Origin of the sequence: Streptomyces sp. NBC_00433 (assembly GCA_036015235.1) — a bacterium.
GTDB lineage: Bacteria > Actinomycetota > Actinomycetes > Streptomycetales > Streptomycetaceae > Actinacidiphila.
Window position 1 is genome coordinate 6,481,596 of sequence record CP107926.1, and the last position, 57,671, is coordinate 6,539,266.

Consider the following 57,671-nt stretch of genomic DNA (forward strand, 5'->3'; position numbering starts at 1 on the left):
CACCCCGATCAGCGCCGAGCGCTTCATCGAGACCTACCGCGACCTGCAGCCCTACGTCGGGATGGTCGACGCGGCCCAGCCGTACCGGATGTCGTTCTTCGAGGTGCTCACCGCGATGGCCTACGCCGCCTTCGCGGACGCGCCGGTCGACGTCGCCGTGGTCGAGGTCGGCATGGGCGGCAGCTGGGACGCGACCAACGTGGTCGACGGGCAGGTCGCCGTGGTCACCCCGATCGCACTGGACCACACCGACCGGCTGGGCTCCACACCCGGACAGATCGCGGTGGAGAAGGCCGGCATCGTCAAGAAGGACGCCACCGCCGTGCTGGGCAGGCAGCCCGCGGACGCCGCCCAGGTGCTGCTGAAGCGCGCCGTCGAGGTGGACGCCACGGTGGCCCGCGAGGGCATGGAATTCGGCGTCACCCGGCGCGAGGTCGCCATCGGCGGGCAACTGCTGACGCTGCGCGGCCTCGGCGGCGAGTACGACCAGGTCTTCCTGCCGCTGCACGGCGAGCACCAGGCGCAGAACGCCGCGGTCGCGCTGGCCGCCGTCGAGGCCTTCTTCGGCATCGGCCGGATGCACCAGCGCAGCCTGGACGTGGACACCGTGCGCACCGCCTTCGCCGCGGTCACCTCGCCCGGCCGGCTGGAGGTGGTCCGCCGCAGCCCCACCGTGGTGCTGGACGCGGCGCACAACCCGGCGGGCGCGCTGGCCACCGCGGCGGCGATCAGCGAGGTCTTCGACTTCACCCATCTGGTCGGTGTGGTCGGCCCGAGCGGGGACAAGGACGTACGCGGGCTGCTCGAAGCCTTCGAGCCGGTGCTCTCCGAAGTCGTGGTGACCCGCAACTCGACGCACCGCGCGATGGACGTGGACGAGCTGGCGGCACTGGCGGTCGAGGTCTTCGGCGAGGACCGGGTGCAGGTCGAGCCGCGGCTGGACGACGCACTGGAGGCGGCGATCACCCTGGCCGAGGACGAGGGCGCGTATTCGGGTGCCGGTGTGCTGGTCACCGGTTCCGTCATCACCGTGGGAGAGGCCCGGCTGCTGCTGGGCCGCAAGTAAGGGGCTGGGTCCATGCGGACGCTCTGTTCGAGCACGCTGATCGGCGAGTTCTTCGTCATCGGCTTCGCCGGGCTGGTCGCGATGAAGAATCCCGACCTGACGATGGGCACCGTGTGGACGGTGTCCGGGATCGCGATGGCGCTGTGCGTCCTGCTGTGCGGCTACCTGGGCAGGCCCGGGGCCCTCGCGGTCGGCTGGGCGCTGCAGGTCGGCCTGTTCGCGAGCGGCTTCGTGGTCGGTACGATGTTCTTCCTCGGGCTGGTCTTCGGCGGGCTGTGGTGGGCGGCGATCCACTACGGCCGCAAGGTCGACGAAGCCAAGGCGAGGAACGCGGCGCAAGCAGCCTGAGAGCCGCCTTGTAGGCTCGTCGCACCAGCGTTCCCCCTCTCCCCGTATGCAGCAGGAGCCGCACCGTGTCCCAGCGCACCCTCGTCCTTCTCAAGCCCGACGCCGTACGCCGTGGCCTGGTCGGTGAGATCCTCGGCCGCATCGAGCGCAAGGCGGGCTGGACGATCGGCGCGCTGGAACTGCGGACCCTGGGGCGCGGCATCCTCGAACAGCACTATGCCGAGCACGTCGGACGCCCGTTCTACGAGCCGCTGGTGGCCTTCATGGAGTCCGGCCCCTCGGTGGCGCTGGTGGTCGAGGGCGAGCGGGTCGTCGAGGGGCTGCGCGCCCTGGCCGGCCCGACCGACCCGATTGCAGCAGCGCCGGGGTCCATTCGGGGGGATTTCGGCACGATCGTCCGGGAGAACCTGGTGCACGCCTCGGACTCCGAGGAGTCCGCGGAACGCGAGATCAAGCTGTTCTTCCCCGGTCTGGCCTAACCCCTCGCCGGACTGGGATATGTCGCGGTCGATCGGGAACCAAACATCCCGACACGGCGTCACCATTACAGAGGTCTGCTGTGTGTTCTGATGACAATGACGTCGGAACCCCGACTCCGCGCCGCTCCGGTCGCGACTACGATGGAATCTCCGCTCAAGCTCGGGAAGGCCTGACGTATCCTCATGGCGAACAACATGTCGTTCATCGGCCGTGACATGGCTGTCGACCTCGGGACCGCCAACACGCTGGTGTACGTCAGGGGTCGCGGGATCGTTCTGAACGAGCCGTCCGTCGTGGCCGTGAACACCAACACCGGCGGCATCCTGGCGGTCGGCTCAGAGGCCAAGAAGATGATCGGCCGCACACCGGGCAATATCGTCGCGGTCCGGCCCCTCAAGGACGGCGTTATCGCCGACTTCGAGATCACCGAGCGCATGCTGCGGTATTTCATCCTCAAAGTGCACAGGCGCCGCTATCTCGCCCGCCCGCGGGTCGTCATCTGCGTGCCCTCCGGTATCACCGGGGTCGAGCGCCGAGCCGTGATCGACGCCGCGAACCAGGCCGGTGCGCGCACCGTGCACATCATCGAGGAGCCGATGGCGGCCGCGATCGGCGCCGGGCTCCCCGTGCACGAGGCCACCGGCAACATGGTGGTGGACATCGGCGGCGGCACCACCGAGGTCGCGGTCATCAGCCTCGGCGGCATCGTCACCGCCCAGTCCATCCGGGTGGCGGGCGACGAGCTGGACAACGCGATCATCCAGCACATCAAGAAGGAGTACAGCCTGCTGCTCGGCGAGCGCACCGCCGAGCAGATCAAGCTCACCGTCGGGTCCGCCTTCGCGACCAAGGACGACGAGGAGCACACCGAGATCCGCGGCCGCGACCTGGTCAGCGGCCTGCCCAAGACGGTCGTCATCTCGGCGGCCGAAGTGCGCAAGGCCATCGAGGAACCCGTCAACGCGATCGTCGACGCGGTCAAGACCACGCTGGACAAGTGCCCGCCCGAACTGTCGGGCGACATCATGGACCGCGGCATCGTCCTGGCCGGCGGCGGCGCTCTGCTCCGCGGCCTGGACGAGCGGCTGCGGCACGAGACGGGCATGCCCATCCACATCGCCGAGACCCCGCTGGACTGCGTGGCGCTCGGCGCGGGCAAGTGCGTCGAGGAGTTCGAGGCACTGCAGCGCGTGCTCGACGCCGCTCCCCGCAGATGACGCGCGGCCCGCAGACGGTCCCGGCGAGCTTTTCGGCGAGCCGGATCGTCCGCGTCATGCGAACCACAGCACAGTAGCTCCGACCGGCCGCGGCCCCACCGGCGGCGGGTCCGATGAGGAAGGCACGGACTGGCGCCCGTGAGGGACACAAAGGAGAGCCGGCTGCTGCTGGTGCTGCTGGTGGTGGTCGCGTTCGCGCTGATCACCATGGACATCAGGGGCGGTGAGAACTCACCGCTCGACCGGCCGCGGCAGGCCGCGCAATCCGTGTTCGGACCGGTCGAGAACGCCGTGTCCGGTGTCGTCGACCCGGTGGGCAACGCGGTGGACGCGGTGCGCGACTCGGACGGCCGCAGCAGCACCATCAGCAGGCTGGAACGCGAGAACACCGCGCTCAAACAGCAGCTCGGCAGCAAGGACATCACCCGCAACCGGGCACAGGAACTGGACAAGCTGCTCAAGACCGCCGGCGCGGGGCAGTACGCGATCAAGGGCGCGCAGGTCATCGCGATAGGAGCGGCCCAGGGCTTCTCCTGGACCGTCACCATCGACGCCGGCAGCCACGACGGCATCACCCGCGACATGACCGTCATAAACGGTGACGGACTGGTCGGCCGGGTCACCACCGTCGGCCCGTCGACGGCGACCGTGCTGCTGGCCAACGACCCGGACTTCACCGTCGGCACCCGGCTGGAGAATTCCATGGAGCTGGGCTTCGCCAGCGGCCAGGGCGACCGCCCGATGCGGGTCCAGCTGCTCAACGGCAAGGCCGCCGTGCACAAGGGCGACCGCCTGGTCACCTTCGGCTCCGAGGCCGGCAAGCCCTTCGTGCCCGGAGTGCCGGTCGGCAAGGTCACCGGCATCGACCCGTCCGGCGGCAACCTGACCAAGACCCTGCTGGTGCAGCCCTTCGTCGGCTTCACCCGGCTGGACATCGTCGGTGTCGTCGTGGTCGGCCCGCGCACCGACCCGCGGGACAGCGTGCTGCCCGCGAAGCCGACCCCGTCGCCGAAGCCCAAGCCCAAGGCGCCGGCCTCGCCGACCGCCCCGGCATCGCCCGGCAGCACCCCGACCGGCGGCTCGATGCCGCCGGCGACCACCACCGACACGCCCACCAGCGGGAGGGGCTGACCCCATGCGTCTGAACCGGATCCTGCTCCCCACCGTCCTGGTGGTCTTCGCCATGGTCGCCCAGGTCAGCGTGCTGGCCCGGCTCCACCTGCCGGGCGCGGTGCCCGACCTGCTGCTGCTGACCGTGCTCGGGCTGGCCATAAGCTACGGGCATGTCGCCGGCTGCCTGATCGGCTTCTTCGCCGGCCTGCTCGCCGACCTGGCGCCGCCCGCCGACCACGCGGTCGGCCGCTACGCCCTGGTGCTGTGCGTCATCGGCTACGTGGCGGGCCTGTTCAAGCCCGAGAGCGGCCGGCTCCGTACGGCCGCGGGCCCCATGCTGGTCGTCATCGGCGCCGCCATCGGCACCACCGTGCTCTACGCGGCCGTCGGCAGCCTGGTCGGCGACACCGCGGGCGCCCACGTGGGCCTGGCCAAACTGGTCTTCACCGCCACGATCTACGACCTGCTGCTCGCGCCCTTCGTGGTGCCGCTGGTGATGGCGATGGCCCGCCGCTTCGACCGCGACCCGATGTCCGAGGACGCCGCCGGCGGCTACGGCGGCAGCCGCGGCCGGATGAGGACCGGCATCGCCCCGCAGCGCGCCGGCCTGTTCGGCCGCGCCGGGAAGATGGTCAGGGTCAACTCGATGGCCAGGGGAGTCAGGCGATGATGAGCGGCAACATCCCGGAGACGGGCCGCACCACCCGGATCACCATCCGGCTGGTCATCCTGCAGATCCTGGTCGTGTCGCTGCTGCTGACCCTCGGCGGAAGGCTCTGGTTCCTGCAGATCCGCAACGGCCAGCAGTACGAGCAGAAGGCCGCGAACAACCACATCCAGCAGGTCGTCACCCCGGCCGTGCGCGGCTCGATACTGGACGACCGCGGGGTGCCGCTGGCCGACAACGAGACCAAGCTGGTCGTCTCGGCCAGCCGCACCGACCTGCTCAAGCAGGCCGACGACGGCACCGCCGTACTGACCAGGCTGGCCGGTGTGCTGGGCATGGAGCCCGAGGAGGTGTCCGACAAGGTCCGGCTGTGCGACGCCAAGACGCCCAAGCCGTGCTGGAACGGCTCGCCCTACCAGCCCATCCCGATCACCGACTCGGCCACCACCCAGCAGGCGCTGCAGATCATGGAGCGCCGCGAGGACTTCCCCGGCATCACCGCGGAGCCCACCGCCGTCCGCCGCTACGCCGCCCCCAACAAGGCGAACGCCGCCCAGGTGCTCGGCTACCTCGGCCCGGTCACCGACGACGAGGTCAGCGCCTCGGAGAAGACCAGCACCCCGCTGCTGCGCTCCGACCAGATCGGCCGCTCGGGCCTGGAGAGCGTCTACGACAAGCAGATGCGCGGCACCGCCGGCGTGACCCGCTACGAGGTCGACAACCTCGGCCGGGTCATCGGCAAGGCCGGCGACACCCCGGCCCAGCCCGGCAGCAACCTGGTGACCAGCATCGACTCCCGTGTCCAGGCGGTCACCGAGAAGGAACTCAACGACGCGATGGTGGCCGCGCGCAAGACGTTCGACACCGTCTCCCACGAGAACTACAAGGCGGACTCCGGCGCCGCCGTCGTGATGGACAACCGCACCGGTCAGATCATCGCCATGGCGAGCCTGCCCACCTACGACCCCAACCAATGGGTCGGCGGCATCTCGGAGAAGGCGTACAACGCGCTGATGGACAAGAAGTCCGACTTCCCGCTGCTGAACCGGGCGATCCAGGGCCAGTCCGCGCCGGGCTCCACCTTCAAGGTGGTGTCCACCAGTGCCGCCATCAACGCCGGCTACGCTCCCGACGGCAACTACCCCTGCACCTCGTCGATGACGATCGGCGGCACGACGTTCAAGAACTTCCAGAACGAGAACTTCGGCGACATCTCCCTCGGCCGCGCCCTGGAGGTCTCCTGCGACACCGTCTTCTACGGCATCGCCTACCAGGAGTGGCTGAAGGACGGCGGGCTCCACGCCAAGCATCCCAAGGACTGGTTCTTCAAGACCGCCCACCAGTTCGGCCTGGGCGCCAAGACCGGTGTGGACCTTCCCGGAGAGGCCCCTGGCCGCGTTCCGGACCGCAACTGGAAGCAGGACTACTACGACCAGATGAAGGGCTACTGGTGCCGTACGGCCGCGGCCCACAAGAATGACAAGCAGAAGAGCTTGGACGTGCGAGTCTCCATCGAGAACTGCCCCGACGGGTACCTCGTCCGTGCCGGTGACTCCGTCAACTACTCGATCGGCCAGGGCGACACCCTCGTCACCCCGGTGCAGATGGCCCGGGTCTACGCCGCGCTCGCCAACGGCGGCACCCTCTACCAGCCGAGCATCGGGAAGGCCGTGGTCAGCGCCGACGGCAAGACCGTCACGCCGATCAAGCCCAAGGTGTCGGGCAAGCTGCCCGACACCAAGGCGACCCTGAAGTACATCGACAAGGCGCTGGCCGGCGTGGTCACCGAGGGCACCGCCGACTGGAAGTTCGGCGGCTGGCCGCAGGACAAGATCCCGCTGCACGCCAAGACCGGTACCGCCGAGGTCGAGGGCAAGCAGACCACGTCCTGGTTCGACACGTACACCAGGGACTACACGATCGTCATGACGATCTCCCAGGGCGGCACCGGCTCCGGCGCCTCCGGCGAGGCCGTACGGCGGATCTACGAGGCGATGTACGGCATCACCAAGGACACCGCGACGATCGACCCGAAGAAGGGGATCATGCCGCGGCCGCTCACCACGCTGCCGAAGATCTCCGCCGACGGTGTCGCCACCGCCGCGTCCTACACCGTGCCGTCCGCCGACGACCTGTTCGTACCCGTCCCCGCCGGCCCGCACACCGCGGGCGGCGCCGCCCAGGCGGTCGCCGCGCTCGCGCCGGGCCGCCCGGAGAAGCTGCTGCTCGGCAGGCGGTACTGGTCATGAGCACCCACGGCTACACCAACGTCCGCCGCTTCACCCCGGAGAAGTCGACCCTCGGCAAGCTCCTCGCGCGCGACTCGATAGTGCGCCGGATGGACTGGCTGCTGCTCTTCGCCGCCCTGCTGCTGTGCGGCATCGGCACCCTGCTGGTCTACTCGGCGACCCGCAACCGCACCAGCCTCACGCACGGCGACCAGTACTACTTCCTGCTGCGGCACCTGATGAACGCCGGCATCGGGGCCGGGCTCGGCATCGGCGCGGTCGTCATAGGCCACCGCAGGATGCGGGACGTGGTGCCCTTCTACTACGCCCTGGCCATCCTCGGCATCCTCGCGGTGCTCAGCCCGCTCGGCTCCACCGTCAACGGCGCGCACTCCTGGATCATCATCGGCGGCGGCTTCTCGCTGCAGCCGTCGGAATTCGTCAAGGTCGCGATCATCCTCGGCATGGCGGTGGTGCTGTCGGCCCGGGTCGACGCGGGCGACCGCGAACACCCCGACCACCGCACCGTCCTGCAATCCCTGGGCCTGGCCGCGCTGCCCATAGCGATCATCATGCTGATGCCGGACCTCGGCTCGGTGATGGTGCTCGGCGCGATCGTCCTCGGCGTCCTGCTCGCCTCCGGCGCCTCCAACCGCTGGGTCTTCGGCCTGATCGCCTCCGGCATCGGCGGCGCCCTGCTGGTCTGGCAGCTCGGCATCCTCGACAAATACCAGATCGACCGCTTCGCGGCCTTCGCCAACCCCGCGCTCGACCCCTCTGGCGTCGGCTACAACACCAGCCAGGCGCGTATCGCCATCGGCTCGGGCGGCCTGCTCGGCAAGGGCCTCTTCCACGGCAGCCAGACCACCGGCCAGTTCGTCCCCGAGCAGCAGACGGACTTCGTCTTCTCCGTCGCGGGCGAGGAGTTGGGCTTCGTCGGCGCGGCCTTCATCATCCTGCTGATCGGCGTCATCCTCTGGCGCGGCTGCGCCATCGCCCGCGGCGCCACCGACCTCTACGGCACGATCGTGGCCGCCGGCATCGTGGCGTGGTTCGCCTTCCAGGCCTTCGAGAACATCGGCATGACGCTGGGCATCATGCCGGTCGCGGGTATTCCCCTGCCCTTTGTGTCCTACGGGGGGTCATCCATGTTCGCGAACTGCGTGGCCATAGGACTGTTGCAATCGGTGAAGATGCAACGCCCCATGTCGGCCTAGCGGTACACCGCAGGGGCGCGGCTTCCTCGCGCCCCTGCGAGGGCTCGGCCCGGCAGCGGCGAGGTACGGTCGCCATATGGCCAAGAAAGTGCGGGAGACCGAGCGGAAGTACGACGCCGACGACGGCGCCGGTACCGTACGGGCGGACTTCGCCGGGCTGGCCCCCGCGGAGAGAGCGCTGGACGCCGTCACGCTGGAGGCGGTGTACTACGACACCGCCGGCCTGGCGCTGGCCGCTCACAAGGTCACGCTCAGACGGCGCACCGGCGGCGACGACGCCGGGTGGCACCTGAAGCTGCCCGCCGCGCAGGCCGACACCCGCACCGAGGTGCAGGTCCCGCTGACCCCCGCCGCCGACGGCCCGCCGCGCGAGCTGCGCGAGGAGGTGGCCGCGCTGGTGAGGGGCAGGGAACTGCACCCGGTCGTGCGGCTCACGACGTCGCGGCGCCGGGTGCTGCTGCTGGAAGCGGACGGTGCCACGCTCGCCGAGGTCGCCTACGACCGGGTGGCGGCCGAGGTGCTGCCCGATGGCCCGCGCTCGCAGTGGTCCGAGGTCGAGGTGGAGCTGGGCACCGGCGACCCGGCGCTGCTCGACGCCGCCGAGGAGCGGCTCACCGCGGCCGGCCTGCACCGCTCGGCCTCGGCCTCGAAGCTGGCGCGGGCGCTCGGCGGGCTGCTGGTCGCCCCGCCGTCGCCGCCGCCCGCGGTGCCTGGCAGCGCTGGCCAGACCGCCGTCGGCTATCTGCACGCCCAGCTCGCCGCGATCCTGGCCCTCGACCCGGCCGTCCGCAGGGACGAGGAGGACGCCGTCCACCAGATGCGGGTCGCCACCCGCAGGGCCCGCAGCGCGCTGAAGAGCTTCCGCAAGGAGCTGGACCGGTCGGCCACCGACCCGCTGGGCGACGAGCTGAAATGGCTGGCCGCGGTCCTCGGCGCCGAGCGCGACCGGGAGGTGCTCGCCGAGCGGCTGGCGGCCCGGCTCGCCGAACTGGACGACGCCCTGGCCACCGACGCCGTGCGGGACCGGCTGCACGGGCTGGCGGCGGGCACGTCGACCGCCTCGCACACCGCCCTGCTCGACACCCTCGACGGCGCCCGCTACTTCGGCCTGCTCGACACCCTTGAAGCGCTGGTCGCCGCACCGCCCTACCGCCGCGGCGCCCGCAAGCCCGCAGACGAGGCCGCCGCCGCGACCGTGGGGCGGGACCTGGCACGGCTGCGGCGCGGCATCGAGGCGGCGCTCGCGCTGGAGCCCGGGGACGACAAGGACGTCGCACTGCACGAGGCGCGCAAGGCCGCCAAGCGCGCCCGCTATTCCGGCGAGGCGGTACACCCGGTGCTGGGGGCCGCCGCGAAGGCGCACACCGGCCGGATGAAGTCCTTGCAGCAGCTGCTCGGCGAGCACCAGGACAGCGTCCTGTGCCGGAGCGCGCTGGCCACCGCCGCGGCCGCGGCGCGGGCCGCGGGCGAGGACCCTGCGCCCTACGACGCGCTGCTGGACGCCGAGCGGGCGCGGGCCGCCGCCGTCGAGGCGGAGCTGCCCGGGGCGTGGGAGCGAGCGGACCAGGAGGTCTGAGCGTCCGGGTAGTCTTGAGGGTCATCCACCCCCGGGCCACCGGTCCGGGGCGCTCCCCGTCAGCTGATGAAAGTCGCCGAGATGCCTGTCGAGTCGGTCTTCCCGCGCTTGGAAGCACTTCTCCCGCACGTCCAGAAGCCGATCCAGTACGTGGGCGGGGAGCTGAACTCCACCGTCAAGGAATGGGACGCCACCGACGTGCGGTGGGCGCTGATGTACCCCGACGCCTACGAGGTCGGCCTGCCCAACCAGGGCGTCATGATCCTCTACGAGGTGCTCAACGAGCGCGAGGGCGTGCTCGCCGAGCGCACCTACAGCGTGTGGCCCGACCTGGAAGCGCTGATGCGCGAGCACGGTGTGCCCCAGTTCACGGTCGACGCGCACCGCCCGGTCCGCGCCTTCGACGTCTTCGGCCTCAGCTTCTCCACCGAGCTGGGCTACACGAACATGCTGGCCGCGCTCGACCTGGCCGGCATCCCGCTGCTCGCGGCCGACCGCACCCTGGACGACCCGATCGTGCTGGCCGGCGGCCACGCCGCCTTCAATCCCGAGCCGATCGCCGACTTCATCGACGCGGCCGTGATCGGCGACGGCGAGCAGGCCGTGCTGGAGATGACCGAGGTCATCCGCGCCTGGAAGGCCGAGGGGCGCCCCGGCGGCCGCGACGAGGTGCTGCTGCGGCTCGCGAAGACCGGCGGGGTGTACGTGCCGCGCTTCTACGACGTCGAATACCTCGCCGACGGCCGGATCGCCCGGGTCGTGCCCAACCGCAGCGGTGTGCCGTGGCGGGTGTCCAAGCACACCGTCATGGACCTCGACGAGTGGCCGTATCCCAAGCAGCCGCTGGTGCCGCTCGCGGAGACCGTGCACGAGCGGATGTCGGTGGAGATCTTCCGCGGCTGCACCCGTGGCTGCCGCTTCTGCCAGGCCGGCATGATCACCCGCCCGGTGCGGGAGCGGTCCATCACCGGCATCGGCGAGATGGTCGAGGCGGGCCTGAAGGCCACCGGCTTCGAGGAGGTCGGCCTGCTGTCGCTGTCGTCCGCCGACCACAGCGAGATCGCCGACGTGGCCAAGGGCCTCGCCGACCGCTACGAGGCCGACAAGATCGGCCTGTCGCTGCCGTCCACCCGGGTCGACGCCTTCAACATCGACCTGGCCAACGAGCTGACCCGCAACGGCCGCCGCTCGGGCCTGACCTTCGCCCCCGAGGGCGGCTCCGAGCGCATCCGCAAGGTCATCAACAAGATGGTCTCGGAAGAGGACCTGATCCGTACCGTCGCCACCGCCTACGGCAACGGCTGGCGGCAGGTGAAGCTCTACTTCATGTGCGGGCTGCCCACCGAGACCGACGAGGACGTCCTGCAGATCGCCGAGATGGCGAAGAAGGTCATCGCCAAGGGCCGCGAGGTCACCGGGCAGAACGACATCCGCTGCACCGTCTCCATCGGCGGTTTCGTCCCCAAGCCGCACACCCCCTTCCAGTGGGCGCCGCAGCTCGGCGTGGCGGAGACCGACGCGCGCCTGGAGAAGCTCCGCGACGCGATCCGCGGCGACCGCAAGTACGGCCGCAACATCGGCTTCCGCTACCACGACGGCAAGCCCGGCATCATCGAGGGCCTGCTCTCCCGCGGCGACCGCCGGGTCGGCTCCGTCATCCGCGCGGTCTACGAGGACGGCGGCCGCTTCGACGGCTGGCGCGAGCACTTCTCCTACGACCGCTGGCTGCGCGCCTGCGAGGCCGCACTGCCCGCCGAGGGCCTCGACCTCGCCTGGTACACGACCCGCGAGCGCACCGCCGAGGAGGTCCTCCCGTGGGACCACCTCGACTCGGGCCTGGACAAGGACTGGCTGTGGGAGGACTGGCAGGACGCCCTCGACGAGACCGAGGTCGACGACTGCCGCTGGACCCCCTGCTTCGACTGCGGTGTCTGCCCGCAGTTCGACACGTGGCCACAAGTGGGTCCGACCGGTAAGACGATGCTGCCCCTCACGGTCGTCAACGCTACGACCAGCGGAAACACCGAGCAGTAGTGAGAGATGTTGTGACGCAGATCACTGAGGCCCTTGAGGGTCTCGGTGAGGCTGAGGTGTCCGCCATCCTGTCGGACCTCGGTGCGTCCGGTGCCTACAAGCCCGGGGACCCGCAGCCTGCGGTGCCCCGGACGCCCCTTCCGGGTCCTCGGGACTGTCCACGCATTCGCAGCGAGATCGCCTGGGTCTGAGGAACGGTGGCTCTCTCGGGATAACTCACGGTGGGTAATCACTCTGGGCTATTAGCGTGATCCCGTTGCCGGGAGGCTACGGGTCATGCAGATGAAACAGGGCGATACAACCCGAGTCGGTGTGGGCGATCCGCTGCGGCTGCTCCCCTGGACGGGTGACGGCGGCAAGCCGTGCCTTCTGAGCTCGGACGGAGGTGACTCCTTCGTCTCCCGCATTGCGGAACGTGTGGAGTCCCGGCAGCTGTGACCGTCTCTCGCGTTCCGGTGAAGACAATCGCGAGGCCGACACCATGGCCGCCGCATCCGATGTGAGCACGCGCAGGCTGCACCAGGAGCCGGAAGCCGTCACCTGGGCACGTGAGAAGGCCGGTCTGACCAAGAGGGCGCTTGCCCGGCGCGTGGGCATTTCCGAGCAGCTCATGGGCGACATCGAGTCCGGCTGGCGCAGTGCGACGCCCGCCATCCTGATGAAGATCGCCAAGGTGGTCAATTGCCCGGTGCTCTTCCTGGAACGCAAACGGGCGACACGCTGAGCTGACCCCAGCACCCCGCCCGCGCGCCACCTCCCCCGGCGTCGCGGCGGGGCATTTCACGTCCTGATGCCGGTCGCGAGAGAGCCATAGGCCACGCGGGACTAACTGCGGCTGCTCCCGTCAATCAGCGCGAGATGGGCTTCTGCCGAGCGCGAAAAGCTGTCCAGAAGGGCTTTGCCCTTGGCGTCGGTGGCCAGCGACGGTTGTCCGACGGTGCCGTTCGTCGTGTAGCCGGCCATACCCACGGTGAGCAGGTGCCGCCGATCGGGCGCTACGTGGTCTGTCGTCTCCACTCCTTCGCCGACGAGGTGGGGCGCCCCATGGAGGAGGAGCGAGACCTCGAACTCTCCGCCGTGCATGTCCTCAGCGGTGCCGCTCTCCAACTCGGCGTCCCGGCGGGCCTGGGCGCGGTCCTCGTGGACGGGGAAGAGTGCGACGCGGGGACCGTTGACGTTGATCTCCTGGACGACGTTCGAGAGGACGTAATTTCCGCCGTGGCCGCTGACGATGAGCAGCCCGGGAGTGCCCGCCGCTTCGAGTGACCGCCAGATGTCGTTGACCATGGCGTACAGCGTGGCCGCGCTGATGCTCACCGTGCCGGCCAGGGTCGCGTGCTCGTGAGAACAGGAGATCGTGATCGGGGGGAGGAGGAAGAGGCCGTGATCGTCGGCGATACGCCGGGCGATGAGAGACGCGATGGCGGTGTCGGTGATCAGCGGAAGATGTTCGCCGTGTTGCTCGAAGCTTCCCACCGGAAGGACGGCAACGGCCTTCCCCCTTCGGTGCTCATCACCTGACGTGGCTTGCGTGATCAGATCGTCCATGATCTACAGCATCTCCCATGTCTGCCGCGAAGGTTAAGCCGTCAGGCGGTCACGAACGAGCGCGAACTGTTCAGTGAACGTCGCGACTGCGGTCATGTTCTGCCGGGGACCGACCAGAGCCGCGACGCTGTCCAGCTCGGTCAGCTTGCGGGCTGACCCGGTCTGGTTGACGGTGGCCAGCGCCTTGGCGGCCGTGTCCGCGGCCAGTTCGGGTTCGTTGCCCTTGGCGTACGCGCGGGCGAGCCGGGCGAGGTACACCCCGCGATCGTTGCGATAGACGCGGGGCAGCGTCGCCAACTCGGCCTCCAGCAGCCCCACCGCACGCAGCGGGTCACCGAGGTCGATCCAGCAGTTCGCCCGCTGGATCTCGATGTAGGTGGGCGTGCAGTAGGAGGTGTCCAGCTTCGAATCAGGCCGCGCTTCGGGGAGCGCAGACGCGAGTTCGCGTGCCTCGTCGAACTTCGCCAGGGCGGCCCTGGGGTTCTGCATGAGTGCGTTAACCCTGTGCCTCCTGCTGGGCGGCGAGTGCGGTGATCTGCGGGGTCAGGTCCGGGATGCGCTGCGCTGCCCGCGCCAGTGCCACAGCCTTCTGGGTGCCGACGAGGACACCGTCCGCGACGTGATCCACCGGTTCAACGAGATCGGCCTGGCCTGCCTGGACCCTCGGTGGGCGGGAGGCCGTCCCCGCCTGCTCAGTCCCGACGACGAGGACTTCGTCGTGGCGACGGCAGCTACCCGCCCGACCAAGCTCGGCCAGCCCTTCAGCCGCTGGTCCATCCGGAAACTCGCCGCCTACCTGCGGAAAGTGCACGGCCGTGTCATACGGATCGGCCGTGAGGCGTTACGGTGCCTGCTCGCCCGTCGCGGCATCACCTTTCAGCGCACCAAGACCTGGAAGGAGTCTCCAGACCCCGAGCGCGACACCAGGCTCGACCGCATCGAGCAGGTCCTGGAACGCGTCCCCGACCGCGTCTTCGCATTCGACGAGTTCGGACCACTGGGCATCCGCCCCACCGGCGGGTCCTGCTGGGCCGAGAATGGCCGACCCGAGCGACATCCCGCGACCTACCACCGCACTCAAGGGGTGCGCTACTTCCACGGCTGCTACTCCATCGGCGACGACACCCTGTGGGGCGTCAACCGGCACAAGAAGGGTGCGTCGAACACCTTGGCCGCGCTCAAGTCGATCCGCGCGGCCCGCCCAGACGGCGCCCCGATCTACGTCATCCTGGACAACCTCTCCGCCCACAAGGGCGACAAGATCCGCCGTTGGGCGAAGAAAAAGCGAGTCGAACTGTGCTTCACACCGACCTATGCGTCCTGGGCCAACCCGATCGAGGCCCACTTCGGGCCGCTGCGGCAATTCACCATCGCCAATTCCAACTACGGCAACCACACCGCCCAGACCCGGGCTCTGCATGCCTATCTACGCTGGCGCTGCAATAATGCGCGTCATCCCGATGTCCTCGCAGCTCAACGGCGCGAACGCGCCCGCGTCCGGAGCGAGAAGAGGATTGGGTCTGGTGCACGATCGGGTGACGTCTGAACTGGCTTGCCCTGTGGGGCGGGTGGGAAGGATGTCGCTGTGCCCAAGCCTTATCCGGAAGAGTTCCGTCAGGACGTCGTGCGGGTCGCGAGGAACCGCGGCCCGGGCGTGACGGTCGAGCAGGTGGCCGCCGACTTCGGCGTGCACGCGATGACGCTGTTCAAGTGGATGCGCCACGCGGACATCGACGAGGGGACAAAGCCCGGAACTACCCGCCAGGAGAGTGCGGAGCTGCGGGAAGCACGGCGGCGGATCAAGCTGCTGGAACAGGAGAACGAGGTCCTTCGCCGGGCCGCGGCCTATCTGTCGCAGGCGAACCTGCCGGGAAAAGGATCTACCCGCTCGTGAAAGAGCTGGCCGCAGGCGGTACTCCCGTCACGGTCGCGTGCCGGGTCCTGAAGCTCTCCCGCCAGCCCTACTACCGCTGGCTGGACAAGCCAGTGGCCGATGCCGCGCTCGAGGAGGCGTATCGAGCGAACGCGTTGTTCGACGCCCACCGGGAGGATCCGGAGTTCGGCTATCGCTTCCTTGCCGACGAGGCCCGCGCCGGGGGAGCCGGTATGGCGGACCGGACCGCGTGGCGGATCTGCCGGGACAACCGCTGGTGGAGCGTGTTCGGCAAGAAGCGCGGCAGCGTCAAGAAGGCCGGACCGCCGGTCCACGACGACCTCGTCCGCCGCGACTTCACCGCGAGTGCGCCGAATCGGCTGTGGCTCACCGACATCACCGAACACGCCACGGGGGAAGGAAAGCTGTATCTCTGCGCAGTCAAGGACGTCTTCAGCAAGAGGATCGTGGGCTACTCCATCGACTCGCGGATGAAGTCGCGCCTGGCCGTCGCAGCCCTGGCCAATGCCGTTGCCCGACGCGAGAGCGTTGCCGGGTGCGTTCTGCACAGCGATCGCGGATCGCAATTTCGCTCCCGGAAATTCGTCCGGGCGCTGGACCGCCACCAGATCGTCGGCTCGATAGGGAGGGTCGGGGCGGCAGGCGACAACGCGGCCATGGAGTCCTTCTTCAGCCTGCTGCAGAAGAACGTCCTCGACCGCCGGCAGTGGGCCACCCGCCAGGAACTGCGGATCGCCATCGTGACCTGGATCGAAAGGACCTACCACCGGCGCCGCAGGCAAGCCTCCCTCGGCCGGCTCACACCCGTCGAGTACGAGACCGTCATGACCACACCGGCCCTCCAGGCCGCGTGAACGAACCTGTCACCCAACCCTGCACCAGACCCATTCGTTGGGGAGGACGGCAGACGGCTTAAGGCACTTGGCGTCCCGAACTGCGATCAGTCCACTGGGGAAAATCCACCGTGCACGCGCAGCGGTAGGCCGGGAACAATCAACGTGGCTTCCACCTGGCGGAGAAGCCAGACCGGGACGCCCTCCTCGTACTCCTCCCACTGTGCCCACTGGCGGAACCAGACCCCGACATGCCACGTTCCCCTGGCCTCAGGCACCAGAAAGCAGGCATCACCCTCCACGGTGCTCGCCCACTGGACCACCCCACCGTCCGCGGGAAACACCGGGTGGGGGATCTTGTCCGGGACAAGCTCCTGGTAGAGCGGGGCCATGGCCTCAATTGTCCCGAACATGTCGAACCTTGCAGACAGCGGATGCAGCACGTTGAGGAAGGCGCCGACGACGCCCGGACCGTACCCTGCCACGAACTCCTTGTAGTCCATCGGCAGCGGCCCGGTTGCGGCTTCCAGTTCCTCCCAGGCATCCACTTTTGAGTAACCGCGAGGCACACCGAAGCAAGCTTCAAGATCGCCCACAGGCAACATAGCTGGTCCCTCCCCGTTCGTCCCCCACACGTCGGACGCTACAGCAGCCCCTCCCGCTGGCGGCTCTCGGAACTGGTGCTGTCGCGCCCAGCCGCGACAGTCCCAGGAAACGGATTGGCTCGCACCGGACGTGCCCACCACCCCGGTGAACCTATGCGGTCACAGCACTAGACGAATGAGTCCAAGGGATGGCCTGCGGACATAGGACGAGGGCGTCCAATGTCAGTGTGTGAAGACAGACCTGGACACCCTCGCAACGGCACTCTATGCCCGGATCGACGACGAGTTGAAGGCTTCGCCATGGTTGGCTCCGTACCGGCCCACCGTCGGGATCGCGCCCACGCTCAGTGACGCCGAACTGGTCACCCTCGCGGTTATGTCGGCGCTGCTCGGTTACACCTCCGAGCGGCGCTGGCTTCGCCGCGTCGGGCGGGACTTCGGCCACCTCTTTCCCTACGTGCCCCAGCAGTCCGGCTACAGCAAGCGGCTGCGCGCCGCGTCCTCGCTGCTCACCAGCATGATCCGGATCCTCGCTCCGGACACCTCGCTGTGGAGCGATGACGTGTGGCTGGTCGACTCCACCCCGGTCGGCTGCGGGTGCTCGCGGGAGACGGCCAAGCGCTCGGACCTGGCCGGCTGGGCCCAGTACGGCTACTGCGCGTCACACTCACGGTACTTCTGGGGACTGCGGCTGCACCTGGTGTGCACGCTTGGCGGGTTGCCGATCCTGTTCGCACTCACCGGCGCGAAGGCCGACGAGCGGGAGACTCTGCGCGACATGCTCGACACCGCGCCCGACGTCGAAGCCACCCACCCCGGCCAGACGATCATCGGGGACAAGAATTACTACGGTCGCGAGTTCGAGTGTGACGTTGCGGAGCGCCACCTCCAGTTGCTGCGACCGGCCCGCAAGGGGGAGGCCGAGCGGGCCGGGGCGCACCTGTTCAAGCCGCTGCGGCAGGTCATCGAGTCGATCAACCAGACCTTCAAGGGACAGCTCGACCTGGAACGACATGGCGGCAAGAGCCCAGCAGGGGTAGCGGCCCGGGTCTTGTGCCGGATCCTCGCGCTCACGGCAGCGATCTGGCACAACGACAAGACAGGGCAGCCGATCAAGCGGTCACTGACCGCCTACGATCACTGACCGCAACCCCACCCCTTGGACTCAATCATCTAGTTTGGAAGACGAGTGCGGTGCCCCCTGTGGTGACCTCGGAGGGCGCGGTACAGGGCCTACGGGGCGTCCGGCCCGCTGTTCCCCGTGGGACCCCGCTGCACACCCGTCAGACGGGCACGCAGCGGGCACGAAGCCGACTCGGATCACTCGACGCAGTGCGTTCTACAACGTCTCATCTCGGGCCAGGATCAAGCTGATTGATCCGTCTTCGAGGTTGATACCGCCCTCAAGGTGCTCGTGGTAGCCGTCCCGGAGATGAGGCTCTGCAAGGCCGTTGAGTCGCTCGGCAAGTTCCCGTAGTCCGGCGGCATTGGCGGCGATGGTGATCTCGGTGGCGGAGCCGTACACGGTGATCCGAGGTTCATCCATGGAGTCACGCTACAGCGAGGTGTCTAGCCTCTCGATGCGAACTACGGGCGTAACGATCGCTGAGGTCTGCTGAGGTGGTCAACGCGGTGGTAGCGGCCTTGGCGAGTCGCTACCGGTCGGCCCGGTTGCTGTACTTCGCTGCTGTACTACAACCGGTCACTGCCCGCTCTTCTCCTTCTCGGACTTGCGCCCCAGGTTGTAGGCGGCGCCGATCGCCGTTGCGGTGAGCAGGAAGCGGATGACTTTGTCACCTGTGGTGACTGCCATCAGGAACAGCGCCACGACGTAGGCGGCGTGCCAGCCACGCTCTGTCCGCCGCGCGGAAGACCTACGCACTCGACCCCCCGCTCCAGTTCGATCAAAGCTGTCCACCCGCTTTCGCTCGCCGCCCGTTGCACACCCTAGCCACCGACATCCCCTGCTCCTATCCCGTCTGCCGTCGGCCCGCACTCCTGTGGAGCGGGCGTGGTTCAGGGCGTCAAGGTGGAGCGCCCTGCCGGACGAACGACCTTGACGCCCTGGGCCGCGACTGCTCGGCTTGCCCGGGTCGATGGCAGGTGGGATGGGAGCACCCCCGCTCACCACGATGAACGTGCAGACGCCGGCGAGTTGGGGCCATCTCGGAGCCGGAGCGCCCCCGCCGGAGGCATCGTCTTGACCTCGGCTGTGCGGGATCACCTCATGCCGCAGGCCTCCCCCTCGTGGGCGCGCGCGGCGCGGGCCGGGCCGAGCGGGGCGGAGACAGGAGCGACGGCGCGGCCAAGCGCCGGACGCGCGCCCGGCGGAGCGGAGCGCAGCCGGGTGCCTTGAGGAAGTGGAGACAGGTTTCGACAGACCGCAGGGATCAAATCCGGACGGTGTGGAGTTTGGGCGTGCGGTCCGGCGCGATGCGGTAAGTGAGTTGGGCGCGGTCTGCGCTTGCGCGGAGGACTTCCAGGATGAGCGGGCGGTCCCTGGCGCCGTGGGTGACGCGGGTGGTTTCCAGGATTGGGGTGGCGTCCTGGAGTCGGAGTGCGGCGTGCTCGTCGGGGAGCGGCATCCGGGCGCGGACGGTCTCCGACCACCAGAGGGTGTGGCCAGCCTCGGCCAGCAGGGCGTATATGCAGGCGGGCTCGGTGTCCGGGCGGTCGGCAAGCTCGGTGCCCTCGGCGGTGGCGAACGGGATGAGGGTTCGGTGTAGGGCGCGTGTGGCCGTGGCGGCGTGGGTGAGCAGGCGGTCGACGCCGAACAGTGCTTCGTCTTCTCCGAGGCCCAGCAGGGGGCCGGTGGACGTGTTGGTGTGGGTGCGGTAGATGTGCGGCTCCTCGGCCTCCTCCCACTCGACGGCGCTCCCGGCGGTGAATTCTCCGCCGTCGTTGCTGCTGACCGATCGATCGATCGTCAGGACTGGGGACGTCGTTCCTCGGACGAAGCTGCCCTTGCCGTGGATGACCTCAAGGAGCCCTTCGGAGCGGAGGGCCGCGACGGCGTTCCGAACGGTGGGGCGGGAGACCTGGTATCGCGCGATGAGCTGGGCTTCGGAGGGGAGCGGGGCTCCGGGTGGGTACTCGCCGGACGCGATGGCGTCGCGGATGGCGGCGGCCACCTGGCGGTAGAGCGCTCCTGGGCGCTGGATCTCTGACATGCCGCTCCCCTTGTCCGCGTGGTGCGCTCAGTGTCGCTCACGTCACTCGTCAGCATAAGTGCTTGCGTTCGGCCGTCAAGCCTTGCATAGTCGTCACTCGTCAGTACGAGTGACGTCGGCCCAAACTTTGACGTCTGATGGCCTAGGAGGCCGAGCACGCATGCAGTCCATACCGGTGGACACGACTCGCTTGGGCGTACTGAGGTGCGCGGTTGAACCCGAGGCGAAGATCAGCAACTTCGACACGCAGGAGGTCAAGAAGGACAGGGACGGGAACACGATCTACACCGTGGGCGTGATGGTCCGGCAGGAAGGGCGTCGGGTCTCGGTGATCGAGATCTCGGTCACCGGGGAACCCAAGGGCATCACGGAGGGAACGGAGGTCCGGGTGACCGCTGGAGGCCTTCGCCTGGTCGATGGGCGACCGGCACGGCATCAGCTTCCGGGCCGCCGCCATCACCCCCGTACCGCCCACGCCGACGCCGGCCAAGTCCGGTGGTGGTGCCTGATGGGACAACCGATTCTCTTAGTCGCCGGCCTGGTTGCGCTGGCGTGGCTTCTGATCGCATCACGGCAACTGCGCGACCGGCGCCCGGAGTGGTTCTGGTACCTGACCGGCTTCGTCCCCGCGGCAACGCGGGTTATGACCACCTGGCGACGGGTGGCCCGGATCAACGACCTGGCCGTGTCCTACGGGCCGAACCAGCGCGCACTCGGCGGCCTGATCGTCAAGGGCACACCGATACGGCTGCGCTTCCCGCGGCTGACGAGCGTCCGGCCGCTGCCCAACGGCCTGGCCGTCCGGGTACGGCTCCTGCCGGGGCAAACCCCGGCCGCGTTCGTCGAGGCCGCGGACGCCATGGCGCACGCATGGCACATGTTCGCCGTGCGGGTCGCGTCACCTCGGCGCGGCGTCGTCTTGATCAGCGCGACAGCGAGCGATCCGCTGGAGAACCCGCGTCTACCCGGGGATGCGACCGGCGTCCCGCTCCTGTCGGCGGTCGTCGGGGCGCTGGAGACCGGCGGCGCCTGGGTGGTCGACTTCCGCCGCGAGCCTCACTGGCTCGTGGTTGGCGCGACGCGCTCGGGGAAGTCCACGCTCCTGGCCCGGCTGGTGATGCAGCTCGCTCCCCAACCGGTCGCACTGGTCGGCGTGGACTGCAAGGGCGGCATGGAACTGGGCCTCTTCCGCGGGCGGCTCTCGGCGCTGGCCACATCTCGCCCGGAAGCCGTGACCTTGTTCGGGGCGCTGGTCGTCGAGGTGCAGCGGCGCATGAAGGTCTGCCGCGCGGCCGGGGCCCGGTCCATCTGGGAACTGCGGGACGAAGAACGGCCGGTGGCGGTCGTCGTCCTGGTGGACGAGATGGCGGAGCTGTACCTCACCAACGGCTCGCGCGACGACCGTGCGGAGGCCGAACAGTGCTCCACCTACCTCCTCCGCCTGGCCCAACTCGGCGCCGCCCTGGGCGTCCACCTGGTCATCGCCGGTCAACGTGTCGGCGCCGACCTCGGCCCCGGCGTGACCGCGCTGCGCGCTCAGCTCGGCGGACGCATCTGCCACCGCGTCAACGACCCCGCCACCGCGGAGATGACCCTCGGCGACCTGCACAAGGACGCCGTTGCCGTTGCTCAGAGCATCCAGCCCGCTGAACAGGGCATGGCCGTCACCACCGCCGACGCGGCGGGCTGGGTACGGGCTCGCTCGTATCTCACCGTCCCTGCCGATGCCGCCCGGCTGGTCGACGCGTACGCCGACCGGACACCGCACCTGGCGTTCCTGGACGACGCGACGGGAGCCGGTGACCCCTCATGACGACATGGTCCATCCCGCTCGTGGCCGTCTTCGGCCTCGTGTCCGCCCTGCTCGTCCGTGGCCGCGACGTACGGATCTGGGAGGCCGTCGTCCTGGCCCTCTTCGGCTACTACCTCGCTGAGTCGCCCGTCAGCGGCGACGTCTCCGCGGGCGTCGAATGGCTGCTCCGCGGCTTCCTCCACACCTGATCGCAGAAGGACACGCATGCCCATGAGCCGCGTCCGCTGCCCGGCCTGCAAGGGCGAGGGAGCACGTACGACCTGGACAGGACGGCGCCGCCGCTGCCGCATCTGCCGCGGCGCCGGCTCCATCCGCTGACCAGCCCGCCGGACCACCCAACCGCAAGGAGTGATCGCCATGCAGGACCCCCACCCACCACCCAACCGAGCCGCCTCGGCGGCCCACCCCGGAAGGTCCCCACCACCATCACCGCTGAACACACCCCGGCTGCCAGGCGTGCCGTGCTTGCCCATGCGGCACGCCTGGGTCAGCTCAGCGAAACCGACCGCGACATCATCCGGCTCGCCAACCACCCCCAGTTCGACCGCTGGCTCCAGCAGATCACCGCAACAGGTGGCTGCGCCCACCCGATCCACCTCTCCGGCTCCACCACCACCCGCGACGCACTGACCGGAGAGGTCCTCCACCACTACGACACCAGCGGCGAACCCTACGAACGCCTCTCCGTCCGCTGCCGCAACCGCCGGGCCACCGTCTGCCTTCCTGCTCCCGACTCCACGCAGGCGACACCTACCACCTGGTGCGCGCCGGCCTCATGGGCGGCAAGAACATCCCGACCGGTGTCCGACAGCATCCCCGGCTGTTCGTCACCCTCACTGCCCCCGGTTTCGGCGCGGTCCATCGCGCCTCTGAAGACAAGCGTTGCCGCTCCCGCCGCGGGCACTGCGATCACGGTCGGCCTATCGGCTGCGGCTTGGTCCACGCCGATTCCGCATCAGTCGTCGGTCAGCCGCTCTGCCCTGACTGCTACGACTACACCGGGCATGTCTTATGGCACGCACATGCTGGCCGCCTCTGGAAGGCGTTCACTGACAACCTGTACCACCACCTCGCCGTGCGCGCCGCCCAGAGCCGCACTGCCCTGCGCCGATGCATCAGGATCTCCTACGCCAAAGTCGCCGAATACCAGCGTCGGGCGGCCGTTCATGTGCACGCGGTGATACGACTCGACGGAGCGAACGGGTTCGACGACCCTCCGCCTGCGTGGGCGGACGCCATTGTCCTGACCGACGTCGTACGTACGGCGGCTGCCGCTGTCCGACTGAGCGTGCCGTATCAACAGGCACTCGGCGAGTACGAACTGTGCTGGGGTACCCAACTCGACGCCCGACCTCTGTACTCCGATGGCGGCGCGGACGCACTGAACGACGATGCGGTGGCCGCCTACGTGGCGAAGTACGTCACCAAGGGCGCGGCCGAGGTCGGTGCCGGCCTCGACCACCCGGTGCAGTCAGCCGCGGAGATCGCGATGGCACAAGTCTCGCCACACGTCCGCTCCCTCATGGCCGCATGCTGGCGACTCGGCGGACTTCCTGCTCTGGAGTCCCTACGCCTACGCGCCTGGGCTCACTCCCTCGGCTACCGCGGCCATGTACTCACCAAGTCGCGTGTGTACTCCACGACGTACGCAGCCCTGCGCGATGCGCGGACGGAGCATCACAGCCGGCCCGACTGGGCTGACGCCCCCGACGCGGTAACCCTGTCGCGCTGGCGTTACGCCGGCTCCGGCCACACCGCCGGTGCTGCTCTCATCGCGGCAGGTATCGCTCGGAACCGCGAGACAGCCAAGGGCGAGATCACTTCCGGAACGGCTGATGGGTGACCGGGCGACTTCGGCCCGCAGGGGAGCGAGCAGGATCGAAAGTGAGATCGTGGTCGTTGACGACGATGGGACCGAGGAGCCGTTCGACCCTTCGTCGTGGTTCGGATCCGAACAGAAGTCGCCCTGCCGGTCAGCAAAGGCCAGTGCCCCTCGCGTGGCGGAGAGCTAGCCTCAGAACGCTGCTGCGAAGTCGTCCTCTTTGAGCACCAGGCGTTCCCGTACGTCCTTGGGAATCATCAGCTTCATGTGGACGTGCGGGGCGCGGACGCCCTTCACCTTGGTTCGCGTGACCCTGCATCGAATGCCGACCCGGAGAAGGTCCGCAGCCATGGCCTCCATGCCGCCCTCTTCCCAGCGCTGACGGAAGGTCCTGCCGTTGTGGACGGTGATCCAGCGGTCTTGTGTGGTGTCGGAGTCGATCGTCTCCAACTCGCCGATCAGCTTGTCCAAGGTCGCCTGGGCCTGCTCGCGCGTGAAGCGGGTCTTGGCATACCGGCCTCCCGGCTCCAGCTCCTTCATGTAGTAGCTGACAGCCTCCTCCAGGCGCTTCACCTCTCTACGGGCCTCCGCGCCTTGGGCGTACGCGCGCGTCTGTACGGGATCGTCGCCCAGAACGGACAGGACGTCTTGCACGAGCTGTCCGTACACCTCGTCAGGGTTCGGCGCTCCCATGCCGCCGCTGGGGCAGGCTCGGCACCGCAGGTACTTGTACTTCCCGAAGCTGTTCGTGGTGATCTGCACGGTCAGGTTCGTTCCGCAGTCGGCGCATAGGAGGACGCCGAGGAACTTCGTCGCCCCGCTCGGCTGACGAGTGGGCTGGTTCTTGCCGCGTCGGTCAAGTGCTGCCTGTAGGTCGTCGAACTCCTCCTGCGTGAAGATGGCGTCAGCTACCCGGATCGGTTTGCCGTCGGTGCCGAGGACCAGTCTCGACCGACGCGCGCCGCCGCCGTTCTTGTCCTCTTCGACGCGGTACCCCAGGAGGGCGGGGTTGCGCAGTCGGCGGAGCATTGTGCTGGTGGTCAGGGTGCCGTTGCCTCGCGTCGGGATGCCGGCGCGCGTCAGCACCTTGACCATGCGGGTGACGGAGACGCCCCTCATGGACGCACGTCGACACCAGTGCAGGACCCTGTACGCATCGGGATCGATGACGAGCTTCACTTTGCCGTTGTCGTCGTCCGTGGTCATGTAGCCATACGACGGCTTCCCCACCAGCCACTCGGACTGGGTCTTCGTGTAGTCCCAGAGGCTGGCGACGCGCGTGCTCGTGTTGGTGGCCTCGATCTCCGCGATGCCGCCGATGATCGTCACCATGATCTTTCCGGCCGTGGTGGTGAGATCGATGCTGTCGTTCTTGGAAACCAGATTCTTGCCGTACTTCAAGCACCAATCGATCATGGTGGAGAGGTCGGAGAGACGACGTACGAAGCGGTCGAGCTTCCAGAAGAGCAGAACGTCGAACTCAGGAACCCGGTTGTTGAGCCAGTCGCCGAGCTGCTTGCGCTTCCATGGGGGAACCTTCGTGGCCGACACGTTCAGGTCGCTGGCAACCCCGACAACACGGCACCCCATCTCCCGCGCCTTCACCCGCAGGTCGAGTTCCTGCCGAACGGGGGAGGTCGTGTCCTCGGTGAGTACGGACAGCCGAATGGACAGAAGCGCCCGCGGAGCGTCGTCCGGCAACCGGGTCTCGGCCCGCTTCAGCTCCTCAAGTAAGGCCAAGTCTGCGCCTGACCATTCGGTCTCTACGGCGTAGGTCTTCTGGTCCGCTGCGGTGCGAGTCCGCGATCGTTTTCCCATGCCAGAACGGTAGTGGCGGTTTTTGCCTTGTGTCTATCTGCCCGCAGCTCGACCTGGACATCCAGATCGGCCCGACGGGCAAGAAGCTGCTGCCGCTCACCGTTACCAATTCGGGTGGGAATCCCGGAGCCTGACGCGGGCTACTGGGCAGGACTATCTGCCCAGCCGCCCCGGCACCGCCGCGGGCGTCACCCTGGGCCCGGCCGTCAGCGTCGGCGGCCTGATCGCCCCGCTGCTCGGCCTGGTGGCCGACGCGCACGGGCCCCGCGGCGCCCTCGCGGTGCTCTGCGCCGTCCCGCCGGTCGCGCTGGGACTCGGCCTGCTGCTCCCCGAGCCGGGCGGACCGCGTGACGCCCCGCGAGCCGGGCGGACGCGGGTGACGCCCCGCCCCCGGGGGAGGCCGGGTCAGGACGAGGACGGCGGCTGAGCCATCGCGCGCATCAGGGTGCGCATCGTCGGCACGAGGTCCTTACGGAAGGCGGAGGTGTCCGCCACGCGCTGCCGCTCCGGCCCGCCGTCGGCGCCGGTGGGCGCCTGGCCGCGGGACTCGTCCCAGTCGTTGCTGCCGACCAGGGTCAGCGAGAAGACGGCGCCGCCGTGCCGTACGTACAGCGACTGCTGGAAGTCGCCGGCTATGAGATTCGCCTCGTCGCCGAGGCCCTCGGGGTGTGTGATCCGCTCCGGCGACTTCATGTACGACATGAGGAGGCCGGTCTCGGTGGAGGCCGCCGTGGTGGCGTCGGAACGGCTGAGGGCGTCGAACTCGTCCGCGGGGTCCTTCTTCTTGTGCAGCTCGACCGCGACGGCCATCGTGTACGTCTTCGACCAGCCGTCGGCGTCCTTCGCCGAGCCGATCAGGGTGCAGCTGACCCGGTCGAGCGCCGCGCTCCTGGTGACCTTCGGGGGGATCTGGCCGAAGGACACCGAGCCCAGGTCGTCGGCGAGCGGCTGCATGTGGAGGTTGGTGCACGGGGCGGCGTCGACACCGTAGCCGTGCAGGTCGGGCGCCGCTGTGTGCCCGTAGCCGGTGCCCTGCAGCACCGCCGCCCAGACCGCCGACGTCACGACGGCCGCGCCGAGCGCCCACGCCCACGGCCTGCCCGCGAACCGCCCCAGCGGCGGCGGCCGGTCGGTGTCGCTCACCAGGTCCACGGCCCCGGCCGATTCTCCTTCGCCCGCCATCTCCGGCTCGCTGATCATGCCGACCCCACTCCCGCTCACGGCTTCCCCGTCCCACCCTATGGTGACGCCCCGGGCAGGTCAGCGGCAGGTGGCCCTACGCGACGAAGGGGTCCGCGACCCCGGGCGCCCCGGCGAGCACCTGCTCGGCGGCCCGCAGGCCGTGCCAGGCCTCGGCTGCCCCGAACAGTCCGGAGAAGCGGATCACGGCCCGCACATCGTCCGGAGACGCGCCGATCGCCAGCGCCCGCGACACGTGGACGGCGAAAGCCCCGTCGAGCACACCGTGCAGCACATCCGCGGTCAGCGACCCGAAAACCCGCTCCCGCACGGTCAACCGCGTCGTCCCGGCGTAAAGATGGCGCTGCAGTTCGGCGTAGTCGCCCTGGAAGATGAGCAGTTCGCGCAGCGCGTCACCCGACACGCCGTGGGTGAGCCCCATCGTGCTGTGCGACTCGAACGGCATGCCCAGCGTCTGCCGGCAGATGTCGGCGACGACGCACAGCACGACCTTCTCGCGGTCGGTCAACTCCGGGAAGCGGTCCCACCCCTGGTGGTACGTCAGGGTGTCCACCGGCGCCTCGACGGGCATGTCCTGGCTGGAATCCACGGGTGCCTCCACGGTGTTGCCCTGACCGAACGGCCGTAGGGCTACAACTGTAGTCCTACGGTTTCTGCCCATACAATCGCCGCCATGGATGCGACCACTCCGCCCCGGAGCGGAGCCAGGTGCGGCAACAACCCGCGCGGCCAGGGCGAGAGGCTGCGGGCCGACATCATCACCACGGCGACCCGGATGCTGGACGGGCTCGCGGACGACCAGGCGCTGTCACTGCGGGCGGTGGCCCGCGAGGTCGGCATCGCCGCCACGTCCGTCTACCTGCACTTCGCCGACCGCGACGCGCTCGTCCTCGCCACGCTCGAACGCTTCGCCGCGGACATCACGCGGGCGATGGAAGCGGCGGACGCCTCCGCGGCCGACCCCGCGGAGGCGCTCCGCGCGAGGACGCTGCTGCTGGGTGCGTGGGCGCAGGAGCACGCCGGGCTCTACAAGGTGCTCTTCGAGAGCACGCTCAACCAGCGGGTCGAACTGCGCTTCAAGCAGGACTTCGTGGACACCTGCGCGGACGCGGTCCAGCAGTGCGTCGACGCCGGCCTCGTGCCGCGGTGCGACGCGAGGGCCATCGCCCTCGACCTCATGGCGGCGGTGCATGGCAGCGTGTCGCTGCGGATCAATCGCTGCGATGCGGTGTGGCCGCCTTTCCCGGAACAACTCGACCGGTTCCTCACCGGTCTCGTGGGCCTCCCCACCCCGACCTGACCTCGGGCACGCCACTCCCTGCGGGGTGCTGTCACGGACTCCACGGTGCCGCTGTGTGGGGGCTGGTCTCGCAGTTCCCCGAGCCCCTGGGTGGGTGCCTCGTTCTGTCGCGTTCACAGGTGCGGTCCGCTGTGGCTGGTCGCGCAGTTCCCCGCGCCCCTTTGGGTCCTGCATCCTCCTGCGCCAGGCGGTTGCCCCTGGCGGGGACTCTGCGCAGAGGGCACGCGTTTTTCAGGGGCGCGGGGAACTGCGCGACCAGCCCCCACGCGGCGGGGCTGCGGGTCGGAGGGAGGGGTGGCGCACCGTGCGCCCGGGGAGCCCGGGGGCGGGCCGGGCCTCGTACGGGCTTCGCGCCGCGAGGGCAATCGGCGGCGTAACCTTGGTCGGGACGACGTACACCCGATTCGCATGTAGGGACTGAACGACACTGGGCAAGCGACAGCCCGAAGGCCCGCCGCCCGCACCCACGGTGCAGCGCATCCGACTGCGTTACACCAAGCGCGGCCGCCTCCGGTTCACCAGCCACCGCGATTTCCAGCGCGCCTTCGAGCGGGCCCTGCGCCGCGCCGAGGTGCCGATGGCGTACTCGGCGGGTTTCACCCCGCACCCCAAGGTGTCGTATGCCAACGCCGCGCCCACGGGTGTGGGCAGCGAGGCGGAGTATCTGGAGATCGGCCTGGCGCAGTTCCGCGACCCGGAGCTGCTGCGGGCGCTGCTGGACGAGTCGCTGCCTGCCGGACTGGACGTCATCGAGGCGGTCGAGGCCCGCACGTCGGGCCTGGCGGAACGCCTCGAAGCGTCGGTGTGGCAGCTCAGGCTCGACGGGGTCGAGCCCGAGGACGCCCGGCGGGCGGTCGCGGCCTTCCTGGCCGCGGACGCCGTGGAAGTACAGCGCAGCACCAAGAACGGCATCCGCACCTTCGACTGCCGCGCCGCCGTCACGCGGTTCGAGGTCGTCGAGGGCGAGGAGAACCCGGAAGACACGACGTGCCAGGGTGCCGATAGGCCGCAGGACCAGGCCTGTGCGATACTGCGCCTGGTTGTGCGACACCTGACACCTGCCGTGCGACCCGACGACGTACTGTCCGGCCTCCATGCGACGGCCGACCTCGCGCCGCCGGTCCCCGCAGCGGTGACCAGGCTGGCGCAGGGGCCGCTCGACGAGGACACCGGGACGGTCACCGACCCGCTCGCGCTCGATCGCGACGCCGTGACGGTGCCCGCCGGTTCCGCGTAGCCACGTCGTCACGCGTCGCCGACGCACCAGGGAGCCACCCGGGTCCGGCGCCGCAGACCACATGAGACTTTCGTCGGCCCCCCAGAACGGGCGGCCGACGAGCGACACAGCAGCTCCCGTGCGGCGCCCGCGCCCCGGAGGGCGGCCCCCGCGATCCAAGCGGCCTGCCACCTCCGACCTGGACGCGGCGCCCGGGAGCATGACGGGAGCACTGCCCGAATGCCCGACCAGACCGATTCCCAGCCCACCGCAGGCGACACCCCCGCGGAAGCCGCGCCGGCCCGCCGCCGGCGTGCCGCCTCCCGCCCCGCCGGCCCTCCGGCCGGCGCGACCGCGGACGAGTCCGCCGCGGGCGCCGAGGCCGCCCCCGCCACGCGCCGTACGCGCAAGACCGCGGCCGCCGAGCCCGCCGCCACCGACTCCGGTGACGCCCCCGAGGCCGCCGCACCGCGCCGCCGCGCGACCCGCAAGACCGCCGCGAGCGCGGAGGAGCCCGCCGCCGAGGCCGCGACCTCCGAGGACGCCGCCCCGGCCCGACCGCGCCGCCGCGCGACCCGCAAGGCGACCGCCGCGGACGCGCCCGCCGCCGAGGCCCCCGCCGCCACAGAAGCCCCCGCCGAGGCCGCGGCGCCCGAGGAGGCCGCTGCGCCCGCCCGCCGTCGCGCCACCCGCAAGGCGACCGCCCCGGCAGGTTCCCCCGCTGTCACGGAGGAGCCCGCTGCCGAGGCCGAGGCGCCCGCCCGGCGCCGTGCCACCCGCAAGGCGACCGCGCCCGCCGCGGAGGAGCCGGCCGCCCAGGCCGCCGCACCCGCGAGCGAGGAGGCCGCCGTGGACGACGCCGCTCCGGCGCGTCCCCGCCACCGTGCCACCCGCAAGGCGACCGCACCGGCCGGTTCGCCCGCGGTGACCGAGGAGACCGTGGTCGAGTCCGCGGCGCCCGCCGCCGTGGAGCAGCCCGCCGAGGCCGCCGAGCCCGCCGTCTCCGACGCGGCCCCGACCCGTGCCCGCCGCCGTGCCACCCGCAAGGCGACGGCTCCGGCAGGTTCGCCCGCCGTCACGGAGGAGCCCGCCGCCGAAGCCGTGGCTCCGGCCGCTGCCGCCGAGCCCGCTGCCGCCGCCGAGGCCCCCGCACGTACCCCGCGTCGCGCCACCCGCAAGGCGACCGCCCCGGCGGGTTCCCCCGTTGCCGCGGAGGAGCGCGCCGCTGAGGAAGCCCCCGCACGTACGCGGCCGGCCGCCGCCGAAGCCCCCGCCGAGGAGGCCGCTCCCGCAGGGCGGGCCCGGCGCACGCGGAAGAAGGCGGCGCCCGCCGCGACCTTCTCCGCACCCGGCGGCGACGGCTCCCGGCGCCTGAAGCCGGGCGCACTGGCCCCCCAGCAGGACGGCGCTGACCCGGCGGCCGCCGCCGCGCCCGCGACCGCGTACACCGGCAGGGCGCTGCGTGACGGCGACGGCTGGGCCGTCGAGGTCGACGACGCCTACGAGATCCGCGGCTACGGCGCCACGCCCGAGGACGCCGCCGCGCAGGCGGTGACCGCGCTGGCCGACGCCTTCGGCATCCCGGCCGAGTCGCTCACGCTCGACGTACGGAACGAGGCGGCGCCCGCACGCGGCCGCCGCCGGGTCGTACAGCCGCCGACCGCGGTCTTCCAGCCGCCGGTCTTCGGCGCCCCCACCGCCGCGCCCGCGGTGGTCGAGGAGGCCGAGGAGCCCGAGGCGGAGCGCGAGCCCGAGGCCGAGGAGCACGAGGGCGGCGGTCCGCGCCGCCGTCGCCGCCGCAGGGGCGGCGCCGCCGTGGAGGCTGAGCCCGAGGCCGCGCCGAGCACCGAGACCGCCGAGGCGGAGGCCGAGGAGGCCGAGGACGGCGAGAGCGAGGACGGCGAGGACCGCCCGTCGTCCCGTCGCCGCCGTCGCGGTGGCCGCCGCCGCCGTCGCGGCGACTCCGCCGAGCAGGACGACAACGGGTCCGACCAGGACGAGGACGAGGACGAGTCGCAGGACGACGAGGCCGAGTCCGCCGACGAGCACGACGACGACCACCCGCAGGGCGGCGGGACCGGCGGCAGCACCAGCAGCCGCCGTCGCCGCCGTCGCCGCCGCCGCGGTGGCGACGGCGGCGCGGACGACTCGCAGGGCGGCGGCGACGTCGACGACCCGGAGCGTACGGTCGTCAAGGTCCGCGAGCCGCGGCAGAGCCACGAGCCGCTCGGCACCGGCGCCGACCAGGTGCAGTCCATCAAGGGCTCCACTCGTCTGGAAGCCAAGAAGCAGCGCCGCCGCGAAGGCCGCGAGCAGGGCCGCCGCCGGGTGCCGATCATCACCGAGGCCGAGTTCCTGGCCCGCCGCGAGGCGGTCGAGCGCGTCATGGTGGTGCGGCAGAACGGCGAGCGCACCCAGATCGGCGTGCTGGAGGACAACGTCCTCGTCGAGCACTACGTCAACAAGGAGCAGGCCACCTCCTACGTCGGCAACGTCTACCTGGGCAAGGTCCAGAACGTGCTGCCGTCGATGGAGGCCGCCTTCGTCGACATCGGCAAGGGCCGCAACGCGGTGCTCTACGCCGGTGAGGTCAACTTCGAGGCGCTCGGCCTGTCCGGCGGCCCCCGCCGCATCGAGTCCGCGCTCAAGTCCGGCCAGCCGGTGCTCGTCCAGGTCACCAAGGACCCGATCGGCCACAAGGGCGCCCGGCTCACCAGCCAGGTCAGCCTGCCCGGCCGCTACCTGGTCTACGTGCCCGAGGGCTCGATGACCGGCATCAGCCGCAAGCTGCCCGACACCGAGCGCGCCCGGCTCAAGACGATCCTGAAGAAGATCGTCCCCGAGGACGCCGGCGTCATCGTCCGCACCGCCGCGGAAGGCGCCAGCGAGGACGAGCTGCGCCGCGACGTCGAGCGCCTCCAGGCGCAGTGGGACGACATCCAGCGCAAGGCGAAGAACGGCGGCGGCTCCAACGCGCCGACGCTGCTCTACGGCGAGCCCGACATGACCGTCCGCGTCGTCAGGGACATCTTCAACGAGGACTTCTCGAAGGTCATCGTCAGCGGCGACGAGGCGTGGGCCACCATCCACGACTACGTCAGCCACGTCGCGCCCGACCTGGCCGACCGGCTGTCCCGCTGGACGTCCGAGGTGGACGTCTTCGCGACGTACCGCATCGACGAGCAGCTGCTCAAGGCGCTGGACCGCAAGGTGTGGCTGCCGTCCGGCGGCTCGCTGGTGATCGACAAGACCGAGGCGATGGTCGTCGTCGACGTCAACACCGGCAAGTTCACCGGGCAGGGCGGCAACCTGGAGGAGACCGTCACCCGCAACAACCTGGAGGCGGCCGAGGAGATCGTCCGGCAGCTGCGGCTGCGGGACCTCGGCGGCATCGTGGTGGTCGACTTCATCGACATGGTCCTGGAGTCCAACCGCGACCTGGTCATGCGGCGGCTGCTGGAATGCCTCGGCCGGGACCGGACCAAGCACCAGGTGGCCGAGGTCACCTCGCTGGGCCTGGTCCAGATGACCCGCAAGCGGGTCGGCCAGGGCCTGCTCGAGTCCTTCTCCGAGACCTGCGTCCACTGCAACGGGCGCGGCGTCATCGTCCACATGGACCAGGCCACGACCATCGGCGGTGGCGGCAAGCGCAAGCGGCGCGGCGCCAAGGGCCACGAGCACGTGGCCGACGTCGAGACCGACGTCGAGACCGAGGCGGAGGAGCTGCCCGAGCTGGAGCCGATCGAGGTCGGCGAGTCCGACCTCGTCCCGGCGGTCGGCGACCCCGAGGAGGAGTGGTTCGGCAGCGCCGCGGAGGCGGAGGCCGCCGCGAGCCCGTCCCGCGGCCGCAACCGGCGGCGGGGCGCGCGCAAGGCGACCGCGCCCGCCGGGGCGCCCGCCACGGCGGCGGGCGAGGCCGACCAGGCCTTCGTCGTCGTCCCGGTGAGCGAGCCCGACGTCGAGCCGGTGGAAGCGCTGCCCGAGCCCGAGGTCTCCACCGAGCCGCCGGCCCGCGCACGGCGCCGCGCGACCCGCAAGGCCACGGCTCCCGCGGGTTCGCCCGCGGCGGCCGAGGAGGCGGCCGTCATGGTCGTCGCCGCCGAGGCGCCGGCCGCTCCGGCGGTCGCCGCGCTGCCCGAGCCCGAGGTCTCCACCGAGCCGCCGGCCCGCGCACGGCGCCGCGCGACCCGCAAGGTGACCGCGCCCGCGGGTTCGCCCGCGGCGGGAGAGGACACGGAGATCGTCGTGGCCGCGGCCGAGCCCGCTGCCGCGGAGGAGGCCGAGCCTAAGAAGCGGGCGCCCCGCAAGGCCCCCGCCAAGAAGGCGGCGGCCAAGAAGACGGCGACGAAGAAGGCTGCCGCCAAGAAGTCGGCGGCGAAGAAGCCTGCCGCGAAGAAGTCCACAACCTCCGCGGAGTAATCCGCCCCTCAACCCCCGCGCCCCCGGCCCACCCCGGGGCCGCGGGGGTCCCCCGTTGCGCCGGGGGCACGCTTCCCGTCCGCGGGCCCGCATCTGATCTGCGGCTGGCGCCGCGTGGCCCCTCTGCGTTGGTGGGTGCCCCCCAGGGGCGCGGGGCTGCATCTGATCTGCGGCCGGCGCCGCGTGGGCGCTGCTGCGTAGGGCGGCGCCCTACAGGGGCGCCTGGGGGCACCCCCAAGCGCCCCTGAGGGGCACCCCCTGACGCAAGGGGACCGCAGAAGCGGCGCCCCCCGAGGGGGCACCCTCATACGCAAGGGGACCGCGGACACCGCGCCCCGGTGGGGCACCCCCTCGCGCGGGGGGACCGGGGCCCCGGGGCCACCCGGGGGGATTTGACCCGGCCGGAGGCGCTACGTAAAGTTGAGCTTCGGCGTTTCTGCGCCTATCTCCTGAGCACGTTCCTCCCGGTCAGCCGGGAGAGGCCCCCCGCGTGAGACATGGGACGGCTGGCATCAGGGGTCCGAATCGAGCAGAGAGTGAGTTCAACGTGTACGCGATCGTGCGTAGCGGTGGCCGCCAGCACAAGGTGGCCATCGGCGACATCGTCGAGGTCGACAAGATTCCCACCGGCAAGGTCGGCGACGCCGTCGAGCTCTCGACGCTGCTCGTGGTGGACGGCGAAGCCGTCACCAGCGACCCGTGGGTGCTGGCCGGGATCAAGGTCGAGGCCGAGATCGTCGATCACCACAAGGGCCAGAAGATCGACATCCTGCGTTACAAGAACAAGACCGGTTACCGCCGTCGCCAGGGTCACCGCCAGCAGTACACGGCGCTGAAGATCACTGGCATCCCCGCCGCGGCTGCGAAGTAAGGGACTGAGGAGAGATGGCACACAAGAAGGGCGCATCGTCCACCCGGAACGGTCGCGACTCCAACGCTCAGCGGCTCGGCGTCAAGCGCTTCGGCGGCCAGGTCGTCAACGCAGGTGAGATCATCGTCCGCCAGCGCGGCACCCACTTCCACCCCGGCTCCGGCGTCGGCATCGGCAAGGACGACACGCTGTTCGCGCTGTCGGCCGGTGCGGTCGAGTTCGGCACGAAGCGCGGTCGTCGCGTCGTGAACATCGTTCCGGCTGCCTGAACGGCACGCTGAGAGCTTTCCGAGGGCGGACTCGCTTCCCGGTATACGGGAAGCGGGGCCGCCCTCGGCGCGTTATGACTGCGCGTGAATGCGCGCAGACCCGCATGTATCTGGAGGAAACGCCATGACCACCTTCGTGGACCGCGTCGAATTGCATGTCGGCGCGGGTAACGGGGGCCACGGCTGCGCCTCCGTGCACCGGGAGAAGTTCAAGCCGCTGGGCGGCCCCGACGGCGGCAACGGCGGCCGCGGCGGCGACGTGGTCCTGGTCGTCGACCAGGACATCACGACGCTGCTCGACTACCACCACAGCCCGCACCGCAAGGCCACCAACGGCAAGCCGGGGGAGGGCGGCAACCGCTCCGGCAAGGACGGTACGGACCTGGTGCTGCCGGTGCCGGACGGCACGGTCGTGATGGACAAGCACGGCAATGTGCTGGCCGACCTGGTCGGCCAGGGCACCACCTATGTCGCCGGGCAGGGCGGCCGCGGCGGCCTGGGCAATGCGGCGCTGGCCTCGGCCCGCCGCAAGGCGCCGGGCTTCGCGCTGCTGGGTGAGCCGGGTATCGCGCGAGACGTGGTGCTCGAACTGAAGACGGTGGCGGACGTGGCGCTGGTGGGCTACCCCAGCGCCGGCAAGTCCTCGCTGATCTCGGTGCTCTCGGCGGCGAAGCCGAAGATCGCGGACTACCCCTTCACCACGCTGGTGCCGAACCTCGGCGTGGTGACCGCGGGTTCGACCGTCTACACGATCGCCGACGTGCCCGGACTGATCCCCGGCGCCAGCGAGGGGCGGGGCCTGGGGCTGGAGTTCCTGCGGCACGTGGAGCGCTGCTCGGTGCTCGTGCACGTCCTGGACACCGCGACGCTGGAGTCCGACCGCGACCCGGCCACCGACCTGGACGTGATCGAGGCGGAGCTGCGGGCGTACGGCGCCGGTCTGGAGGACCGGCCGCGGATCGTGGTGCTCAACAAGATCGACGTGCCCGACGGGCGCGACCTGGCCGAGATCATCAGGCCCGAGCTGGAGTCACGCGGCTACCAGGTCTTCGAGGTCTCCGCGGTCTCCCACGAGGGCCTGAAGGAACTGTCGTACGCCCTCGCGAAGATCGTGGCCGACACACGTGCCGCCCAGCCGGCCCAGGAGTCCACCCGGGTCGTCATCCGCCCGCAGGCCGTGGACGACGCGGGCTTCACGGTCACGGCCGAGGAGGACAACCTCTTCCGCGTCCGCGGCGAGAAGCCGGAGCGCTGGGTCCGCCAGACCGACTTCACCAACGACGAGGCAGTCGGCTACCTCGCCGACCGCCTCAACCGCCTCGGCGTCGAGACCGAACTCCTCAAGGCCGGCGCCAAGCCGGGCGACGGCGTCGCCATCGGCCCCGACGACGACGCGGTCGTCTTCGACTGGGAGCCCTCGATGGCCGCCGGCGCCGAAATGCTCGGCCGCCGCGGCGAGGACCACCGTTTCGACGCGCCTCGCGCCGCGGTGTCCCGCCGTCGCGACAGGCAGGCGGAGCGCGACGACCCGGAGGCGGAGTACCGCGACTTCGATCCGTTCGAGTGAGCACGGTGTGCGCGTTGCGGTGCCCCCGGATCCCGGACGGAGTCCGGGCAGTCGGGCGATGCCGCTGAGGCCCCTTGGGGCCGAGGCGTGCGAGGTCGGCCGTGGGGAGGTTCTGCCCACCGTTTCGACGCGCCTCGCGCCGCGGTGTCCCGCCGTCGCGACAGGCAGGCGGAGCGCGACGACCCGGAGGCGGAGTACCGCGACTTCGATCCGTTCGAGTGAGCACGGTGTGCGCGTTGCGGTGCCCCCGGATCCCGGACGGAGTCCGGGCAGTCGGGCGATGCCGCTGAGGCCCCTCGGGGCCGAGGCGTGCGAGGTCGGCCGTGGGGAGGTTCTGCCCACCGTTTCGACGCGCCTCGCGCCGCGGTGTCCCGCCGTCGCGACAAGCAGGCGGAGCGCGACGACCCGGAGGCGGAGTACCGCGACTTCGATCCGTTCGAGTATGCACGGTGCGCTCTGGACGGAGTCCGGGCCGCGCCCCGCGCGACTGAGGCCCCCTGGACGGCGTCCAGGGGGCCTCACGCGTGCCGTGCGGGGGCGGGGTCAGAAGGCCGTGGCCGGCGGGGTGTCCTTGGTCAGGATGCGGCGGGAGAGGATGTACGTGAAGGGGATCGCCGCCGCCGCGGCGACCAGGGGGGCGATCTTGTCGTTCATGTTCGCCCACTCCACGAAGGCGTAGACGCCGATGCTGGTCACCACGTAGTTCGTGATGTTGGTCAGCGGGAAGAGAAAGAACTTCTTCCACGTCGGCCGGGTGCGATAAGTGAAGTACGTGTTCAGGAAGAACGACCCGATCATGCTCAGCACGAACGCCAGTGAATACGCGGCGAAATACGGCATCACCGGATGCAGCGCCAGATAGAAGCCGTAGAAGGTCGCGGTGTTGACACCGCCGACCAGCGCGAAGCGGACGATCTGCAGGAGTTGCGGCGAGAGCCTGGGCATCGCGGCGCTCACCGGATCTCCGACCAGTCCCGCCGCTCGGAGGCGGACGGTGCCCGCTCCTCGGTGGCGGGCGCCCCTGCCTGGTCGCCGACGCGGAAGGCGCGTGGCGCGTTGGTCTCCTTGACGAGGAAGTGCGGCCGCCGCTTCGTCTCGTAGTAGATACGGCCGATGTACTCGCCGATCAGCCCGAGCATCATCATCTGCAGCCCGCCGAGGCCGGTGATGGCGACGAGCAGCGTGACGTAGCCGGGCGCGGTCGGCCCCTCGATGATCGCCTGCACGGTGATCACCGCCGCGTAGACCGCCGCGAGAGCGGCAAGGCCGAGGCCGGCGTAGATCGCCACCCGCAGCGGGCGGTTGTTGAACGAGATCAGCCCGTCCATGCCGTAGTTGACCAGCGCCCCGAAGCGCCACTTCGTCTCGCCGGCCTCGCGGGCGGCGTTGCGGTAGTCGAAGGTGACGGTGTCGAAGCCGATCCAGGAGAACAGGCCCTTGGAGAAGCGGTTGTACTCCGGCATGGACAGCAGCGCGTCCACCGCGGCCCGCGACAGCAGCCGGAAGTCGCCGACGCCGTCGGTGAGCTCGACGTCGACCCACTTGTTGATCATGCGGTAGTAGAGCCGGCTGACAGCCGAGCGCACCTTCTTGTCGCCTTCGCGGGTGCGCCGCGCGATCACCTGGTCGTGGCCGAGGTGGTGCAGCTCCAGCATCCGGGAGATCAGCTCCGGCGGGTGCTGGAGGTCGGCGTCCATCAGGACGACCGCGTCGCCGGTGGCCTCGCGCAGGCCGGCCAGCATGCCGGCCTCCTTGCCGAAATTCCGGCTGAAGGAGACGTAGCGGGTGCTGCCCGGGTTCTTCCTGGCGAGCCCGCGAAGCCTTTCGAGCGTCCCGTCCTTGCTGCCGTCGTCGACGTAGCACAACTCGTAGTCGACGGCGAGCGTCTCCAGGGTCTCCCTGATCCGCAGGTCGAAGAGCTCGATGACGGCTTCTTCGTTGTAACAGGGAACTACGATCGACAGTCGCATGAAGGTCACTTTCGGCGCCGTGCGTCAAATACGCGGTGCGGCGGCTGTAAACCGAGCCGCATATGTGATCGTCAGTGTAGGTGGGGGTGACGCGCTGCGGTGAGTGTGCGCTATGAGGTCGGCGAACGTTCAGCAAGCTGTCCGAATCGTAGTCCCAAGAATTCACCGGGCAAGGGGAACCGGGGCGGCCCCCCGGTGAACAGCCGGCGGTGAAATGGACCACATGAGGACGCTCGGCGAACGCAGGGCATACTGGGGATGTCGGCCTCGATGGCTGCGTTTGGTCCGCCGGACGGCCTCCCACCGGGGCCGTCGTTCGATGAGGAGTCGCCCGCCGTGCGTAATCCCGAGGCACCCCGGCTGCTGGGGGTCTACCGACGAGCCGTGCCGGAAAGCGCCCGCAAGGCCATCGCCTCCCGCGTCGACTCGGATCTGCGCAAGCAGGTGAAGCTCAGGATCGCCGGAGCCACCGCGGCGGCGGAGCGGGTCCGCGCCGCCCGGGTCGGCAAGCGCCACCAGGCGCTTCTCGACCGCCCCGACCGCCTGGTGATGACCGTGGGGCGGGAGCCCAAGGTCGCGCTGGTGATCCCCGGGGTGACCCCGCTGACCGCCCGCCGGGCGAATCTGGACGCGGTGCTCGACTGCCTGGAGGCGGCGGGGCTGAGCCACTTCTGCGTACGCGGCCGCTCCGAGACCGCCGCGGCCGTCGCCGTGCGCGAGGACGACCGGGAGGCGGTGCTGGCCGCGCTGACCGCGCTGTGCGCCGAGGAGCCCGGCTATGTGACGCCGGTCGCCGCCAACAACCCGGTGCCCGAGGACTCGCTGCCCGGCTACGAGCCGGCCGCCTGGCGCAAGGTCGCGGCAGCCGGCGTCTTCCGGCTCACCTGGTACCGCTGTGACGAGCACGGCAAGCTGGCGCTGGGCACCCGCTACGGCTGCGACATCGAGTTCTGGGCCGAGGAGGACGGCCGGCTGGTCGCCCCGCGGCCCGGCAAGCTCGCCGAGGACATCCCGGCCGACTCCAAGCCCGTACAGGCCGCCGAGGCCTTCTTCACCGACCTCGCGCCGCGCGACACCGGCGCGGGGCCGCTGCACGAGGTGCCCACCCGCGAGCACTTCGCGATCCACCCCACCGGCGAGGTCCGCTTCCCGGTGGACGTCGTCTACACCTGGGTCGACGGGGCCGACCCCGCCTGGCTGCGCCGCCGCGCGGACTTCTCCGGCGAGGGCTACCACGAGGAGGCCGCCAACGCGGCCCGCTACCTCAGCCGCGACGAGCTGCGCTACTCGCTGCGCTCGCTGCACATGTACGCGCCCTGGGTGCGCAAGGTCTTCCTGGTCACCGACGACCAGACGCCGTCCTGGCTGGACGCCGAGCACCCGGGCATCCAGGTGGTCAGCCACCGGGAGGTCTTCCGCTCCGCCTCGTCGCTGCCGACGTTCAACTCGCACGCCATCGAGAGCCAGCTGCACCACATAGAAGGCCTGTCCGAGCACTTCCTCTACTTCAACGACGACGTGCTGCTGGGCAACGAGGTCACACCGCAGGACTTCTTCCTCGCCAACGGCCTGACCAAGTTCTTCCCCTCGCCCGCCCTGGTGCCGCTCGGCGAGCGCACCGCGGACGACCCGCCGGTGGCGGCGGCGGGCAAGAACAACCGGCGGCTGATCGAGGAGCGCTACGGCTCGGTCCTGGTGCAGAAGATGAAGCACATGCCGCATCCGCTGCGCCGCAGCGTGCTGGCCGAGATCGAGGCGGAGTTCGCCGCCGAATACCGGCAGACCGAGTCGAGCCACTTCCGCAGCATCGACGACATCTCCATCGCCTCCTCGCTGCACCACTACTTCGCCTTCGCCACCCGCCGGGCGGTGCCGTCGGAACTGCCGTACACCTACATCGACCTGACGCACCCGTGGACCGAGACCCGGCTCGGCCGGCTGCTGGCCCGCCGCGACAAGACGGTCTTCTGCGTCAACGACACCGTGTCCACCGGTGAGGACGTCTCCGAGCAGAAGGACCTGATCACGCCGTTCCTTGAGGCGTACTTCCCGGTGCCAGGGCCCTTCGAGAAGCAGTGAGGCCCGGCACCGGACAGCGGGGCTGTCCGGTGCCGGGCCGACCGGCCGGCCCGGCGGTCAGTCCCGCTCGAAGCGGGACTTCACCGGGAAGTAGGCGTTGAGGAAGGCGTGCATCACCCGTGCCTGCTCCTCCTCCGGCACCTCCGCGTCGGGCGACTCGCCGATGCAGAAGACGTCGTAGTTGCGGGACGCCAGCATGCGGCCGAGGACCGAGTGGTGGTCGTAGTCGCCGGCGTTGACGTAGCTGCAGGAGATCGTGCCGGGCACCGAGCGGCCGGTGAGGTAGCCGTAGTGGTGGTGCAGCGACGAGGTGATGGAGATGTCGGTGTTGCCGCGGAAGGGGTTGGCCGCGGTCCTGGCCACCTCCTGCGGGTATTTCTCGGCGATCTCCGCGAGGATGCTGCGGCGCAGCGGGTGCGGCGCGTGCAGGAAGCTCTGGGTGGCGATCCGCCCGAAGGTGCCCTCCAGCAGCTTGCGGTTGTTCTTGGCCGCGGCGAAGTAGCCCTCGTCCTCGTCCGACGGCTCGGTCGGCGGTACGGCGACCGGCGACCTGAAGAACTTCCCGATGCCGTTGCTCAGGAAGAACAGCTCGGGGGAGAGCGGGCGGCCGATGAAGAAGTCGTCGTTGAGGTAGAGGAAGTGCTCAGAGAGGCCCTCGATCCGGTGGACCTGGCTCTCGATGGCGTGCGAGTTGAAGGTCGGCAGGTCGTCCTGGTCGGCGAAGATCTCCCGGTGGCTGACGACCTTCACGTCGGGGCACGAGGTGTCGAGCCAGTCGGGGACCTGGTCGTCGGTCACCAGGTAGATGTTGCGCACCCAGGGCGCGTACATCTCCAACGACCGCAGCGAGTAGCGCAGTTCGTCGCGGTTGCGGAACCTGACGTCGCCGTTGTCGGCGTCGGAGTTCTCCGCGACCTCCAGACCGCGCTCGCGGCGTACCGCGTTGCGGCGGGCCTGCCAGGCGGGGTCGTTGCCGTCCACCCAGGTGTAGACGACGTCTATCGGGTAGTCGACGTCCCACATCAGCTGCTTGGTGAACGGCGCGAGCGTCGGGTAGTCCCGCTCGCCGACCCGCAGCTTCGCGGTGGCTTCGAGGTTCGGCAGCCGGCGGCCCAGCAGGGTCGAGGCCCGGGGCGTGCTGCGCCAGCCGTCCTCCTCGTCGACGGCCCAGAATTCGAGGCTGCAGCCGTACGCGGGACCGTAGCGCAGGGTGCGGCTGTTGGTGGTCATCGGCTTGAACACCCGCAGCCCGGCCACCTCGCCGACATCCCGCAGCCGTTCGGCCAGCACCGCGCCGGGGGCGGCGCCGCGCGGGGTGATCAGCTCGGCGTAGACCGGCTTGCCGTGCAGGGCGGTGGACATGGCCTCAAGCACCCGGGAGCGCTCCTCGACCGGCACCGCGATCCGGTACTGCACGCCCTCGGCGCGCAGCAGGATGTACGGGATACCGGCGTCCTCGAGGACCTTGGCGCTTATCTCCAGGTTGGTCCTGAGCATCTGCGGCCCGTTGACGGTGTCGCTGACCTCGGCCAGCCGGCCGGCGGAGCGCACCAGGGAGCGGTCCTGCGCCTGGATGATCACCTCCCTGGCCTTCTGCTCGTCCGCGGAATTCGCCAGCGTGGACACCGGTGCGGCCACCGTGAAGTTGCGCGTGCCGCCGGCCGCCACCCGCAGGGCGGTGCGGTCGGCCCGCCGGCTCAGCCGCTTCGGGTCGTCGCGCTCGGCCACCAGGCGGTTGAAGAGCTCCTCCCAGCGGGCGGTGATCCCGTCGCCGTTGAAGCGCTCGTAGACGCCCTGGCGGGCGGCCTTGCCGAAGGCGTGCCTGGTCTCCTCGTCGCCGACCAGCCGGGCCATCGCCTCGGCGAGCAGCTCGATGTCGCCGGGCGGCACCAGCAGGCCGTCCACGTCGTGCCTGATGATCTCGGAGGGGCCGGTGACGATGTCGTACGCCACCACCGGCACACCGGCGGCGAACATCTCAAGAAGCACCAGCGGGAAGGCCTCGTTGCGCGACGGCAGCAGGCACAGGCCGGCCTTGGCCCACTCCTCGTCCATCTGCTGCGAGCGGCCCACCAGTTCGACCCGCATGTGCAGGCCGAGGCCCTCGACGAGCTGGCGCAGCCGCACCTCCTGCGGGCCGTCGCCGAAGATCCGCAGCTTCCAGTCGGGGAAGTCGCCCGCGATGCGGTTGAAGGCGTGGATGGCGTGGTCGAGCTGCTTCTCCGGGGTCATCCGCGCGGCCAGCACGATGACCTTGTTCTGCAGGTCGGAGCGCGGACGGTAGCCGTCGGACACCGCGTTGGGGATGGTGACCAGCTCGGGTGCGGCGTCGCCGAGGGAGTCGGCGAACCAGTCGTTGGTCCGCTCCGTCAGCGATACCAGCGCGTCGATCCGCGGGCCGTACACCAGCAGCGGCTCGCCGGAGACGCCGCGCAGCTGGGAGGCGCGGTGCTCCTCGTGCACGGTCACCACCCGGGCCGGGGCCAGTTCTGCGGCGGCGGCCATCAGCGCCGGGGTGGTGGTGACCAGCACGTCGCAGTCCAGCATGGGCAGCGCGGCCGACATCTCGACGTCGGAGAGCCGGGTGAAGGTGTTCTCCCAGACCGGCTTGATCAGTTCGCTGGGCAGCGACTCCAGCGTCCTGCACGCCGTCTCGTCCAGCGTGCTGCGGCGCACCGGGCGGCCGTACGCGCCGGTCCTGTCGACCAGGTAGCGCCGCTTTATCTGCTGCGCCGCCGAGAAGAACGGCTCCCGCCGGGTCTTGAAGACGCTGATGACCTCGACGTCGTGGCGAGGGGACAGATGGATCGCCTGGGTGTAGGCGGCCATCTCGGTGCCGCCCATCTCGTCGCCCCAGGTGAGCAGAAATGTGATCTTCATGCGTCCTCGTTGGTTCCGATAGCCGCACAGGCCACCGCGAAGGCTCCGCCAGGCGTCAGATAGGCGTGCACACGCGTCAGGGAGCCGTCCCCGAGCGAGATGACGCGGAAGGGGGTCCTGAAGACCTGCTTGGGGTGGCGCACCTGCGTCAGCCGCTTGGCGATCTTCAGTTTGGTGCGCCCCGCGCGCAACTGGACGTCCCAGGTGCGCTGGACGCCGGGGCCGCCGGTCATGGTCCGCAGCGGCAGGTCGAAGGTGAAGCTGTCGCCGTCCCACACCAGCGGTATCGGCACCGACTTGTTGGCGCCGCGCCTGACGACCTCCGCCGCGTACTGCCCCAGCGGGTGGCGGGGGGCCAGCAGCCGGCCGCGTACGGTCACCCGGTCCCAGCGCAGGTCGAAGCCGGACAGCTCCGCCTGGTGGGCAGGGGCCGAGACCTTGAGCATCGCGCGGCCGTCGACCGAGCGCACCGCGCGGAAGACCGCGCCGCTGGACTCGGACGGGGAGGTGGGGAGCATCGGGCCGTGCACCGTGGAGAAGGCCGGCGCGGACAGGTCGGCCCTGGTCTCGCGGCCGCCGGTGTCGGTGACGACGACGCTGAAGCGCCATATGCCGGCGTCGAGCAGCAGGCCGCGCGCCGTGTCGTCCTCGCCCTCGGCATAGCGCAGCGGCACCGTCGCCGTGAGCAGCAGGGTCCCGGCGGACTCCGGCTCCAGGTCCAGGTCGACGCTGACCCGCCGGCTGCCGTGGACCAGCTCCAGGCGGGCGGCTGCGGGGTCGGCGGACTGCCGGGGCAGCGGAACCGCGACATTGAGCGTGCGGCCGCCGAGCACCGACAGGTGGACCGGCGCGATGACCGGCCGCGGGCGGACGCCGGTGCCGAGCGCGGGCACGGTATTCATCCGCTCGACCTTGCGGCGCACCCGTACCGCCATGGTTCGGGCGCGCTTTGCCGCGCCCACCGCGTAGGGCAGGAGCGATTCACTCACGGCGCACGTGTCTCCCGTTCTCATCCGTCGGCCAGCGCATCGTGTCAAGGATGCCAAAGATCAGCAAGTTGGCCGAATGTTCAATTCCAGTTCCTGGCAATTCACCTGCGAGTCAAACCGATATGTGACGCGGATCACCGCTTCAGTTGAAACCCGCGTCACCGCCGGCCGCTCTTGTGAGCCGAGGCGGTGGAAATGATCGCACAACGGGTGAACGGAGCCTGAACGTTGAATCGCTTGCTGGACGTGGGAAGCCCCGGCCCGACGCGCCGCGCCGCCGTCGGCGTGCTGGCCGGAGCGCTGACGGGGGTCACGCTGGAAGGCTGCACCAACGGGTCGCACCCGAGCGCGGCCAGCGAGGGCGGCATCCCCGCCAGGCCGCTGCCGATGTCGTCCACCGTCGGCTTCCGGGCGCGGACCAGGCCGCTGGTGATGCAGGTGCTCGCGCACCCCGACGACGACCTCTTCTTCATGAACCCGGACACGGTCGCCGGCATCGACCGCGACGTGCCGATCGTGTCGGTGTACGTCACCGGCGGCGGCTCCTTCGGTGTGAACCAGGCACTCGGCGCCCCCAAGGCCAAGCACGACGTGCCCGCCTACGTCTCGGCACGGCAGCAGGGGCTGCGCCAGGCGTACGCGCGGATGCTCGGCGCCCCGGTCTTCACGCGGTGGCGGCGGACCGTACTCGACCTGCCCGGCGGCACCCAGGCCGAGGTCCACTCGCTCGGGCACGGCGGCAGGCACGCCGACCTGGTCTTCCTCAACATCGACATGCACAACAGGACACCGCACGGCATGGTCGGCATGGCCGGCCTGTGGGCGACACCCGGCGCCCAGGTCCGCACGGTGGTGGTGCCCGGCTCCGAGGTGCGCACCTCGCGCGCCTACCGGCGGCAGACCCTCCTCGACAGCCTGGTGCGGATATTCGAGACCTACCGGCCGAGCCTGATCCGGACCCTCGACCCGGACCCCGACATCCAGGTGCACGACGCCCGCCACCCGCGCGACAGCGACCAGACCGGCTTCTCCGACCACATCGACCACACCGCGGTCGCGCTCTTCACCTGGCGCGCGATGGCGCAGTGGGTCGACGGGGCCGCGGCCGGCGGCAGAGCGCCGGTCTTCCTCACCGACGTCTACCGCGGCTACTACAACCAGCGCTGGCCGCACAATCTGCCGCAGGACACCGTCCGCATGAAGAGCGGCCTCCTCGACGTCTACGGCGGCGACCCCTCGTGGCACTGCGGCGACCCGCAGGGCTGCGGCGACTACTCGGTCGGCCAGGGCTCGGCGCTGCGGTCCCCGAAGGGATGGGTGCGCAGCACCCACTACCGCTATCCCACCGCGGGACCCCGGGTGGTCGGCGCCGGGGAGGGCCGGGCCACCGCCTACGGAGTGCTCAGCACCAGGGCCGCCCGCTGGACCAGGAGCGCGGGCGGTGCCTGGAGCGCCCCCGAGGACCTGGGCGGCGGACCGCTGGCACCCGCACTCAGCGTGGTCACCGGGGCCGGCGGACGCGACCTGGTCTTCGCGCTGCGCTTCTCCGGCCTGGAGGCCGACAAGCAGCACAACACCCGGGAGGTCGTGGTGCTGGAAGGCGTCGGCCCCGACCCCGTCGCAGCGCCGGCCTGGCGCAGCCTCGGCAATCCCGAGCAGGACCCCGCCCGCGGCCGGCGGGTCGGCCCGCCCACCGCGGTGTTCGCCGGGGACGGCCGGCTGCACCTCTTCGTGCGCAACGCGGCCAAGGGCCTGAGCACCCGCATCCGCGACACCGCGGGCACCTGGTCGGCCTGGCACAGCCTGTCCGGCGGCCAGGTCCAGGAAGGGCTCGCCGCCGCGCTCGACGCGGAGGGCCGGATCCACGTCTTCGCGGCCGGCCGTGACGCGATCCACACCTGGGTGCAGGCCTCGCCAGGCGGTGAACTGCGCCACCAGCCGCTGAAGGTGGCCGCGGCACCCGCCGAAGCCCCCGACGCGGCAAGGGCGGCGGACGGTTCGCTGCTGCTCGCCTACCGACTGCCGGACACCGCGGAGCTGGTGGTGGAGAAGCTGACAACGGCCGGCGGCCGCGACCGCTGGACACCGGCGGGGCGGCTGGGCGGCGCCGGATTCGGCCCCGTCTCACTGCTGCCGGGTCAGCACACGCCGGCCGGGCAGGACCCGGTGCTCGCGGTGAGGGCCGCGTCCGGCGAAGCCCGGCTGGTCCGCGACGGCCGGGTCGTCCTCCCGGGGGAGCGGCCCGCCGGCGCGCCCGCCACGATCGTCGCCGCCGCGGGTGGCGGCGGCGTCAGGACCGCCGAGGGGCGCGAACCGGCCGCCGTGGCAGCCGCGTTCGCGGTCGGCAGGCCCGCGCTGCTCGGCCCGGACGGTGCCCGCGCGGTCCTGGTGTCCTTCGGCCTCGACGGCGGGCCCGGCGGTGACGTAGGGCAGGCGTCCGGCCTCACCGCCCGGCGCGCGACCACGCATGCGGGTTGAGGGCGGGCGGCCCCGTGACAGCGGAAGGCGCCCGCACCACGAGGGTGCGGGCACCTTCTGCCTTTATACGTACCGCATGTGGTGCAGACCGGCTCAGAGCAGCCTGGAGTAGGCGTTCCAGCCGTTGCCCAGCGACACACCGGCGGCGAACTGCCCGGTGCCGTAGGCGCTGAAGCGGTAGAGCGTGCCCGCGGAATTCACCGCGAGCAGGTCCGCCAGGCCGTTGCCGTCGATGTCGCCGGCCGTGGCGATCTTGTTGTACGCGCCGAAACCGGCGCTGAGCTTGATCCGGCCGGCGAAGGGCGCCGCCGCATTGCCGGTGCCCTTGAACAGGTAGAGCGTGCCGTCGGTGCTCCGGGCCAGGATGTCGGCCCGCCCGTCGCCGGACATGTCGCCGGCGCCGATGATGGCGTTGTAGCCGCTCCAGCCGGAGCTGACGAGCGTACGGCTGGTGTAACCCGTGCCGGTGCCGGTGCCCTTGAAGAGATACAGCTGACCCGAGGAGTTCCGGGCCAGCAGGTCGCTCTTGCCGTCGCCACTGAGGTCGCCGGGGGCGACCATCAGGTTGTACGACCAGCCGGTGGTGACCGGGCCGCGGACGTAGTTGTAGAGCGTGCCGCCGGCGCTGATCAGCAGTTCCGGGTAGGCCTCGTCCGTAAACGAGACGCCGGCGGCCATGTTCGAGACGCCGGCGAAGTCGCCGGGGTCGCCCACCAGGTCCCGCCCGTAGAACGTCCCGGTGTTGGTGGGTACGTAGCCGTACGTCGAACCGGACGACGTGACGCCGGCCAGCCACTTCTTGCCCCAGTTCTGGACGCCGCCCATGCCGGCGAACAGGTCGACCTCGCCGGCGCCGGTTGCCCACAAGAAGCGGGCCTGGAGGCCGCCGGCGCCGTTCGACGCGTACTGGTACAGGTCGCCGTTGAAGGCCCGGCCGGTCAGGAAGCCGGCACCGGACTCGCCGTTGCCGAGGCCGATGATCTGGTTGTACGTGTTCCAGCCGCCGCCGATCAGCGACTTGCCGCTGTAGGGGGCGGCCGCGTTGCCGGTGGCCTTGTAGAAGTACAGGTTGCCCGAGGTGTCGCGGGCGACCAGGTCGCTGATGCCGTCACCGTCGAGGTCGCCCGGACTGGCCAGCTGGTCGTAGACCGCCCAGCCGCCGCCGATGAGCAGGCGGGTCTTGAACGGCGCGCTGCCGTTGCCGGTGCCCGGGAACAGGTACAGGTGGCCGTCGAAAGTCCGCGCGGCGATGTCGGGGATACCGTCACCGGTGACGTCGTCGAGCGCGATGACCTTGTTGTAGATGGTCCAGCCGGTGCTGGTCCACGACGAGTAGTTCGGGAAGTTCGACCCGCTGAACATCTCCAGCTTGCCGCTGGCGGTCAGGCCCAGCACGTCGGGGCCGGTCGCCCCGTCGATGTCGCCCGGCGTGATCACGTCCACGTATTCTTCGCTGGACGTGCCCAGTGACGGGTTGGTGTTGTCGCCCAGCGAGTTGTGCCACACCATGTTGACATCGCGGTAGAGCTGGTCGCCGATGCCGTCGCCGTCGATGTCGTAGCGGACGGGCGCCGGGGTCTGGACGGCCTTCGCCGCCAGCTTCGACTTCGTCAGCGACTTCGGGGCGCTGATGTGCGGTACGTGTGCTGTGGCCACGGTGGGCCGCTCAGCGGTGTGGCGTGCACCTGGCTCTGCGGCCTGGGCACCGGTCCCGAGCGCGAAGGCGCCGAGAGAAAGGATGCCGGCCGTGCACGCCGCAACAAGACGCCGGCGGCCCTTGGGCCCTACCGGCTGCGTTTTTGACACTAATCCCCCCATGGGATCTCAAGCAATGAATCCCTGAACGTGGCCTCGGACTTATAGGAAGGTCCCGGCCGTTCGGGTCCGCGGAGTCTATCCCCCCGGTCTGACACCCGGCGCGGGGGTTTTCGGCCCGATCGATAGACTTCGGACCATGACCTGGATGATTACCGGCGGCGCGGGCTACATCGGTTCACATGTCGTCAAGGCGCTCGTTGCCGATGGGCAACCCGTCGTGGTTCTCGACGACCTGAGCACCGGCGATCCGGAACGACTGCCCGCCGGCGTCCCGCTGGTGCGCGGCAGCGTCCTGGACCGGGCGGTGCTCGACCGCGTGCTGCGCGAGCACGAGGTGCGCGGCATCGTGCACATCGCGGCGAAGAAGCAGGTCGGGGAGTCCGTCGACCGCCCGCTCTGGTATTACCGGGAGAATGTCGAGGGCCTGCGGACCGTCCTGGAGGCGGCCGTCGAGGCCCAGGTAGGCGCCTTCGTCTTCTCCTCGTCCGCGGCCGTATACGGAATGCCGGACGTGGACCTGGTCACCGAGCAGACCCCGTGCGAGCCGATGAACCCGTACGGCGAGACCAAACTGGCCGGAGAGTGGCTGGTCGGCGCCGTCGGCCGGGCGCACGGGATGGCCACCGCTGCCATGCGGTACTTCAACGTGGCGGGCGCGGCGACGCCGGAGCTGGGCGACCCGGGGGCCACCAACCTGGTCCCGATGGTCTTCGAGCGGCTCTCCCGCGGCCTGCCCCCGCTGGTCTTCGGTGCCGACTACCCGACGCCCGACGGCACCTGCATCCGCGACTTCGTCCACGTCGAGGACATCGCGTCCGCGCACGTCGCCGCCGCCCGCCGGCTCACCGAGGACCCGCGGGCGCAGCTGGTGCTGAACATCGGCCGCGGCGAGGGCGTCTCGGTGGCCGAGATGGTCGGCATCATCCAGGAGGTTTCGGGCCACACTGGGAGCGCCCCCGAGGTGGTCGCGCGCCGTCCCGGCGACCCGGCCAGGGTCGTCGCGTCCGCCGAGGCGATCGGCAAGGAACTGGGCTGGTCGGCCGCCTACGACATCCGCGAGATGATCACCTCGGCCTGGGCGGGCTGGCAGCTGCGCCACCCGCGGTAGCCGCGGCACCGGCGGGCGGCGGCAGCGCACACCCCGACACGAGGGACGGACGTACGTGACGACGGCGGCACGGCAGGACGTAGTGGAGGCCCGCAGAGTCGTGGTCAAGGTCGGCTCCTCGTCGCTGACCACGGCGGCCGGCGGGCTGGACGCCGACCGGGTCGACGCCCTGGTCGACGTGCTGGCCAAGGCGCGGGAGGACCGGGAGATCGTGCTGGTCTCCTCCGGCGCCATCGCCGCCGGCCTCGCCCCGCTCGGGCTGTCCCGCAGGCCGCGTGACCTGGCCAGGCAGCAGGCCTCGGCCAGCGTCGGGCAGGGCCTGCTGATGGCCCGCTACACCGCCTCCTTCGCCCGCTACGGCATCCGCGTCGGCCAGGTGCTGCTCACCTCCGACGACGTCAGCCGCCGCGCCCACTACCGCAACGCCTACCGCACCCTGGACCAGCTGCTGGCGATGGGCGCGCTGCCGGTCGTCAACGAGAACGACACCGTCGCCACCGACGAGATCCGCTTCGGCGACAACGACCGGCTCGCCGCCCTGGTCGCCCACCTGGTGCGCGCCGACCTGCTGGTGCTGCTCTCCGACGTCGACGGCCTCTACGACGGCGACCCGCGTACCCCGGGCACCAGCCTGATCGCCGAGGTCACCGGGCCGCATGACCTGGCGGGCGTCTCCATCGGCAGCGCGGGCCGGGCCGGGGTCGGCACCGGCGGGATGGTCACCAAGGTCGAGGCCGCCGCAATCGCCACCGGCGCGGGCGTCCCCGTCGTGCTGACCTCGACCGTGCACGCCGCCGACGCGCTGGCCGGCCGCCCGACCGGCACGCACTTCCACCGCACCGGCAAGCGCTCCGCCGACCGGCTGCTGTGGCTGGCGCACGCGTCCGCCCCGCGCGGCGCCCTGCGGCTGGACCCCGGCGCGGTCAGCGCGGTCACCCAGCGGCACAGCTCGCTGCTGCCCGCCGGGCTGACCGGGGTGGACGGCGACTTCACCGCGGGCGACCCGGTGGACCTGGTCGACGAGTCGGGCGTCGCGGTGGCCCGCGGCCTGGTCAACTACGACGCGCGCGAGCTGCCCAGGCTGCTCGGGCGCTCCACCCGCGAGCTGGCGGCGGAGCTGGGGCCCGCCTACGAGCGGGAGGTCGTGCACCGCGACGACCTCGTGCTGCTGAGGCCGCAGGGGCTGCCGGGCTGACCTCGTCGGGGGCTTCTTGCGGAAAACGCCCCCGCCACCTGCCGGAGCCTGGTCAACTTTGATGAGGATGCGATGCGCAGGTACGTCCCTGCCACCGTCATGTCCGCGCCCACGGGTACGGGCCGGGCGCGCCGCAGCGAACGCAACCCACAGGGAGGCCGCCGGTGAAACGAGGGCGCCCAGGGCCAATGACCAGGACTTCGTCGGAGCGCGCGCTGGTCAGTGTCGACCGCGCGGTGCCGGACGAGGCCGTCGTGCCGCACCAGGCGCGGCCGCAGGAGCGTACCGCCGCCCGGCTGTGGCATGTCACGCTCAGCGTCGCCGGTCCGCTGACCCCGCTGCCCGAGCTGCGCCGCAGCCTCGAACAGCTGGCCAACGACCATCCCTTCCTGCTGACCAGCCGCTATGCCCCCGACCACGCGGAGATCCGCTACTGGGAGGAGGCCAGGGACGTCCACGACGCCGCCGCCCTGGCACTGCGCCTGTGGGGCGAGCACCGCTCCACGGCGGGCCTTCCCCCCTGGGAGACCGTCGGCCTGGAAGTCATCGACCGGGAGACCTACCACCAGCGCCTGGCCGCCGGCCATGCCCCGGCCCCCGCCGTCCCGATCGGCGTCCACCCCTTCTGAGCCGTTCCGGTGAAGGCACGCTTTGCGAAGGTGCGGCCTTGCGGGAGGACGCCCTTGAGTACGCTGCACGCATGGACCTGCTCTCGCCGCTCCCCAAGTCCCCCGTGCTGCTCGCGGCCTACCGCGCCAAATCCGCCGCGGCGGACCTGGCACCGCTGCCGCGGGCCGCGAAGGACGACGCGCTGCTGGCCATCGCCGACGCGCTGATCGTCCGCACCCAGGAGATCGTGGCGGCGAACGCCGAGGACGTGGCCCGTGCCGAGCGCGAGGGCACCAGCCCGGCGATCGTCGACCGGCTCACACTCACCCGGGAGCGGGTCGCAGCCATCGCCGCCGACGTGCGGCATGTCGCGGGGCTGCCCGACCCGGTCGGTGAGGTGCTGCGCGGGTCCACGCTGCCGAACGGTCTCGACCTGCGCCAGGTCCGCGTCCCGCTCGGCGTCGTCGGCATCATCTACGAGGCCCGGCCGAACGTGACCGTGGACGCCGCCGCGCTGTGCCTGAAATCGGGCAACGCGGTGCTGCTGCGCGGCTCGTCCTCCGCGTACGCCTCCAACACCGCCCTGGTCACCGTGCTGCGTGACGCGGTCGGCGGCGCGGGGCTGCCCGCGGACGCCGTGCAGCTCGTACCTGGCGAGAGCCGGGAGTCGGTCACCGAGCTGATGCGCGCCCGCGGCATGGTCGACGTGCTGATCCCGCGCGGCGGCGCCGCGCTGATCCGTACCGTCGTCGAGGGCTCCACCGTCCCGGTGATCGAGACCGGCACCGGCAACTGCCACGTCTACGTCGACGCCGAGGCCGACCTCGACATGGCCGTGGCGATCCTGGTCAATTCCAAGGCCCAGCGGCCCAGCGTCTGCAATGCCGCCGAGACGCTGCTGGTGCACCGGGACATCGCCGACCACTTCCTGCCCCGCGCGCTGGCGGCGCTGGCCGAGGCCGGCGTCACAGTGCACGGCGACCCGCACGTGGTGGCCACCGCCGAGGCGGCCGGCAGCAAGGCCACCGTGGTCCCGGTGACCGCGGAGGACTGGGAGACGGAGTATCTGTCGTACGACATCGCCGCCGGCGTCGTGGACTCGCTGGAGGCCGCGGTCGCCCACATCCGGCTGTGGTCGTCGGGCCACACCGAGGCGATCGTGACCTCCTCGCAGCCCGCGGCCCGCCGCTTCACCCAGCTGGTCGACGCGGCCGCGGTGATGGTGAACGCCTCGACGCGCTTCACCGACGGCGGCCAGTTCGGCTTCGGCGCGGAGATCGGCATCTCCACCCAGAAGCTGCACGCTCGCGGCCCCATGGGGCTGCCCGAGCTGACCTCCACCAAATACATCGTCACCGGCGACGGACACACCCGCTGACCTGCGGCGGGCCGGTCGGCGTCGGGATTACGCCATCCGGGTGCACAGCCGGCCCACAGCGGCGTGGGATTCCCCTGCCCAAAGGGCCAACTTCCGCATTACTCTGGACAGATGCCGGACGATGACGAATTCGCCTCCGTAGTCCTCGACGAAGAATTCGTACGGTCTGCTCTGTTCCACGAGCCCACGGCCCGGGAACGGATGCTGGCCGTCGCCGAAGGTCCCGCGCTACCGCCCAGCTGGCCCGGGCGGCGCAGAAACCCGCGTTCGGCCGCCCCAGAGCCGGGCGACGACGCGGACTTCCCGGAAACCGACCCGCTGTATGCCGCCGGGCACCCCTACCGCGGCAGCAGCACCCGCTGGCACCGTCCGGTGGCCTGGGCTCTTGCCGTGGTGATGGGCATCGGAGTGGTCGCCCTCAGCTTCGCCGCCGTCTACCGCGGCGCGGGCGGCGCCACCCGCCAGCCGGCGGACCCCCCGCCGTCCAGCGGCAGCCCGGTCGGCGGCCGGCTGATGCCGCCGGTCGCCAGCACCCCGGTGCCCTGAACTCATGTCAACTCGGCCGGTACTGGGGAGTTTATTCCTCCGTCCACAGACCTAACCTTGTGATATGAGCGGGTCCGGAGATCCTCCTGAGGGCACCTCAGGAGGCGGTGAGGACGAATACCGATCCGTCGTCTTCGACGAATCGTTCGTGAGGGCTGCCCGGATCCAGGAGTATTCCGCGCGTGAGCGGGAGGACGACGCCGCCCATCCGGTGCGGGTCCGCCATGTGCTGCCCCGCGGTCTGGCCCGCCAGGCGGTGGCGCTCGTCCTGCTGATCGTGCTGGCCTTCGGCTTCGCGGTCTACATGGGGGTGCGCCACCCCTACAAGGAGCGGGACGCCGGCACCGGCGAGCAGCTGCGCGTCACCGTGATCCCGCTGGTGCCCGGCGGCACCGTGCCCGCCGTCTCCCCGAGCGCGCCCTTCGCCGGGACGGAGGCCGCCGGCTACCGCAGCGGCATCGACGGTCTCAACGTGCCGAAGTCGGTGCGCCCGATCGGCGGCTACTCGCAGGGCGAGGTCACCGCCGGCTACGACACGGCCGTGGACTTCATCAGCGACTCCGCGCTCGAAGAGGCGACCGTCACCGGCGGCGACATCCGCAATGTGCTGGCGCTGCTCGACCCGGGCCAGGTCGACCAGTTCAAGGACAGCCTCAGCGCCCCGGCCGCCGACGGCTCCCGCGAGGCCACCGGCTGGCTGGTGCGCTTCGACCCCGACCCCGGGGTGGGGGTGGAGCTGGTCGGCGACGACGAGGGCATCCGGGTGAGCGGCAGCTGGACGGCCTCCGAGACCGGTGACGAGCACCTGGAGATCACCGCGGACCACACCTACGTCTACGCGATCCGCGGCTCGTCCGACCCCACCAGGGCGGTGTCGCTGTTCACCGTACGGCGGCAGCTGCGCTTCCACTTCGACCACGAGGAGCTGCGGCGGCACCACATCGAGCTGGTGCAGGCCGACGTCGCGGCCGGGCCGCTGGCCTGCTCGGCCAAGGTGCAGAGCTACTTCCAGCCGATACTGGCCGGCCACTCCGCGCCCGGCGCCGTCGCCAGCGCCGACCCGTACAACCGCACCCGCCCGCCGGGGGCCGTCTGCGCGCCGCTGACCGGCGCGGGGGGCGCACCGCAGGCGACGGCGTCGCCCGCGCAGACCGCGCCCACACCCGCGGGGACGACGCCCGCGGCCACGGCGGCTACGGCAGCGGGCCCTCCGGCTGGTCGTCGTCCGGTGTCGGGTCGGAGTCCGCTGCTGACTCCGCGGGCCGTTCCGCGGTCGCCTGCGACGTCCCGCCTCCTGTGAAGCGGTCCCGCAGCTTGCCGCCGACATCGCCCGCGCCGTTGGTGATGTCGCGTATCAGACCCATCAGCGGGTCCTTGCTCTTCTTCACCGTGTCGGCGTAATGGTTCGCCGACTCGCGGAAGGCGTCGGAGACCGAGGCGTCCTTGTCGGTGGTCCGCCGCGGGTAGTGCCCGTCCATCAGCCGCTGGTATTCGCGGGTGGCCGCCCAGCGGCGCAGCTCGGCGGCCCGGATGGTGGTGAAGGGGTGGCTGCGCGGCAGCACGTTGAGGATCTTGAGCACCGAGTCGCGCAGGTCCCCGGCCGCCTCGTACTCGTCGGCCTGCTTGAGGAAGGCCTCGACATTCATCTCGTGCAGGTGGTTGCCGCCGGCGATCTTCATCAGGCCGCGCATCGACGCCTGCAGGTCCTGGCCGACCAGCAGCCCGGCCCGGTCGGCGGACAGCTCCGACTTGCGGAACCACTCGCGCAGCGCCGTGATGATCGCCAGGATCGCCAGATTGCCCAGCGGGATCCACGCGACGCGCAGCGCCAGGTTGGTGAGGAAGAGCAATATCGTGCGGTAGACCGAGTGCCCGGACAGCGCGTGGCCGACCTCGTGGCCGATGACCGCGCGCATCTCCTCCTCGTCGAGCAGCTCGACCAGACCCGTGGTCAGGACGATGACCGGCGCGTCCATGCCGATGCACATGGCATTGGGCTGCGGGTCCATCGTCACGTACATCGACGGGACCTTCTCCAGGTCCAGGATGTAGCAGGCGTCCCGCAGCATCGCGTTGAGATGCGCGAACTGCTCGTCGCTGACCCGGACGGAGTCCGACAGGAAGAGTAGCCGCAGGCTGCGCTCGGGCAGCAGTCCGCTGAGCGCCTTGAAGACCGTGTCGAAGCCGGTGAGCTTGCGCAGGGCCACCAGCGCGGACCTGTCCGCGGGGTGCTCGTAGGCACGTGAGGAGATGTCAGGGAATCTCTTGCGGTTGCGTCCCGGCAGCTTCTCGGTGCTCACTCGATCGTCGTTCGGTCCGTTCGACTCGGACATACTGGCCCAACCCCCTGGTAGCCCACCGGTACATAGTCTGGACGCGCGGAGCCTGCGCGAAGTTCCCGCAGGGCCGCCCGTACGATGTCCGCAGAGTCTTCCCGCCCGTCCCCGACTTCGCAAAGGGTCCCGCTGACATGTCGCCCCTCGCAGTCTCCGCTCTGACCACCCTCGCCGAGGACAACGGCGGCAACCACCCCAGCCTGAGCCCGTACCTGACCGGTCTCGGCGCGCTCGGCGTGCTGCTGCTCCTGCTGTGGCTGGTCACCCGCTTCAACCGGGACTGACCGGCGCCATGCCCGACAGCAAGACGCCCGACAGCAAGCACCGCATCGGTGTGATGGGCGGTACGTTCGACCCCGTCCACCACGGGCACCTGGTGGCCGCGAGCGAGGTGGCGAGCCTCTTCCGCCTCGACGAGGTGGTCTTCGTGCCGACCGGGCAGCCCTGGCAGAAGACCGACCGGCAGGTGTCCGCGGCCGAGGACCGGTATCTGATGACGGTGATCGCCACCGCGTCCAATCCGACCTTCTCGGTCAGCCGCAGCGACATCGACCGCGCGGGCAAGACCTACACCATCGACACCCTGCGCGACCTGCGGGCCGAGCACCCGGCGGCCGAGCTGTTCTTCATCACCGGCGCGGACGCGCTGTCGCAGATCTTCTCGTGGCGGGACGCCGAGGAGCTGTTCTCGCTCGCACATTTCATCGGGGTCACCCGTCCTGGGCATACTCTGTCGGACCCGGGCTTCCCCGAGGGCGGAGTGTCGCTCGTGGAGGTCCCGGCACTGGCGATCTCCTCGACGGACTGCCGCCACCGGGTGGCCAAGGGGGATCCGGTCTGGTACTTGGTTCCGGACGGGGTGGTGCGCTACATCGACAAGCGCGCGCTCTACCGGGACGCTACCGGGTAGCAGGCGCCGCGAAACGAAGCAGGTGAAGGGGTTCCTCGTGAACGACGCAAACCCCCGTTGGCAATATGCCGAGGGCGGACCCGACGACGAGAGGGACCCTTACCCGCAGGACCCCTATTACCAGCAGCAGTCCTACGGTTACGACCAGTACGGCAACCCCCGCCGGCAGCAGGAGCCACCGGCACCCCAGGTGCCGCAGCAGCCCGCCTACCAGGACCCGTACCAGACCTACGGCGGCGGCCAGGGCCAGCAGCAGAACTGGATCCCGCAGCAGCCCCAGCAGCCGTACTACGAGCAGCAGCAGCCGCCGCAGGCGTACGACACGGGCCAGCAGCAGGCCTACGACACCGGGCAGCAGCCCGTTTACGACACCGGCCAGCACGCGGCCTACCAGACCGGGCAGATGCCGGCGTACGACACCGGCCAGCAGGCCCCTTATGACACCGGGCAGCAGCCCGTTTACGACACGGGCCAGCACGCGGTCTACGAGACCGGGCAGATGCCGGCGTACGACACCGGCCAGCAGCCCGCGTACGACACCGGGCAGCACGCGGTCTACGAGACCGGGCAGATGCCCGCCCAGGCCGAGGCCGAGCCCGCCGCCGCTGGCTCGGGCGGCGGGACGCCCAGGGCCGGCTACCAGACCGAGATGTTCGCCTTCGTCGACGAGGAGTCCGAGCAGTCCGAGGAGGTCATCGACTGGCTCAAGTTCTCCGAGTCGCGCACCGAGCGCCGCGAGGAGGCCAAGCGGCGCGGGCGCAACCGCAAGGTCGGCCTGGTCGTGGTGCTGGTGCTGGCACTGCTCGGCGGCACCGGCTACCTGTGGCAGGCCGGCAAGCTGCCCGGGGTCGGCAAGTCCAAGGCGGCGCAGGCCGCGGCCGGCGGCCCGCAGAAGCGCGACGTCATCGTCGTGCACCTGATCCCGGTGGACGGCGGCCCCAGCGACACCGCGCTGCTGGTGGACAACAGCACCAAGGGCCGCGGCACCACCGTGCTGCTGCCGAACAGCCTGTCGGTGACCTCGGACGACGGCACCGCGGCCTCCCTGGACAAGTCCGTCGGCGACGGCATCGGCCCGACCAGG

Annotated in this window: 47 protein-coding genes and 2 pseudogenes (2 of these 49 cut by a window edge); 35 read left to right on the forward strand and 14 right to left on the reverse strand. The window is 70.6% G+C overall.

Annotated elements, in window-relative coordinates; all coding sequences use genetic code 11:
* From OG900_27600 to OG900_27650, 11 genes are all read left to right on the forward strand, one after another.
* A protein-coding gene (locus tag OG900_27600) for a bifunctional folylpolyglutamate synthase/dihydrofolate synthase (protein WUH93502.1) crosses the window boundary here: on the forward strand, window positions 1-1,066 show its 3' portion. Its footprint begins 461 nt before the window's first position; 1,066 of the gene's 1,527 nt are visible here — the last part of the coding sequence; the start codon falls outside the window, past its left edge; it ends in the stop codon at window positions 1,064-1,066.
* A 12-nt stretch (window positions 1,067-1,078) separates the two neighbouring features.
* Entirely contained in the window at window positions 1,079-1,414 is a 336-nt protein-coding gene (locus tag OG900_27605) for a DUF4233 domain-containing protein (GenBank protein ID WUH93503.1), read from the forward strand.
* 65 nt (window positions 1,415-1,479) lie between these two features.
* Entirely contained in the window at window positions 1,480-1,893 is a 414-nt protein-coding gene (gene ndk / locus OG900_27610) for a nucleoside-diphosphate kinase (protein WUH93504.1), read from the forward strand.
* Window positions 1,894-2,088: 195 nt separating this feature from the next.
* Complete coding sequence (locus OG900_27615) at window positions 2,089-3,111, forward strand: rod shape-determining protein (protein ID WUH95953.1); 1,023 nt, start codon at window positions 2,089-2,091, stop codon at window positions 3,109-3,111.
* 138 nt (window positions 3,112-3,249) lie between these two features.
* Window positions 3,250-4,242 (forward strand): rod shape-determining protein MreC, encoded by a 993-nt coding sequence (mreC, locus tag OG900_27620; protein ID WUH93505.1) that lies wholly within the window; start codon window positions 3,250-3,252, stop codon window positions 4,240-4,242.
* A gap of 4 nt (window positions 4,243-4,246) precedes the next feature.
* Window positions 4,247-4,894, forward strand: coding sequence for a rod shape-determining protein MreD (gene mreD, locus OG900_27625; GenBank protein WUH93506.1), 648 nt, complete (start codon window positions 4,247-4,249; stop codon window positions 4,892-4,894).
* On the forward strand, window positions 4,894-7,140 hold the full coding sequence (gene mrdA / locus OG900_27630) for a penicillin-binding protein 2 (GenBank protein ID WUH95954.1): 2,247 nt from the start codon (window positions 4,894-4,896) through the stop codon (window positions 7,138-7,140). The genes mreD and mrdA overlap by 1 nt, the downstream gene beginning before the upstream one ends.
* Window positions 7,137-8,336: a rod shape-determining protein RodA gene (rodA, locus tag OG900_27635; GenBank protein WUH93507.1), complete on the forward strand. Its 1,200-nt coding sequence runs from the start codon at window positions 7,137-7,139 to the stop codon at window positions 8,334-8,336. Before mrdA ends, rodA begins: the two co-directional genes overlap by 4 nt.
* Window positions 8,337-8,412: 76 nt before the next feature.
* A complete protein-coding gene (locus OG900_27640) occupies window positions 8,413-9,912 on the forward strand; it encodes a CYTH and CHAD domain-containing protein (protein WUH93508.1) in 1,500 nt (499 codons plus the stop codon).
* 81 nt (window positions 9,913-9,993) lie between these two features.
* A complete protein-coding gene (locus OG900_27645; GenBank protein WUH93509.1) occupies window positions 9,994-11,946 on the forward strand; it encodes a TIGR03960 family B12-binding radical SAM protein in 1,953 nt (650 codons plus the stop codon).
* 481 nt (window positions 11,947-12,427) lie between these two features.
* The gene (locus OG900_27650) at window positions 12,428-12,670 is read left to right on the forward strand and encodes a helix-turn-helix domain-containing protein (protein ID WUH93510.1); all 243 of its coding nucleotides are present in this window, start codon (window positions 12,428-12,430) and stop codon (window positions 12,668-12,670) included.
* A 101-nt stretch (window positions 12,671-12,771) separates the two neighbouring features.
* Here the strand turns inward: OG900_27650 and OG900_27655 are convergent, their stop codons facing one another.
* Window positions 12,772-13,494 (reverse strand): creatininase family protein, encoded by a 723-nt coding sequence (locus tag OG900_27655; protein ID WUH93511.1) that lies wholly within the window; start codon window positions 13,492-13,494, stop codon window positions 12,772-12,774.
* Window positions 13,495-13,527: 33 nt separating this feature from the next.
* Window positions 13,528-13,983, reverse strand: a complete 456-nt coding sequence (locus OG900_27660) for a hypothetical protein (GenBank protein WUH93512.1) — start codon at window positions 13,981-13,983, stop codon at window positions 13,528-13,530.
* Between OG900_27660 and OG900_27665 the strand changes: the two genes are divergently transcribed.
* Both OG900_27665 and OG900_27670 read left to right on the forward strand, forming a co-directional pair.
* Window positions 13,982-15,040, forward strand: coding sequence for an IS630 family transposase (locus OG900_27665; protein ID WUH93513.1), 1,059 nt, complete (start codon window positions 13,982-13,984; stop codon window positions 15,038-15,040). The genes OG900_27660 and OG900_27665 overlap by 2 nt on opposite strands.
* A 39-nt stretch (window positions 15,041-15,079) precedes the next feature.
* Window positions 15,080-16,242 (forward strand): IS3 family transposase gene (locus OG900_27670; protein ID WUH93514.1). Its coding sequence is split into 2 segments (ribosomal slippage): window positions 15,080-15,364 and window positions 15,367-16,242, totalling 1,161 coding nucleotides; the frame shifts between segments, so codons are not numbered across the junction.
* A gap of 86 nt (window positions 16,243-16,328) precedes the next feature.
* Here OG900_27670 and OG900_27675 read toward each other — a convergent pair.
* Window positions 16,329-16,769: a hypothetical protein gene (locus tag OG900_27675; protein WUH93515.1), complete on the reverse strand. Its 441-nt coding sequence runs from the start codon at window positions 16,767-16,769 to the stop codon at window positions 16,329-16,331.
* A 286-nt stretch (window positions 16,770-17,055) separates the two neighbouring features.
* On the opposite strand from OG900_27675, the gene OG900_27680 reads away from it, so the two are divergent.
* Complete coding sequence (locus tag OG900_27680; protein WUH93516.1) at window positions 17,056-17,970, forward strand: IS982 family transposase; 915 nt, start codon at window positions 17,056-17,058, stop codon at window positions 17,968-17,970.
* Window positions 17,971-18,165: 195 nt separating this feature from the next.
* Here the strand turns inward: OG900_27680 and OG900_27685 are convergent, their stop codons facing one another.
* Entirely contained in the window at window positions 18,166-18,372 is a 207-nt protein-coding gene (locus OG900_27685; GenBank protein ID WUH93517.1) for a hypothetical protein, read from the reverse strand.
* Window positions 18,373-19,216: 844 nt separating this feature from the next.
* On the reverse strand, window positions 19,217-19,996 hold the full coding sequence (locus tag OG900_27690; protein WUH93518.1) for a GntR family transcriptional regulator: 780 nt from the start codon (window positions 19,994-19,996) through the stop codon (window positions 19,217-19,219).
* Between the two features lie 160 nt (window positions 19,997-20,156).
* Here OG900_27690 and OG900_27695 point away from each other — a divergent pair.
* The 4 genes and pseudogenes from OG900_27695 (at window position 20,157) to OG900_27710 (ending at window position 23,652) form a co-directional block, all read left to right on the forward strand.
* Window positions 20,157-20,505: pseudogene (locus tag OG900_27695) on the forward strand (hypothetical protein).
* Window positions 20,505-21,809 (forward strand): FtsK/SpoIIIE domain-containing protein, encoded by a 1,305-nt coding sequence (locus tag OG900_27700; GenBank protein ID WUH93519.1) that lies wholly within the window; start codon window positions 20,505-20,507, stop codon window positions 21,807-21,809. The pseudogene OG900_27695 and the gene OG900_27700 overlap by 1 nt, the downstream one beginning before the upstream one ends.
* Entirely contained in the window at window positions 21,806-21,997 is a 192-nt protein-coding gene (locus OG900_27705; GenBank protein ID WUH93520.1) for a hypothetical protein, read from the forward strand. Before OG900_27700 ends, OG900_27705 begins: the two co-directional genes overlap by 4 nt.
* Window positions 21,998-22,270: 273 nt before the next feature.
* A pseudogene (locus OG900_27710) lies at window positions 22,271-23,652 on the forward strand (plasmid replication initiator protein).
* A gap of 171 nt (window positions 23,653-23,823) precedes the next feature.
* On the opposite strand, the gene OG900_27715 reads toward OG900_27710, so the two are convergent.
* From OG900_27715 to OG900_27725, 3 genes are all read right to left on the reverse strand, one after another.
* Entirely contained in the window at window positions 23,824-25,449 is a 1,626-nt protein-coding gene (locus OG900_27715; GenBank protein ID WUH93521.1) for a recombinase family protein, read from the reverse strand.
* Between the two features lie 405 nt (window positions 25,450-25,854).
* On the reverse strand, window positions 25,855-26,649 hold the full coding sequence (locus tag OG900_27720) for a hypothetical protein (protein WUH93522.1): 795 nt from the start codon (window positions 26,647-26,649) through the stop codon (window positions 25,855-25,857).
* 76 nt (window positions 26,650-26,725) lie between these two features.
* Window positions 26,726-27,238, reverse strand: coding sequence for a carboxymuconolactone decarboxylase family protein (locus tag OG900_27725; protein ID WUH93523.1), 513 nt, complete (start codon window positions 27,236-27,238; stop codon window positions 26,726-26,728).
* A gap of 84 nt (window positions 27,239-27,322) precedes the next feature.
* Between OG900_27725 and OG900_27730 the strand changes: the two genes are divergently transcribed.
* The 6 genes from OG900_27730 (at window position 27,323) to obgE (ending at window position 36,291) form a co-directional block, all read left to right on the forward strand.
* Window positions 27,323-27,949, forward strand: coding sequence for a WHG domain-containing protein (locus tag OG900_27730; protein ID WUH93524.1), 627 nt, complete (start codon window positions 27,323-27,325; stop codon window positions 27,947-27,949).
* Between the two features lie 469 nt (window positions 27,950-28,418).
* The gene (locus OG900_27735; protein ID WUH93525.1) at window positions 28,419-29,186 is read left to right on the forward strand and encodes a TIGR03936 family radical SAM-associated protein; all 768 of its coding nucleotides are present in this window, start codon (window positions 28,419-28,421) and stop codon (window positions 29,184-29,186) included.
* A 219-nt stretch (window positions 29,187-29,405) separates the two neighbouring features.
* Window positions 29,406-33,584 (forward strand): Rne/Rng family ribonuclease, encoded by a 4,179-nt coding sequence (locus tag OG900_27740; GenBank protein ID WUH93526.1) that lies wholly within the window; start codon window positions 29,406-29,408, stop codon window positions 33,582-33,584.
* Window positions 33,585-34,131: 547 nt separating this feature from the next.
* Complete coding sequence (gene rplU, locus OG900_27745; protein WUH93527.1) at window positions 34,132-34,455, forward strand: 50S ribosomal protein L21; 324 nt, start codon at window positions 34,132-34,134, stop codon at window positions 34,453-34,455.
* A 14-nt stretch (window positions 34,456-34,469) separates the two neighbouring features.
* Window positions 34,470-34,724: a 50S ribosomal protein L27 gene (gene rpmA / locus OG900_27750; GenBank protein WUH93528.1), complete on the forward strand. Its 255-nt coding sequence runs from the start codon at window positions 34,470-34,472 to the stop codon at window positions 34,722-34,724.
* 124 nt (window positions 34,725-34,848) lie between these two features.
* Window positions 34,849-36,291, forward strand: coding sequence for a GTPase ObgE (gene obgE, locus OG900_27755; protein WUH93529.1), 1,443 nt, complete (start codon window positions 34,849-34,851; stop codon window positions 36,289-36,291).
* 543 nt (window positions 36,292-36,834) lie between these two features.
* Here the strand turns inward: obgE and OG900_27760 are convergent.
* Complete coding sequence (locus tag OG900_27760; protein ID WUH95955.1) at window positions 36,835-37,236, reverse strand: GtrA family protein; 402 nt, start codon at window positions 37,234-37,236, stop codon at window positions 36,835-36,837.
* Window positions 37,237-37,244: 8 nt separating this feature from the next.
* Window positions 37,245-38,261: a glycosyltransferase family 2 protein gene (locus OG900_27765; protein ID WUH93530.1), complete on the reverse strand. Its 1,017-nt coding sequence runs from the start codon at window positions 38,259-38,261 to the stop codon at window positions 37,245-37,247.
* A 336-nt stretch (window positions 38,262-38,597) separates the two neighbouring features.
* On the opposite strand from OG900_27765, the gene OG900_27770 reads away from it, so the two are divergent.
* Window positions 38,598-40,340 (forward strand): stealth family protein, encoded by a 1,743-nt coding sequence (locus OG900_27770; protein ID WUH93531.1) that lies wholly within the window; start codon window positions 38,598-38,600, stop codon window positions 40,338-40,340.
* A 57-nt stretch (window positions 40,341-40,397) separates the two neighbouring features.
* Here the strand turns inward: OG900_27770 and OG900_27775 are convergent, their stop codons facing one another.
* Complete coding sequence (locus tag OG900_27775) at window positions 40,398-43,220, reverse strand: stealth conserved region 3 domain-containing protein (GenBank protein ID WUH93532.1); 2,823 nt, start codon at window positions 43,218-43,220, stop codon at window positions 40,398-40,400.
* On the reverse strand, window positions 43,217-44,209 hold the full coding sequence (locus tag OG900_27780) for a hypothetical protein (GenBank protein ID WUH93533.1): 993 nt from the start codon (window positions 44,207-44,209) through the stop codon (window positions 43,217-43,219). Before OG900_27780 ends, OG900_27775 begins: the two co-directional genes overlap by 4 nt.
* Window positions 44,210-44,437: 228 nt before the next feature.
* Between OG900_27780 and OG900_27785 the strand changes: the two genes are divergently transcribed.
* Window positions 44,438-46,687 (forward strand): PIG-L family deacetylase, encoded by a 2,250-nt coding sequence (locus tag OG900_27785; protein WUH93534.1) that lies wholly within the window; start codon window positions 44,438-44,440, stop codon window positions 46,685-46,687.
* Window positions 46,688-46,780: 93 nt separating this feature from the next.
* Here the strand turns inward: OG900_27785 and OG900_27790 are convergent, their stop codons facing one another.
* Window positions 46,781-48,343 (reverse strand): VCBS repeat-containing protein, encoded by a 1,563-nt coding sequence (locus OG900_27790; protein WUH93535.1) that lies wholly within the window; start codon window positions 48,341-48,343, stop codon window positions 46,781-46,783.
* A gap of 298 nt (window positions 48,344-48,641) precedes the next feature.
* Here OG900_27790 and galE point away from each other — a divergent pair, with 298 nt between their 5' ends.
* The 6 genes from galE to OG900_27820 all read left to right on the forward strand — a co-directional run bounded on the left by galE (window position 48,642) and on the right by OG900_27820 (window position 54,641).
* On the forward strand, window positions 48,642-49,613 hold the full coding sequence (gene galE, locus OG900_27795; protein WUH93536.1) for a UDP-glucose 4-epimerase GalE: 972 nt from the start codon (window positions 48,642-48,644) through the stop codon (window positions 49,611-49,613).
* Window positions 49,614-49,668: 55 nt separating this feature from the next.
* Complete coding sequence (gene proB, locus OG900_27800) at window positions 49,669-50,808, forward strand: glutamate 5-kinase (GenBank protein ID WUH93537.1); 1,140 nt, start codon at window positions 49,669-49,671, stop codon at window positions 50,806-50,808.
* Window positions 50,809-50,972: 164 nt separating this feature from the next.
* Window positions 50,973-51,437: a hypothetical protein gene (locus OG900_27805; protein WUH93538.1), complete on the forward strand. Its 465-nt coding sequence runs from the start codon at window positions 50,973-50,975 to the stop codon at window positions 51,435-51,437.
* Window positions 51,438-51,508: 71 nt separating this feature from the next.
* Window positions 51,509-52,795 (forward strand): glutamate-5-semialdehyde dehydrogenase, encoded by a 1,287-nt coding sequence (locus tag OG900_27810; protein ID WUH93539.1) that lies wholly within the window; start codon window positions 51,509-51,511, stop codon window positions 52,793-52,795.
* Between the two features lie 111 nt (window positions 52,796-52,906).
* Window positions 52,907-53,341, forward strand: coding sequence for a hypothetical protein (locus OG900_27815; protein ID WUH93540.1), 435 nt, complete (start codon window positions 52,907-52,909; stop codon window positions 53,339-53,341).
* 64 nt (window positions 53,342-53,405) lie between these two features.
* A complete protein-coding gene (locus OG900_27820) occupies window positions 53,406-54,641 on the forward strand; it encodes a hypothetical protein (GenBank protein WUH93541.1) in 1,236 nt (411 codons plus the stop codon).
* On the opposite strand, the gene OG900_27825 is transcribed toward OG900_27820, so the two are convergent.
* The gene (locus OG900_27825) at window positions 54,535-55,674 is read right to left on the reverse strand and encodes a M48 family metallopeptidase (protein WUH93542.1); all 1,140 of its coding nucleotides are present in this window, start codon (window positions 55,672-55,674) and stop codon (window positions 54,535-54,537) included. The two genes, OG900_27820 and OG900_27825, sit on opposite strands and share 107 nt — an antisense overlap.
* 137 nt (window positions 55,675-55,811) lie before the next feature.
* Here OG900_27825 and OG900_27830 point away from each other — a divergent pair, with 137 nt between their 5' ends.
* The 3 genes in view from OG900_27830 to OG900_27840 are tightly spaced (at most 37 nt apart) and all read left to right on the forward strand, a layout consistent with a single transcriptional unit that may run on beyond the window.
* Complete coding sequence (locus OG900_27830) at window positions 55,812-55,961, forward strand: hypothetical protein (protein ID WUH93543.1); 150 nt, start codon at window positions 55,812-55,814, stop codon at window positions 55,959-55,961.
* A gap of 8 nt (window positions 55,962-55,969) precedes the next feature.
* Window positions 55,970-56,587 (forward strand): nicotinate-nucleotide adenylyltransferase, encoded by a 618-nt coding sequence (gene nadD / locus OG900_27835; protein ID WUH93544.1) that lies wholly within the window; start codon window positions 55,970-55,972, stop codon window positions 56,585-56,587.
* A gap of 37 nt (window positions 56,588-56,624) precedes the next feature.
* Window positions 56,625-57,671: the 5' portion of an LCP family protein gene (locus tag OG900_27840; GenBank protein ID WUH93545.1), read on the forward strand. It continues 813 nt past the right edge of the window; only the first 1,047 of its 1,860 coding nucleotides appear in the window; it begins with the start codon at window positions 56,625-56,627; the stop codon falls past the right edge of the window.

Bases quoted from the DNA above. Each gene is read 5' to 3' on its own strand.
- OG900_27605 (WUH93503.1), top strand. From the start codon at position 1,079: ATGCGGACGCTCTGTTCGAGCACGCTGATCGGCGAGTTCTTCGTCATC.
- OG900_27615 (WUH95953.1), top strand. From the start codon at position 2,089: ATGTCGTTCATCGGCCGTGACATGGCTGTCGACCTCGGGACCGCCAAC.
- mreD (WUH93506.1), top strand. From the start codon at position 4,247: ATGCGTCTGAACCGGATCCTGCTCCCCACCGTCCTGGTGGTCTTCGCC.
- mrdA (WUH95954.1), top strand. From the start codon at position 4,894: ATGAGCGGCAACATCCCGGAGACGGGCCGCACCACCCGGATCACCATC.
- rodA (WUH93507.1), top strand. From the start codon at position 7,137: ATGAGCACCCACGGCTACACCAACGTCCGCCGCTTCACCCCGGAGAAG.
- OG900_27640 (WUH93508.1), top strand. From the start codon at position 8,413: ATGGCCAAGAAAGTGCGGGAGACCGAGCGGAAGTACGACGCCGACGAC.
- OG900_27645 (WUH93509.1), top strand. From the start codon at position 9,994: ATGCCTGTCGAGTCGGTCTTCCCGCGCTTGGAAGCACTTCTCCCGCAC.
- OG900_27650 (WUH93510.1), top strand. From the start codon at position 12,428: ATGGCCGCCGCATCCGATGTGAGCACGCGCAGGCTGCACCAGGAGCCG.
- OG900_27655 (WUH93511.1), bottom strand. From the start codon at position 13,494: ATGGACGATCTGATCACGCAAGCCACGTCAGGTGATGAGCACCGAAGG.
- OG900_27665 (WUH93513.1), top strand. From the start codon at position 13,982: ATGAGTGCGTTAACCCTGTGCCTCCTGCTGGGCGGCGAGTGCGGTGAT.
- OG900_27660 (WUH93512.1), bottom strand. From the start codon at position 13,983: ATGCAGAACCCCAGGGCCGCCCTGGCGAAGTTCGACGAGGCACGCGAA.
- OG900_27685 (WUH93517.1), bottom strand. From the start codon at position 18,372: ATGGATGAACCTCGGATCACCGTGTACGGCTCCGCCACCGAGATCACC.
- OG900_27690 (WUH93518.1), bottom strand. From the start codon at position 19,996: ATGTCAGAGATCCAGCGCCCAGGAGCGCTCTACCGCCAGGTGGCCGCC.
- OG900_27700 (WUH93519.1), top strand. From the start codon at position 20,505: ATGGGACAACCGATTCTCTTAGTCGCCGGCCTGGTTGCGCTGGCGTGG.
- OG900_27705 (WUH93520.1), top strand. From the start codon at position 21,806: ATGACGACATGGTCCATCCCGCTCGTGGCCGTCTTCGGCCTCGTGTCC.
- OG900_27715 (WUH93521.1), bottom strand. From the start codon at position 25,449: ATGGGAAAACGATCGCGGACTCGCACCGCAGCGGACCAGAAGACCTAC.
- OG900_27720 (WUH93522.1), bottom strand. From the start codon at position 26,649: ATGATCAGCGAGCCGGAGATGGCGGGCGAAGGAGAATCGGCCGGGGCC.
- OG900_27730 (WUH93524.1), top strand. From the start codon at position 27,323: ATGGATGCGACCACTCCGCCCCGGAGCGGAGCCAGGTGCGGCAACAAC.
- OG900_27740 (WUH93526.1), top strand. From the start codon at position 29,406: ATGCCCGACCAGACCGATTCCCAGCCCACCGCAGGCGACACCCCCGCG.
- rpmA (WUH93528.1), top strand. From the start codon at position 34,470: ATGGCACACAAGAAGGGCGCATCGTCCACCCGGAACGGTCGCGACTCC.
- obgE (WUH93529.1), top strand. From the start codon at position 34,849: ATGACCACCTTCGTGGACCGCGTCGAATTGCATGTCGGCGCGGGTAAC.
- OG900_27760 (WUH95955.1), bottom strand. From the start codon at position 37,236: ATGCCCAGGCTCTCGCCGCAACTCCTGCAGATCGTCCGCTTCGCGCTG.
- OG900_27765 (WUH93530.1), bottom strand. From the start codon at position 38,261: ATGCGACTGTCGATCGTAGTTCCCTGTTACAACGAAGAAGCCGTCATC.
- OG900_27775 (WUH93532.1), bottom strand. From the start codon at position 43,220: ATGAAGATCACATTTCTGCTCACCTGGGGCGACGAGATGGGCGGCACC.
- galE (WUH93536.1), top strand. From the start codon at position 48,642: ATGACCTGGATGATTACCGGCGGCGCGGGCTACATCGGTTCACATGTC.
- OG900_27810 (WUH93539.1), top strand. From the start codon at position 51,509: ATGGACCTGCTCTCGCCGCTCCCCAAGTCCCCCGTGCTGCTCGCGGCC.
- OG900_27815 (WUH93540.1), top strand. From the start codon at position 52,907: ATGCCGGACGATGACGAATTCGCCTCCGTAGTCCTCGACGAAGAATTC.
- OG900_27820 (WUH93541.1), top strand. From the start codon at position 53,406: ATGAGCGGGTCCGGAGATCCTCCTGAGGGCACCTCAGGAGGCGGTGAG.
- OG900_27825 (WUH93542.1), bottom strand. From the start codon at position 55,674: ATGTCCGAGTCGAACGGACCGAACGACGATCGAGTGAGCACCGAGAAG.
- OG900_27830 (WUH93543.1), top strand. From the start codon at position 55,812: ATGTCGCCCCTCGCAGTCTCCGCTCTGACCACCCTCGCCGAGGACAAC.
- nadD (WUH93544.1), top strand. From the start codon at position 55,970: ATGCCCGACAGCAAGACGCCCGACAGCAAGCACCGCATCGGTGTGATG.